Genomic DNA, 56680 nt, shown 5'->3' on the forward strand with positions numbered 1-56680 from the left:
TCGCGGGTGTAACAGGGCCAGTAGGAATGCGGTCGGCGCCTTGCACATCGTTGCCCAGCACGCTGCCGGTCAGGATCAGTTGGCTTTCAGAAGCCACTTGTTCATTGCTGTCATCGGCCGCCGTCGGCACATCGTCCACCACGCTGATATGCAGCGTGCCAGTGGCCGTGCTGTTGTTGGTGTCAGTGGCGATCACGCTGAAGCTTTCGCTCAGCTCATTGGCCCCAGCGGCCAGCGGATGCGCCTCAGTGCCCGTCAGGGTGTAGCTGTAGCTGATCACCCCGGTGCCCGCATCAAAACCGGTGATGGTCAGGGTATTGCCCAGTCCGGTGGCGATCGATTGCGGGAAGCCGGCGGCGACACCGCCGGATACCACGCTGATCCCGCCCACGGACAGATTCTGTAAACCATCCACTGCCGACACGGTCAGGCTGCCGGTGCGGGTCAGCGCGCCAGCGTCGGGGCTGCTGCCGTCCACCAGGTTTTTTTCATAAAGCGTCAGGTCGGCGCCATTGACGCTGATGCCACCGATCACCACGGGGTCATCGTTGTTATGCACTTGCAGCACCAGGTTGGCGGTGCTGGTGTCGCCGTCGGCGTCGGTCAGGGTGTAGGTGAAGGTTTCGGTGCCATTGCCGCCGCCCAGCAGCGCTACAAAGTCAGGATCGCCGGTGTTCAGTGTGTAGGTGTAGCTGCCATCGGTAGCCAGGACCAGAGTCCCGTATTGGCCGGTGAAGCTACCGCCGACAATCGGGCCGCTGGCGACGCGGTCGGCGCCCTGGGTATCGTTGTCCAGGACATTGCCGACAAGGGTCAACAGGCTTTCCGATGCGCTGCCTTCATGGCTGTCATCCAGCGCCTTGGGTACATCGTCGATAACCGTGATATCCAGCGAACCCGTGGCGGTGTCGTTGTCGCTATCGGTGGCAACCACCGCAAAGTTTTCGCCAAGACTGTTGGTGCCGCCGCCTGACGGATGAGCCTCATTGCCCGTCAATGTGTAGCTGTAGCTGATCACCCCGGTGGCCGCGTTATACCCGGTAATACTCAAGGTATTGCCCAACTCGGTGGTGATGCTTTGCGGGAAACTGCTGGTCACCCCGCCGCTGACCACGCTGATGCCGCCCACCGTCAGGCTCTGCAGGCCATCGGGCGCCGAGACGTTGAAGGTGCCGCTTTGCACCAGCGCTGCCGGACTGCTGGTCGAGCCTTGGGCAAGATTGGCCTCGTTGAGCGTCAATTCGCCACCCTCGACCGCCAGCCCATCCAGGCTCACCGGGTTATCGGGAGGCACCACTACCGGCGGACCATTGCCGGTATCCGGCTGCCCGGCGACCTGGAACAACGGAAACTCTGGAATCGCGCCAAAGCCCGCCGTCGGAAAGCCGATGACCGGCTCCACGCGCCCGGCAACTTCGGTCAACAACACAAAGGAGTGCCCACCGCCCAATTCACCGGCCGCGGTGCTGCCGGTCTGGCCGGCGGCCGTGGCTTCACCGGTCTGGGTCGGGTCGGCACCGGCAGCAATGGCTTTTTGCAGTTGCTGCACATCAGTCAACTGCGCCTGGCTGGGCGCAAGGTCTTCAGACCCATGCACCTGCGGCGCCTGTCCGGCCAGCAATTGCGGGGAAAGGCCCAGGCTGCTGTCGCGCCCCAGGGTCAGCTCATGGCCGTTGGTCAGTTGCACCGCCACCGCACCCGCCGCGCCGGTCTGCAGTTGCTCGCCGGCAAACAGTCGGTCGCCTTCGATCAGGCTACGGCGACTGCCATCTCCCGCCACGGCAAAGACTTCCCCAACCACCTTGCTGACAACACCGATTAACTTGGCCATGTGCTTATCTCCCTGTCCGACCCCAGTAGTCGAAACCTCGGTTACGTGCACAAGCGCAACAGATCCGGTGGTCTGGGCCTCGCCCGAAAGTGGCACAAAACTGATTCAAATCAGCCGCCAACCCGCGCTTCAAGCCGTTTGCAGAGAACCTTCCCAGGGACAAAGTGACAAAAAACCGTCACCATAAAATTCCCTTTTTTCCTCTACCCCATCATCCGCTTGCACTTGCGATTGAACTTTCCTCAAGCCTGAAAACGCGCCAAAGCGCACAGAACTCAAGGCTTGTGCTTTGAACAATGTCTTGCTTCGCGCAGAACGCATAAGTTTTTTTGGACATAAACATTATGAGAAATCCTTCTTAGGTCCTCTCGCAAATGTTCTTAGCTCTGTTGTTACAAGCCTGAGACGGTTTGACCCCATGAATTCGTCAAATAAATGGCGACAGACCAGTAACACTGATCCACAGGAGATGTACCCATGCGCGTCTTGACCCCCCTCTGCAGCGCGATTCTGATCGCCATGGCCTGCACCAATGCCCAAGCGATGTCGCTGACCCAAGCCATCCAAAGCACGCTGGACACTCACCCGGAACTGAACGCCAGCCGTAACAGTCGGTTGTCAGCCGATGAAGATGTAAAAGTCGCCAAGGGCGGCTTCTACCCCAGCCTCGACCTCAACGCCGCCTACGGCCGCGGCTACAGCGACAACAGCACCACCCGCGCCCGTGGCGGCAATCACCACACCGAGACCGACAACTACACCCAGTCGGAACTGCGCCTGCGCCAGATGCTGTTCGACGGTTTCAACACCTCCAACGAAGTGCAACGCACGGGAGCTGTGGTCAACTCACGTGCCTATTACACCCGCGGCACTGCCGAAAGCCTGGCCCTGCGCACCGTCGAGGTGTACTTGGAAGTACTCAAGCGCCGCGACCTGCTGACCCTGGCCAAGAACAATCTGCAGGCCCACCTGCGGGTCACCGACCAGATCGGCCTGCGCACCGAACGCGGCATCGGCAGCACCGCCGACCGCGACCAGTCCACCGCCCGTCGGGCCCTGGCGGACAACAACTACCAGACGGCCATGGTCGACCTGCAAGACGCCGAATCGAACTTCTATAGCGTGGTCGGGCGCATGCCGGACGAACTGGAAAGCCCGGCCTCGATCAAGGGCGAGTTGCCCGCCGACCAGCTCGGCGCCCGGCGCAGCATGCTGGAGAACAACCCCTACCTGAAGTCCGCCCAATCCGATGTGATGGCCGCCGAGAGCCAGTACGAAGTAGCCAAGTCGCCGTTCTATCCACGCTTCGATGCCGAGGCCGCAGTAGGCGCCAATAACAATGTGCAGGGCGACCTGGGCCACGACAACGAATGGCGGGTGGGCGTGGTGATGAACTACAACCTGTTCCGTGGCGGCAGCGACAAGGCCCGCCTGGCGTCGGACTCGCACAAAATCAACCAGGCCATGGACATCCGCAACAACGCCCTGCGCATGCTCAATGAAAACCTCAACCTGGCCTGGCATGCCATGGACAACGCACGCATCCAGACCCCCACCGCCCGCGAATACGCCGAAACCACCCAACGCGTGCGTGCGGCCTATCAGGACCAGTTCGGCCTGGGCCAGCGCACCCTACTGGACCTGTTAGACAGTGAAAACGAGTTGTACAACGCCAACCGGCGCTACACCGAAGTGCGCTACACCGAAGAGTTCTCCATGTACCGCGTGCTGGCCAACATGGGCGAGTTGCTGAACAAGGAGCGCGTGGTCGTACCGGCCGAAGCCATTGCCCAGTCGGAAGTCAGAAGCGAAGCCCACTTGCCTGACCTGAAGTAGCCAACGAAGTGGAGCAGACCGCCGTGAGCCAGATGGAACCGCTGAACCCGGGTGTCGACCCGCGCCAGAGCTTTGATGACCCGTTGCTCGACGGCCTGCTGATCCTGTGCAAGCTGCACAGTTGCACGGTCAGCCGCGCCAGCCTGAGCGCCGGGCTGCCCCTGGCAGAGCAACGCCTGAGCCTGGACTTGCTGCCACGTGCAGCGGCCCGGGCCAGCTTGCAGGCGCGGGTTTTGCGGCGGGAACTGGGAGCGATTTCGGCACTGAACCTGCCCGTGCTGCTGCTGCTCAAGGACGGCCGTTGTGCGGTCCTGCGGCGTTGGAGCGAGGATGGCCAGGCGCTGATCCTGCCCAGCGAAGCCGAGGGCGGCGAGCAATGGGTCAGCCGCGCAGAACTCGACGCGGCCTACAGCGGCCAGGCATTGTTCGCACGGCCTCGGCATGAGATCGAAGACCTGCGCGCGCCGCTGGTGCCGCGGGTCGAGGCGTGGTTTCGCGACACCTTGAAGCTGTCGCGCTGGCTATACAGCGATGCGATTCTCGCCAGCTTATTGATCAACCTGCTGGGCCTGATGGTGCCGCTGTTCGTCATGCAGACCTACGACCGCGTGGTGCCGAACCAGGCCACGTCGACCCTGTGGGTGCTGGTGATCGGCCTGCTGATCGGCACGGGTTTCGAGCTGGTGCTGCGGGTGGTCCGCGCCCACTTGCTGGACACCGCCGGCAAGAAGACCGACGTGATTCTTTCGGCCACCCTGTTCGAGCGCATCACCGGCATGTCGATGAAAGCACGCCCGGCCACCATCGGTGGTTTTGCCCAGAGCATCCATGACTTCCAGGGCCTGCGCGAATTCCTCACCGCCGTGACCCTCACCAGCCTGATCGACCTGCCCTTCGCCGTGCTGATGCTGGTGGTGATCGGCCTGCTCGGCGGTTGGCTGGTGATCATCCCTTTGTGCGCGTTCCCGCTGACCATCGGTTTTGCGATGCTGATCCAGGCCCGCCTGCGCGATACCGTGCAAAAAAGCCTGAGCCTGGGCGCCGAACGCCAGGCACTGTTGATCGAAACCCTCGGCGGCCTGGAAACCCTCAAGGCCTGCAGCGCTGAAAGCGAGCGCCAGCACCAATGGGAAAGTACCCATGGCGCCCTCACCCGCCTCGACAGCCATGCACGCAACCTCTCGGCGCTGGCCACCAACAGCACCCTGTTCATCCAACAGTTTTCCGGGATGGCGACCATTGTCGCCGGGGTCTACAGCATTATTGCCGGCAGCCTCAGCGTCGGTGCGCTGGTGGCCACCTACATGCTCGGCAGCCGGGTATTGGCGCCGCTGGGGCAGATCGCCGGGTTGATCACACGCTACCAGCAGGCGCAATTGACCATGCGCAGCACCGACGCGCTGATGGCCCTGCCCCAGGAACGCGACCCGCAACAGCGCCCGCTGGAGCGCACGCAACTGACGGGCGCCCTGGAAGTCAGCCAGGTGACCTTCCGCTACGCCGGGCAGAACGCCCCGGCCCTGAACCAGGTCAGTTTCCAGCTCAAGGCCGGCGAACGCGTGGGGATTATCGGCCGCAGCGGCTCGGGCAAAAGTACCCTGGGCCGGTTGGTGATGGGCTTTTATACGCCGCAAGAAGGCCAACTGCTGCTCGATGGCCTCGACCTGCGGCAATTGGATGTCGCCGACCTGCGCCAGCAAGTGGGCTATGTCGCCCATGATCTGCCGCTGCTGGCCGGTAGCCTGCGCGACAACCTGACCCTCGGCGCGCGCTATGTCAGCGATGCGCGGATGCTGGAAGTGGCGGAGCTGACCGGCGTCAGCGAACTGGCCCGCCAGCACCCCCAAGGCTTCGACCGGCCGGTGGGCGAGCGCGGGCAACTGCTGTCCGGCGGCCAACGCCAAGCCGTGTTGCTGGCGCGCGCGCTGCTGCTCGATCCGCCGATCCTGCTGCTGGACGAGCCCACCAGCGCCATGGACAACAGCAGCGAAGAAACCCTGCGCCAGCGCCTGGAAGTGTGGGTCAAGGGCAAGACGTTGCTCCTGGTCACGCACCGCACCTCGATGCTCAGCCTGGTCGACCGCTTGATCGTGCTGGACAACGGCCGCATCGTGGCCGACGGCCCCAAGGAAAGTGTGATCGATGCATTGCGCAAGGGCCGTGTCGGCTCGGCCGCGGTCTAGGAGCCCCACCATGTCAGCCACTCCCTCGTCACCGGGCTACTTCAAGAGTTTTGGCAAAACCGCCGACAGCGAATTCATGCCCGAACTGGCGGGCGCTTCGCTGCAGGATTCGCCGCGCCGTTCACGGATTATCGTGTGGCTCACCGCCGGCCTGATCATCTGCGCCCTGCTGTGGGCCAACTTTGCCGTACTCGATGAAGTGACCATGGGCGAAGGCAAGGCCATCCCGTCGAGCAAAGTGCAGGTGATCCAGAACCTGGAGGGTGGCATCGTCACCCAGATCTACGTGCGCGAAGGACAGATGGTGGACAAGGGCGACAAGTTGCTGCAACTGGACGACACGCGCTTTCGCTCGAACAAGGGCGAAAGCGAAGTCGACCGCTATGCCCTCACTGCCCAGGTCGAACGCCTGTCCGCCGAGGCCGAGGGGCGGCCGTTCAAATTGTCAGATGAAGTGATCGCCAAGGCCCCGCAAGTGGCCGAGGACGAACGCTCGCTGTTTGAACAACGCCAGCGGCGCCTGAGCAGCGAGCAGCGGACCCTGACCGAACAGTTGCGGCAGAAAACCCAGGAACTGGCGGAGTTTCGTTCCAAGCAGGGCCAATTCAGCTCCAGCCTGGCGCTGTTGCAACAAGAGATGAACATGTCGGCGCCGCTGGTGGGCACCGGCGCGGTATCACCGGTGGAAATCCTGCGCCTCAAGCGCAGCGCCGTGGAGATCCGTGGCTCGTTGAACGCCACGACCCTGGCGATTCCCCGCGCAGAGTCGGCGATCAATGAGATCAAGAGCAAGATCGACGAGTCGGTGCAGAGCTTTCGCTCGGAAGCGGCCAAGGAACTCAACGAAAAACGCACTGATCTGTCGAAAATCACCGCCACCAGCATCGCCATTGACGACCGCGTGAGCCGCACCACCGTGGTCTCGCCGGTCCATGGGGTGATCAAGCAGCTGAAGGTCAACACCATCGGCGGCGTGGTCCAGCCGGGCAGCGACATGGTGGAAATCGTGCCACTGGAAGACAACCTGCTGATCGAGGCCAAAGTGCGGCCCCAGGACGTGGCGTTTTTGCATCCGGGGCAGAAGGCGATGGTCAAATTCAGCGCCTATGACTACACCATCTACGGCGGGCTGGCGGCGAAACTGGAACTGATCGGCGCCGATACGATTACCGACGACAAGGGCAACAGCTTCTACCTGATCCAGGTGCGCACCGATAAGAACCATTTGGGTGGGGATAACAAACCGCTGCTGATCATTCCCGGAATGGTGGCGACGGTGGACATTATTACCGGGGAGAAAAGCGTGCTGGATTACTTGCTCAAGCCGGTGTTGAAGGCGCGGACGGAGGCGATGCGTGAGCGTTAGCGGTGTTTGGGCGGGCGCCATCGCAGGCAAGCCAGCTCCCACATTGACCGCGTTGCTCAAGACATGCGCGGTCAATGTGGGAGCTGGCTTGCCTGCGATGGCCTCACCTCGGTGAACCTGCTAATCACCTCCATGATTGCGCTGGAAAACCTCCTCCCCCATCGCCGCAATCTGCCCCTCGATCAACGCTTCAAACGGCCGCAACAACGGCTCGAATGACTGCGGTGCCTCCAGCACCTGCAACGCCTGCACGATCGCCTCCACCGTCGACAACGCTCCCGGCCCCGGCGCCTTGCGTAATCGATAACGGGACACGGCGCCCGCCGCCAGCGTCACCCGGGGCAACGCCGCCAGCAGCGGGTTGAGGTGCAGCAACTTGCGCGCCTTGCGCCAGGTGCCGTCGGGCACCACCAGCAGCAACGGCAGGTCGGATGGGTTATACGCCTGCAACGGTTGCGCATCCTCGGCGGGAAACAACAGCCGCGCCTGATACCCCGGCGGGTTGAGCAAGGCCGGCAAATCCTCGAACACTTCGCCCACCACCAGTTGCGCATTGAGCAACCCCAACGCGGCAAGGCGCGCAGTGTTGAGCGCGTGGTTGACCTCGCTGGGGTGTTGCAGCAGCAACACCCGGGTGCGGCTGTCCAGGCTCGGGATCAACGCGCAGAGGCAGTGGGTGGTCGGCCGCAGGCAGCGGGGGCATTGGGGTCTGGACATGGTCAGGCCTGATTGAGCTGTGCTTTGAGTAAATCGCGGAAGGTCTGGATCAACGGCTCGCGGCTGCGCCCACGGCGCATGATCATCGAAAACGGCGCCTGGTAGCCAAAAGTCGCCGGCAGCAGCACTCGCAAATCGCCCTTGTCGGCCCAGGCCTGGGCGTAGTGTTCGGGTAAATAGCCGACATAGGCGCCGGACAGCACCAGGATCAACTGCGCTTCCATACTTTCTACCGTCGCGGCGCTGTGTTTGAAGCCATGGCGCGCCAGTTCCGCCTGGCTCCAGTAACCGCGCCCGACCATGCGTTGCTGGGTAATCACCTGCTCCGGGATACGCCGCTCGCTGAACAGCGGATGCCGCGAACTGCAGTAGAGCCAGTGCTGTTCGCGGTACAGCGGCATGTAGACCAAGCCACTCATACGGTTGGAAAAAGCGCCGATGGCCAGGTCCAGGCGGTTGTCCTGCACCCCCAATTGCAACTCGTAGGGGCTCATCACCGACAAGTGCAAATGCACCGCCGGGTGCTCAAGGCTGTAGGCACCAATGACTTCGGCGAATGGCAGGGCCTTGTCGCTGACGGTGGAATCGAGCACACCCAGCTTGAGCGTGCCGCGCAACTCGCCCTTGAGCGCCGCCGCATATTGCTCGAAGCCCTCCAGTTCGCCCAGCAGGCGCAGGGTTTCCTGATGAAACAACTCACCCTTGCTGGTCAGGCTGAAACCGCCACGCCCGCGATGGCACAGCACCAGGCCCAACGCGCCTTCCAGCTGGCTCATATAGGTGCTGATGGCCGACGTCGACAGGTTGAGTTCGTGCTGGGCATTGGCAAACCCCTGGTGGCGCACCACGCTGACGAAGATGCGCAGCAGTTTCAGGTCGGGTAAAGCGCTGGCCATGGAACCTCCAGGCAAAAAAATCGGCTGACATGCCCGTTCCCTGTAGGAGCGAGCTTGCTCGCGAAAAACGTTAACGATAGCGCGTGCATTCAGAATGCATGCAGCGCTCTCTGGTTTTTCGCGAGCAAGCTCGCTCCTACAGGGAACGGGTTCGGCAATCCGGTGGAGTCTACCCCAGGCATTAGTTTAGAAAAATCTGAACTAAGTATTTCCCCACAGCGATTCTTCCCTTGCCCGGCATTTCGCAGAATCAGCCTCTGATAAACACAACAACGATGAGGCACTCCCGTGGACAAGATCTTTCACCAGCCACTGGGCGGCAACGAAATGCCGCGCTTTGCCGGCATCGCCACCATGATGCGCCTGCCCCACCTGCAAACCGCTGCCGGCCTGGACGCCGCCTTTGTCGGCGTGCCCCTGGACATCGGCACCTCGCTGCGTGCCGGTACCCGTTTCGGGCCCCGTGAGATCCGTGCCGAGTCGGTGATGATCCGCCCCTACAACATGGCCACTGGCGCTGCGCCATTCGACTCGCTGTCAGTTGCCGACATCGGTGATGTGGCGATCAACACCTTCAACCTGCTGGACGCCGTACGCATCATCGAAGAAGCCTACGATGAGATCCTCGCCCACAAGGTGATCCCGTTGACCCTGGGTGGCGACCACACCATCACCCTGCCGATCCTGCGGGCGATCCACAAGAAGCACGGCAAGGTCGGGCTGGTGCATATCGATGCCCACGCCGACGTCAATGACCATATGTTCGGCGAGAAAATCGCCCACGGCACCACCTTCCGCCGGGCCGTCGAAGAGGGCCTGCTCGATTGCGACCGCGTGGTGCAGATCGGCCTGCGCGCCCAGGGCTATACCGCCGAAGACTTCAACTGGAGCCGCAAACAGGGGTTTCGCGTAGTCCAGGCCGAAGAGTGCTGGCACCAGTCCCTTGCGCCCTTGATGGCCGAAGTTCGGGAAAAAGTTGGCGGCGGCCCGGTGTACCTGAGTTTCGACATCGACGGCATCGACCCGGCCTGGGCGCCCGGCACCGGCACCCCGGAAATCGGCGGGCTGACCACCATCCAGGCGATCGAGATCATCCGTGGTTGCCAGGGCCTGGACCTGATTGGTTGCGACCTGGTGGAAGTTTCGCCGCCCTACGACACCACCGGCAACACCTCGTTGCTGGGCGCTAACCTGCTGTACGAAATGCTCTGCGTGCTGCCTGGCGTCACGCACCGTTGATGTAAGACCGATAAACCGGCGGCGCTTCCCGCCGCCCGGACACCTATAAAAATAATAATGGGAGACTCGCCACCATGGCTCTGGATCTATTCGTCGTACTCATCTACGCCGCCGGCATGCTCGTGCTCGGCTATTACGGCATGCGCCGGGCCAAGACCCATGAAGACTACCTGGTCGCCGGGCGCAACCTGGGGCCGACGCTGTACATGGGCACCATGGCCGCGACGGTGCTCGGTGGCGCATCCACCGTGGGCAGCGTGCGCCTGGGTTATGTCCACGGTATTTCCGGTTTCTGGCTCTGCGCAGCGCTAGGCGCGGGGATCATTGCGCTGAACCTATTCCTTGCCAAACCCTTGCTCAAGCTGAAGATCTTCACCGTGACCCAGGTCCTGGAGCAGCGCTACAACCCCATGGCCCGCCAGGCCAGCGGGCTGATCATGCTGGCTTATGCGCTGATGCTGGCGGTGACCTCGATCCTGGGGATCGGCACCGTGATGCAAGTGATGTTTGACCTGCCATTCTGGGCAGCGATACTGCTGGGCGGCGTGGTAGTGGTGATCTATTCGACCATCGGCGGCATGTGGTCACTGACCTTGACCGATATCGTGCAATTCGTGATCAAGACCGTCGGCCTGATGTTTATCCTGCTGCCGATCTGCCTGTACCGCGTGGGCGGCTGGGATGAACTGGTGGCCAAGCTGCCGGCGGCCAGCTTCAGCTTCACCAGTATCGGCTGGGACACCATCCTCACCTACTTCATGATCTATTTCTTCGGCATCCTGATCGGCCAGGACATCTGGCAGCGGGTGTTTACCGCCCGTGACGAAAAGGTCGCCAGGTATGCGGGCACTTTCGCCGGTTTCTACTGCATCCTCTACGGCCTGGCCTGCGCATTGATCGGCATGGCGGCCCACGTGCTGATCCCGGACCTGGGCAACGTCAACAACGCCTTCGCCGCCATCGTCAAACTGTCGTTGCCCGATGGCATCCGCGGCCTGGTGATCGCTGCGGCGCTGGCGGCCATGATGTCCACCGCCAGTGCCGGCCTGCTCGCCGCCTCCACCGTACTGACCGAAGACCTGCTGCCACGCCTGCGCGGCGGCAAACAGTCGAGCCTGAACATCAACCGCCTGTTCACCCTGCTCACCGGCATCGCCGTACTGGGTATCGCCCTGGTGGTCACCGATGTGATCAGCGCACTGACCCTGGCCTACAACCTGCTGGTCGGCGGCATGTTGATCCCATTGATCGGGGCAATCTACTGGAAGCGCGCTACCACCTCGGGCGCAATCAGCGCCATGGCACTGGGCGTCACCACGGCGCTGGTGTTCATGATCAAGGATGGCTTGGAGGCAAACACACCGATCTACTACAGCCTGGGTGTGAGCGTGGTGAGTTTCGTGCTGGTGAGTGTGCTGTCGCGTCGACCAGAGGCCACGGCGGCCGACGCAGCCTGAGCAAGGCTTTCTTCAGCGGGTGCGACGTCGGTTGTCGCATCCGTTTTTTTGTTTACTGCCCAGTTTTTTCAAAAAGGTCGTCGCACTCGTCACAGGCAAAACTGTTAACAAACGACATAGCCCTATCTTCCTTCCTTGAAAAGGGCAGGAATATAAAGCGTGCAAATACAGAAAAGGTCGAGAGAGCAGACAAAAGGAAACGTCCGATCAGAATACTTCCAGAGTCAGACAAAACGAACGCAACTTAATTTAGGAACCAGGTCTTCGACCGGTACAGGGCTATCGCATACAAGCACGCACGCCCCAATCTACTGTGCTCCAGGGACAGTGTGACGAGTGATCGCGCCCAAACACCAATGTCTGAGCGCTTTTCAGGCCTTACCTGCGACGCGGACGGCGCTGTTCGTCATCGGTGCGGATAGGCACCGGTTGCAGCGGTGGCTCGATCAAGCCAAGTGCGACGCCGAGGTCGTGCAGCCAGTTTTGCAGTTTTTCTTTCATGGTGCCCCCTTTGAGGGTAGTGCTGAGCAGCTGGAGTTCTGTGGCTGCTTCCTACAGATAGTAGTACTAAGTCCCACGCAATGCTTGCCTGAAACCGCAACGAACCATTACTGAATTGATACAAATCCTGACGGGCCGGTCAGGCAATCGCGCGGGGCTCTTGTGCCGGCCGCGTCTTGCCCTCTTGCTGCAGGTCAATCCATGCATTGAGATTAGCCCCGAGCATGCCCTTGCGCCACATCAACCAGGTGATGGCATGGGCTTGGCATTGGGTGTAGTGCTCTGCGGGCTGCCGTTCCTGGTGTGCATGCAATTGGTGATGCACGCTTGCGGGAAGTCGCGCCTCACGGTGCGCAACGCAACACGGGCCTGCTGACCGCGTGTTTTGCGCTAGGGAAGTGGCTTGATAGTGGCGGGAGCGCTGCTGTTGCCGCCGGTTTGGCGCAATGATCCATTGCGCCAAACCGGCCAGCCACTGATCAGCTCAGTTCAATGCGATCGGCATGAATCACAATCTGGCCCTGCTTGTACAACGCACCAATGGCCTTCTTGAAGTTGCCCTTGCTGACGCCAAACAGGTTGCTGATCACGGTCGGGTCGCTCTTGTCGCTGACTGGCAAGCTGCCATTGTTTTCACGCAACTTGGCGAGGATCTTCGAGTTCAGGCTAGACGCCGCTTGCTCGCCGACCGGTTGCAGGCTCAGGCTGATATTGCCATCGGCGCGGATTTCCTTGATGAAGCCCTTCTCTTCCTTGCCCGGACGCAGGAACTTGAACACTTCGTTCTTGTGGATCAGGCCCCAGTGCTTGTTGTTGATGATTGCCTTGAAACCCATATCAGTGGCTTCGGCAACCAGCAAGTCGACTTCCTGGCCCACGGTGTAGTTGGCCGGGGTCTTGTCCAGGTAACGGTCAAGGCGCGCAGTGGCGGTGATGCGCTTAGTGTGCTTGTCGAGGTAAACGTGTACCACGCAGTATTCACCGGCGGTCAGTTGGCGCTTTTCCTCGGAGTACGGCAGCAACAGATCCTTGGGCAGGCCCCAGTCGAGGAACACCCCGATGCTGTTGACTTCTACCACTTTCAGGCTGGCAAACTCGCCCACCTGCACTTTTGGTTTTTCGGTGGTCGCGATAAGTTTGTCATCGCTGTCCAGATAAATAAAAACGTTAAGCCAGTCTTCATCTTCACTGGGAATATCTTTGGGAATATAACGATTAGGCAAGAGGATTTCGCCCTCTTGCTCACCGTCCAGATACAAACCAAAGTTAGTGTGTTTAACCACTTGCAAACTGTTGTAGCGCCCGACTAAAGCCATTTCCAATACCCTCATTGCGTGGGCGGCATTCTACCCGAGTTGAAGGCCGCGGTCCCATGTCCAGGCGCGCGCGCCCCTGAAAAATCGCGGGCCTACCAAGAATTTTGGCCAATCGCTCCGCTCGTCAGGTCAACCCACAGGCCGGCACCGCTGGCCAGGTGCTATTTTTCACCTGGGGTTTCTATTTAAAACAGCGAGTTAGGCCCCTCAGCCAAACACCAACTTAGGGTATTTATAATAACGCAGCTTATTCCTGGGAGATATTTACCAAGCAATTGTCAAGCATTTCATGTACGATAGCTGGCCAAGTTAATTTTCTACAGGTTAGTGGCCGCCATGCGCGTAAAAGCATCCAACAGCAAAGCAAAGCCAGCTCCCGCCGTTGAAACCAGCGAATCGATCAACAACCAAATCGCCGCGTTCCTCAAGTCCGGTGGCGAAATCCAGCAGATCGCCAAGGGCGTGAGCGGCCAGACTTTCGGCCCGTCCAAGCAGATCACCCTGGGTAAAAAGTAAGCGCGCCAAGCCGCCTACGCACCCTACCTGGTCCCTAAGCGCCTTGCCTATCAAGGCGCTAGGACTAGAGCAAGCAACATCCCCCCGACACACACTCAAATCATGCCAATCGACGAACGGGCCTCAACCCCTGACTTTCGCCGGTATGCTTGCACACGTCTAGCACGGGCATTTGCCCGATTTCTTCTGTTACTGCTCCTCGCTTTTCATGGAGTGACGCATGCTCAAAGCCTGCATTTTCCTGGTCAGCGCCCTGCTCGCCAGCCCCCTTGCCGAAGCGCAGGTGTTCCAGCGTGAATTGGGCGACTTCGACCTGAAACTGGGCACCACGCCCAGCCGCAGCATGGCCCAGGGCCTGGTCAAACCCACGTCACCGGGCAGCAACTCGTTCCACGGCGGCCTCGACCTGAGCCACGCCAGCGGCCTGTATTTCGGCCAGTTCTCGCCGAGCATGGGCCTGTCGCCTGCGAACAACCTCGAAGTCGACTCCTATATGGGCTTCAAGCGCCCGTTCGACCAGACCCTGGGCTATGAACTGGGGATGATTCACTACAGCTACCCCAAACTGAGCCCCCTCGACAGCCAGGAGTTCTACGGCGGCCTGAATGTGCTGGGCAATCGGTTTGGAGTTTCACTGGGCAACGACCCCGACCGCCGCGACAGCACCCTGTTTGCCGACCTCGGCGGCACCCAGCCGTTTGGTATTGGCGTTAGCATGAAGTACACCACCCATCAATTGGGCACCCCTGCGGCAGTGGATGGCGGCTCGATTCGCAGTTTCAGCGACTGGTCGGTGAAATTCTCCCGGCCGTGGATGGGCATCGACCTGGACCTGATCTACAGCGACTCCAACCTCAGCGGCAGCGACTGCTCGGCCTACTCCGGACACAATTCGCAATGTGATGGCCTGTTGACCTTGAAGGCCGAGCGGTCGTTTTATTGATGGGCTGAACTGTCGCGCCCCTGGCGGGTTCAGATGAGCACCCCTGGCCCGCACAAGGACACGCCCATGCTGCGTCGGTTAAAACTGCTGGTAGTCCTGCTGACCTTGAGCGCCGTTCTGGCTGGCTGTAGCCGTGTCGACCTGGCCTATCGCAACCTCGATGTGATTATCCCCTGGTCCCTCAGCGACTACCTGGACATGAACCCTGGGCAGAAGAGCTGGTTCAACGACACCCTCAAGGAACACCTGGCCTGGCATTGCACCACTCAATTACCGGGTTACCTGGGCTGGCTCGACCGCCTGCAACAGATGGTCGCCAACCATCAAGTGACAGACGCCACACTGCAAGCCCGCACCCTTGAAGCCAAACAGGCGATTGCCGACGTTGCCCGGCAAATCACGCCATCAGCCATCGAGTTGCTGCGCGGGCTGGATGAACAACAGGTGCGCGAAATGGACCTGGCACTGGCCAAGGATCTGCGTAAACGCCAGGACGAATACCTCAAGCCGCCCCTGGCGCAACAGATCAAGGACCGCAGCGAGCGCATGAGTAAACGCCTGGATGGCTGGTTGGGCCCGTTGAGCGCCAGTCAGCAAGAACGTGTGCGCAACTGGTCCGCCGCCCTGGGTGCACAGAACCAGCAATGGATCGGCAACCGCGCCCAGTGGCAGGCGCAGTTCATCGCGGCGCTCGATCAACGGGCAAACAGCGACTTCCCGCAGAGGATGGAGCAACTGCTGGTGGACCGTGAAAGCCTGTGGACCGCCGACTATCGCCAGGCCTATGCCCAGACCGAAGCCGCGGCCCGCAGCCTGCTGGTGGACTTGATGGCCGAAAGCACAGTGCAGCAGCGCCAGAAACTGCTGCAGAAAATCGACAAGGTGCGCAGCGACTTCCAGTCACTCAAGTGTCTCAAGGGCAGCCAAGCCTAGTCCGACGACATCGGGCCCAATGTCCCCAGCCACGCGACCAGTCCGAGGATCAGCAGCACCGCGCCAAACTCCAGGCTCAAGCTGCGCCGCAGGGCACGACAGGCCACCGTATACTCACCAGCATCCACCGCCCGGTGCATGAACGGGCTCAGATGGAAGCGGTTGAGTGCCGCCATCCCCAGCATCACGCCAAACAGCGCCAGTTTCAGGCTGAGTAGAATGCCGTAGGTGCTACCCGTGATGCCATCCAGGTTCGGCCCGACAATAAACAGGTAATTCACCACGCCGGTCAGTATCAACACCGTCACCAGCGCCACGCCGATCACCTCAAAGCCGGTCAGTGCCCTGGCCAGGATCCTCGCACGCTGAATGTCCTGCACGCTGCCTGGCCTCAACAACAACCCAAACGCCGCCAATGCCCCGACCCACGCGCCTGCCGCCAACAGATGTGCGCTGTCCGCGATCAGGTGCCAGGCCCGAAGCGCTCCGTCATCCATCGCACCATGACCGGCCCAGGCCAGTGTCGCCAAGGCGACACCCGCGGCCCAGGTCGCCAGCCACAGACTGGCGCTGGGCCATCTTGCACTGGTCAAGACAGCCAGAACGGCTACCAACATCGCGCAGATACGCAGCATCCAGGTCAAGCCCAACTCGGTCTGCCACAGCATCATCTGCAGATGCGGCCCAAGCGCCTGCCACTCTTGCTCGCCGCTCATGGCCTGAGTCATAACCAATAGCGAAGCCATCGAAAGCGACACGCCAAGAAACGCGGCACCGACCAGCCAGCCCTTGAAATTCAACACAGCACCGGATATCCGCTCCGATGCCTTCAGACCATACAGACCAAACAAGCCCAAGCCGAACAGCAGCATCAAGTCCAGGTACAGCGCAAACCGCAAGGCGACGCCCACTGAGTCACTCATGGCTGGACGCTGAACACCACATCGCCGGTAATGGGGTGAGTGTCAGACGACACCGCGCGCCAGTCCACCCGGTAAGTCCCGGCCGGCAACGGCGCCGCAGGCTTGATCAGCATCACCTTGGGGTCGCTGCTGCCCGACACGCTGGCTTTGATTGGCATGGGCGAATGGGCCATGCCGGGCATCGCGGTCATGATCAGCTTGGCCCCGGAAAACTGGGTCATCAGGTTTTCCGAAAAGTGCAACTCGATGGTCTCGGGCGCCGGCCCGCTTGCCCCGGCCGCTGGCAGTGAAGACAGCAACTTCGGATGGGCCCAAGAAGGCCCACTGAGCAATAATCCAGAACACAGCGCAACCGCCACCAACGTAGTTTTAAACACAGACATGCAAGGCTCCTGGCCGCTCATGGCGGCAGGTTATAGGTAGAGTTGTTTAATCAGCATCCATCAAAACCACAGGCGTACACCCAGTACCCAGCGCACCTCGCTGCGGTCCTCGCCCTCGTCCCTGGCGTACTCGGCCGTCTGGCCGTAGGCACGATTCCAGGTCACACCGACATAAGGCGCAAACTCGCGACGGATTTCGTAGCGCAACCGGACCCCGACCTCGGTTTCCGCAAGGCCTGAACCAATCCCGCGTCCTGGATCGTTTTTCCCGTAGAAATTAGCCTCGGCGGTAGGCTGCAGCACCAGCCGATTGGTCAGCAAAATATCGTAGTCCCCTTCAAGGCGCGCAGCGGTCTGCCCACCTTCACCGACAAACAGTGTGGCCTCGGCCTCGAAGTTGTACAGGGCCATGCCTTGCAGGCCGAACGCAGCCCAACTCTCGCTGTCACCGGGCTTGAAGTCCTGGCGCAGACCGGCCACTACGTCCCACCAGGGGCTGATGGCATGCCCCCATAGGGCCTGGACCTCGGCTTTTTCAGTCTTGCCCTTGGCGCGCTCACCTTCGGTGCGCAGCCACAAGCGGTCGATATCACCGCCAATCCAGCCCTTGGCATCCCAACCCACGGCGCGGCCATCGTCAGAGCCTTGCCATTCCAGTTGATTGATCACAAACAATGAGTTGATGCCACTGTCATGCACCACATGCCCGCCCGGGGCGTCGTAGACCGCGGCGCGATCAGCGTCGGTCAACGGTGGAATCGGCGTACGACTCTGGCTGGTAGCCGCCGGTTTGGCTGGCGTCATGCCCTGCATCTGGCTATGGTCCATGGTTTCAGCGCTGGCCAGCGCTACGGGGGCAAATGTTGCGATCATTAGCGCAACGGGACGAAATAGATGGCTCATGCTCGGTTCCTCATTCTTGCACCCGGACTTCACGGAACATGCCCATTTCCATGTGGTACAGCAGATGGCAGTGATAGGCCCAACGCCCTAGCGCATCGGCCGTTACCCGGTAGCTGCGGCGCGATCCCGGCGGCATGTCGATCGTGTGTTTGCGCACCATGAACTGGCCGTTTTCGTCTTCCAGATCACTCCACATGCCATGCAGGTGAATCGGGTGGGTCATCATGGTGTCGTTGACCAGCACCACCCGCACCCGCTCGCCATAAGTCAGCCTCAGCGGCTCGGCATCGGAGAACTTCACCCCGTCAAAGGACCAGGCAAACTTCTCCATATGCCCCGTGAGGTGCAACTCGATGGTGCGACTGGGCTCGCGGCCGTCGGGGTCTTCAAAGGTGCTGCGCAAATCGGCATAGGCCAGGACCTTGCGCCCGTTGTTGCGCAAGCCGATGCCCGGGTCGTCGAGCTTGGGTGAGGTGCTCATCGCCTGCATGTCTACCAGCGGGTTGTTGTTTTCGCTGGCCGGATGGCTTTGCATTGGCATCGCCATCGACATCCCCGCCATGGCGCCGTGGTCCATGCCCTCCATCGCCCCGCCGGACATACCTTGCATAGACCCACCGTCCATACCGGCCATCTGACTGTGATCCATGGCCTGCATATCAGGCATGGCCCCATGATCCATGGCACCGTGGTCCATCCCGCCCATCCCCATGTCGTCCATGGTCAGCCAGGGGCGAGGGTCCAGCGCAGGGACCGGCGCCAGCAAACCCGGCTCACGGCTGAGGGTGCCGCGTGCATAGCCGGTGCGGTCCATGGATTGGGCGAACAGGGTGTAGGCGGCTTCGCTCGGCTCGACGATCACGTCGTAGGTCTCAGCCACGGCGATGCGGAACTCGTCCACGCTGACCGGTTTCACCGGCTGGCCGTCGGCCGCCACCACCGTCATCTTCAGGCCCGGAATACGCACATCGAAGTAGGTCATGGCCGAGCCGTTGATAAAGCGCAGGCGGATCTTCTCGCCGGCGCGGAACAGCCCGGTCCAGTTTTGCGCAGGCGGCTGGCCGTTCATCAAGAAGGTGTAGGTCGCGCCACTGACATCCGCCAAGTCCGTGGGATTCATCTTCATTTGCGCCCACATCAGACGGTCGGCGGCGGTGGCCGACCAGCCCTTCTCGGCCACATCCTTGATGAAGTCGCCCACGGTGGGCTTATGGAAGTTGTAGTAATCGGACTGTTTCTTCAGGGTTTTCATCAGGCTGGCGGGGTCTTCGTCGGTCCAGTCCGTCAGCATCACCACGTAGTCACGCTGGTACGTGAAAGGTTCGGGCTCCCTGGGATCGATCACCAACGGGCCGTAGACCCCTTGCTGCTCCTGGAACCCGGAGTGGCTGTGATACCAGTAGGTCCCATGCTGGTTGAGCTTGAATTGATAGACATACACCCCGCCCGGCTCGATCCCCTTGAAACTGAGGCCCGGCACACCGTCCATGTTGGCCGGCAGGATAATCCCATGCCAGTGGATCGACGTCGGCTCTGCCAGGCGATTACGCACGCGCAGGGTCACGGTATCGCCTTCACGCCAGCGCAGCAGCGGGCCCGGCAAACTGCCATTAATGGTCAGCGCGGTGCGCACGTTGCCGGTGATGTTGACCGGGGTCTGGCCGATAAACAGCTCAAACTCGTTACCTGCCAATACGCCCGGCTGGCCTGGGCTGGCCAGGGCCCACACGGGCGGGCGCCACAGCCCTGCCCCGCCCAGCAAGCCGACCGCTGCCAAGCCTTTGACGAAGGTTCGTCGAGAAGTGTTGGAGTGCATGCCGATTCCATTCCCGTCAATTGAATCACCGCAGAGTAGGGATCGGCGCCTGTCAGTTGGCTTAGCGATAGATTACAGATTTGACAGTTTCAGCCTGTTCGAGACGCGATTGGACTGAACTTTCTGCTGGCCCGCAGCCTCAACCGGTTATCACCGCCATGGAGGTCCGAACCATGAAAACCCTGATGCAACTGACTGTTGCCGCTGCCCTGTGCAGCGCCCTGCCCGCCTGGGCCTGCACCCTGGAAGAGGCCACGGCCAAACGCGAGCAACTGGCCCAGGAAGTCGCGACGCTCACCCAGCAAAACCCGACCAAGGCCAAGGAGATCAATGACGAGCTGCAAAAAATGGACCTGGACACCGAAAGTGCCAAGGTCCCCGACAAATGCCAATTGATCAACGCCCGGCTCAAGGAACTCAAGGAAGCCGCCGCCAAGGCAAAAAACTGAAGGCATAAAAAAACCGGACAATGTCCGGTTTTTTTAGTGTGCCAAGGATTACTCGGCAGCGGGGGCTTCTGGCTTGCGGCGCTTGAGCGGAGCCATGCCGTCCTTGCTGACCAACGACAGGTTGTCGGTCTTCGGCCGGTTGGCGATCTTGCGCTTGGTCGGCGACTTGGCGCCGGTTTTTTTCTTGTCGCCCTTGGCGTCGACCTTTTTCTTCTTCACGCCGACAGCCTTGCCCGACGCCTTGACCTTCTTCGGCCCGGTGTAGGTGCCTTTGACTTCCTTGATGGTGCGCCGCTCAAACGACTGCTTGAGGTAGCGCTCGATGCTCGACATCAGGTTCCAGTCGCCATGGCAGATCAGCGAGATGGCCAGGCCATCGTTGCCGGCACGCCCGGTACGGCCGATACGGTGCACGTATTCGTCGCCGCTGCGCGGCATGTCGAAGTTGATCACCAGGTCCAGGCCGTCAACGTCCAGGCCGCGTGCGGCAACATCGGTAGCGACCAGAATCTTCACGCCGCCGGCCTTGAGGCGGTCGATGGCCAGTTTGCGGTCCTTCTGGTCTTTTTCGCCGTGCAGCACGAACGCCTTGTATTCCTGTGCCACCAGGCGCCCGTAGATACGGTCGGCCGCAGCGCGGGTGTTGGTGAACACGATAGCCTTCTGATAGGTCTCGTTGGCCAACAGCCAGTTGAGGATCTGCTCTTTGTGCACGTTGTGGTCGGCGGTGACGATCTGCTGGCGCGTGGTCGCGTTCAGGTCGCTGACGTTGTTGACCTGCAAGTGCTCAGGGTTGTTCAGGACCTTGGCGACCATGTCGCGCAGGGTCGAGCCGCCAGTGGTGGCGGAGAACAGCATGGTCTGCTGGCGATTGACGCATTCGGCGACCAGGCGCTGCACGTCGTCGGCAAAGCCCATGTCGAGCATGCGGTCGGCTTCGTCCAGCACCAGCACTTCGACTTCCTTCAGGTCCAGGTTGCCGGCGTTCAGTTGTTCGATCATCCGCCCAGGCGTGCCGATCAGGATATCCGGTACCTTGCGCAGCATCGCGGCCTGGACCTTGAAGTCTTCGCCGCCGGTAATGATGCCGGACTTGATGAAGGTGAACTGCGAGAAGCGCTCCACTTCCTTCAAGGTCTGCTGGGCCAGTTCGCGGGTCGGCAGCAGGATCAGGGTCTTGATGCTGACGCGTACCTTGGCCGGGCCGATCAAGCGGTTCAGGACCGGCAGGACGAAAGCGGCGGTCTTGCCGCTGCCGGTTTGAGCCGTCACCCGCAGGTCACGCCCTTGGAGCGCGAGCGGGATGGCCGCTGCTTGCACAGGCGTAGGCTCGACAAATTTAAGCTCGGCCACGGCTTTGAGCAGGCGTTCGTGCAGGGCGAATTGGGAAAACACGGGTGCTACCTCGAAGAAATACAAAAAATCAGCTGCATAGGGTAACGGTTTCGGGCGCCCAGGCCGAGTTTCTTTACGCGAAGTGGGCCAATCAGATGGTTTTTTGTCAGGTGATTTGTCTGCCTGCACAACTTTGCAGCACTTAAATGCTCTAATCCACCCGTCATGTCTTACAGAAGAATCGCGTTAAACCATGGATATCAAACAGCTCTGGCTCAACGTCCAAGACCTCTGGGGTGCCCTGGACCAACATCCGCTGCTGCATTCAAGCATCGCCCTGCTGGTGCTGCTGGTCGTGGCCCTGATCGTCGGACGGGTGGCACGCTACCTCATCCTGCACACCGTCAAACTGCTCGGGCGCCAGCCGGCGCTGCACTGGCTCAATGACCTGCGGCACAACAAAGTCTTCCATCGCCTGGCACAGATGACGCCGTCCCTGGTGATCCAGTTCGGCCTGCACCTGGTGCCGGAACTGAGCAAAAACGCCGCGCTGTTCATCGGCAACGTGGCGCTGGCGTTCACCATCCTGTTCCAGGTCCTGGCCATGAGCGCCCTGCTCAACGCCCTGCTGGATATCTACGCCCGCACCGAACATGCCCGCACGCGCTCGATCAAGGGTTATGTGCAGTTGGCAAAGATGGTGCTGTTCGTGTTTGGCGCGATCATCATCGTCGCCACCCTGATCGACCGCTCGCCGCTGTTGCTGCTGTCAGGCCTGGGTGCGATGTCGGCGGTGATCCTGTTGGTCTACAAGGACACGCTGTTGTCGTTTGTCGCCAGCGTGCAGTTGACCAGCAACGACATGCTGCGGGTCGGCGACTGGATCGAAATGCCCCAGGTCGGCGCCGATGGCGATGTGGTGGACATCACCCTGCACACGGTCAAGGTGCAGAATTTCGACAAGACCATCGTCTCGATCCCCACCTGGCGCCTGATGTCCGAATCGTTCAAGAACTGGCGCGGCATGCAGGCTTCGGGCGGGCGGCGGATCAAGCGCAGCCTGTTTATCGACGCCGCGGGCGTGCGCTTCCTGAACGACGCTGAAGAAGTGCGGATGACCCAGGTCCACCTGCTGACCGACTACATCAGCCGCAAACAGGCAGAGCTCAAAGCCTGGAACGAAGCCCAGGGCCACAGCACACAACTGTCGGCCAACCGCCGGCGGATGACCAACCTGGGGACTTTCCGCGCCTATGCCCTGGCGTACCTCAAGAGCCATCCGGATATCCAGCCGAACATGACGTGCATGGTGCGCCAGATGCAGACCACCTCCCAGGGTGTGCCGCTGGAAATCTACTGCTTTACCCGCACCACGGCGTGGGGCGATTACGAGCGGATCCAGGGGGACATTTTTGACTACCTGCTGGCGGTATTGCCGGAGTTTGGCTTGAGCCTGTACCAGCAACCGAGTGGCAATGACCTGCGGGCCGGGGTGTTGCCGGCGGTGCTGGGCGCCAGTCATTTGCCGGTCCCGGAGAAGGCCGCGCTCTAAGCTGCACCCTTGTGGGAGCGGGCTTGCTCGCGAATGCGGCATATCAGTCAGCATATCTGGCTCTGACCCACCGCATTCGCGAGTAAGCCCGCTCCCACAACGTTCATCACCGGTTTGCAAGCCCCACAGCCGGGCGCGCACCCAACCGGCTGATCCACACCGCGGCCACAATCACCGCACCGCCCAGGAACAACCGCCCCAACGGCTCATGCTGGTTCCAGATCAGCAGGTTCAGCAGCAACCCCACCGGCACATGCAGGTTGTTCATCACCGCCAGGGTGCCGCCATTGACCATGCACGCCCCCTTGTTCCACCAGTACAGGCCCAACGCCGTACTGACCAGGCCAAGAAACAGCAATACGCCCCACTGCAACGGTGCCTCCGGCAAGAAGTTGGCCTTGGCGAACAACAGGAACGCCGGCAACACCACCGCCAATGCCCCCAGGTAGAAGTAACCAAACCGCCGATAGTGCGGCAGGTCGCTTGGATGGCGTGCCACCAGGCGCCGGTACAACACTTGCCCGGCAGCGTAGGTGAAGTTGGCCAGTTGCAACAGCAAGAAACCCATGAAGAAGTCCGGATTGATCTGGTCAAACCGGATCACCGCCGCCCCCGCCACCGCCACCAGGGCAGCCACCAATGCCCACGGGTTGAAACGCCGGTTCAGTGCGTCTTCGATCAACGTCACATGCAGCGGCGTAAGAATGGTGAACAGCAACACCTCCGGCACCGTCAACACGCGGAAGCTCAAATACAGGCACACATACGTCACGCCGAACTGCAACGCGCCGATCAGCAGCATGCCGCGCATGAACGCAGGTTCCACCGAGCGCCAACGGGTCAGCGGGATAAACACCAGCCCGGCCAGCAGCACGCGTACCAGCACGGCGAAGTAGCTGTCGACATGACCGGCCAGGTATTCGCCGATCAAGCTGAAGGAAAACGCCTGGATCAGCGTGACAATCAGTAAATAGCCCATGTTCGCCTCATCTTTGAATGGGCGCGACATTAGCGTTTTTCACGGCGAGGCGAAACTCAGGGCAAAAAAAACCCGACCTCGCTAAAGCGGCAGTCGGGCAGGAGCACTCAGGAGCAACAAGTGCAAAGGGAGGTTCGATACGCGTACTTGAAGGGTTGCGTGGGGTTATAAAAACACCCCGCGATTATCTGGCGATTAACGCCTCAGGCGACCTGAGCCAACAGCGCCTTGGCATGGTTCAAGCCCTTTTCCTGGAAGTCGCCCCCCAGGTTCACCCCTTCGGCATGAATGAAGGTGACGTCATGGATACCGACAAAACCCATGACCTGACGCAGGTAAGGTTCCTGATGATCACTGCTCGCGCCGGTATGAATACCACCGCGGGCGGTCAGTACAAAGGCGCGCTTGCCGGTCAGCAGGCCCTGGGGACCGGTGGCGGTGTATTTGAAGGTCACACCGGCACGCAGGACATGGTCGAGCCAGGCCTTGAGGGTGCTGGGGATGGCAAAGTTGTACATCGGCGCGGCCATGACCAGCACGTCGGCGGCCAGCAGCTCATCAGTCAGCTCGTTGGAGCGCGCCAATGAAGCCTGTTCGTCATGGCTGCGCTGTTCGGCCGGTTTCATCCAGCCGCCCAACAGGTTGGCGTCCAGGTGCGGTACCGGGTTGACGGCCAGGTCGCGCACAGTGATCTGATCGGCCGGGTGGGCAGCCTGCCATTGGCTGATGAACTGTTGGGTCAGTTGGCGGGAAATAGAATCCTGCTGGCGGGCGCTGCTTTCGATGATCAGAACGTTGGACATGGCTATGTAGGCTCCATCGGTAATTGCTGTAAGTCGATGAAGTGAAGGTTAAACAGAGCCAGTTCGATAAAAAAGCGTAAAAAACTGCTATAAACCATCTATAAAGTTGTTTATAACCAGAGCATCACGATAGCCGTGCCCCCCGCACCTGGCTTATTTGGGTTCGCAGGTCAGCTTGATGCGCATCTTGATAATCGCGCGGCTGAACTTGACCGTGGTGTTGGTGCTTTTGCCAGCAGGGACCGTCACCTTGCGCACACGCGCCGGCTCCGGGCCGTTGGTAAACGCTACCGTACACGCGGCGTCGTTGGTGCCGTAGTTACTTAATTCGATGGAGCTGATCTCGCTATCAACGTCGGACGCGTTGTAATCGACGCTGACCCCCTTGATCGATTTCGAGACATCGATCGGGTAGGCAAACGCGCTCAACGGCAACAGTGCCAGCACCACACAACAGAATTTTCTCATTCGGCAGTCTCCAATAAGGACCGCCAGCTTAGGACAAGAGGAGCCCATCTTGAAAGCGCCCCGCGTGACCCTTGATCAATGGCGTACGTTGCAAGCCGTGGTCGACCATGGCGGCTTCGCCCAGGCGGCCGAAGTATTGCACCGCTCGCAATCCTCGGTGAGCTACACCGTGGCCCGCATGCAAGACCAACTGGGCGTGCCCCTGCTGCGCATCGACGGACGCAAGGCGGTCCTCACCGAAGCCGGCGAAGTGCTGCTGCGCCGCTCCCGGCAACTGGTGAAGAACGCCAGCCAACTGGAAGACCTGGCCCATCATATGGAGCAAGGCTGGGAAGCCGAGGTGCGCCTGGTGGTCGATGCCGCCTACCCCAACGCCCGCCTGGTGCGCGCCCTCACCGCCTTTATGCCGCAAAGCCGTGGCTGCCGCGTGCGCCTGCGTGAAGAAGTGTTGTCCGGGGTCGAGGAACTGCTGATTGAAGGTGTGGCGGACCTGGCAATCAGCGGCTTCAGCATTCCCGGTTACCTGGGAACGGAAATGAGCGATGTCGAATTTGTCGCCGTGGCCCACCCCGAGCACCCGCTGCACCGGCTTAACCGCGAGTTGAGCTTCCAGGACCTGGAAAGCCAGATGCAAGTGGTGATCCGCGACTCCGGCCGCCAGCAACCGCGCGACGTCGGCTGGCTCGGTGCCGAACAGCGCTGGACCGTGGGCAGCCTGGCCACCGCCGCCACCTTTGTCGGCAGCGGCCTGGGGTTTGCCTGGCTGCCCCGCCACCTGATCGAGCGCGAGCTCAAGGAAGGCGTGCTCAAGCAACTGCCCCTGGAGCAAGGCGGCAGCCGGCACCCGACGTTCTATCTGTATTCGAACAAGGACAAGCCCCTGGGCCCGGCGACGCAAATTCTCGTCGAACTGCTGCGCACCTTTGATACCGCACCGCTGGACGCACCCTTTGCCGCCCCCCGGCAAGCCTGACACGGAGTTCACCCATGGCCTATTTCGAACATGAAGGTTGCACCCTGCATTACGAGGAATATGGCCACGGCGAGCCGCTGATCCTGATCCACGGCCTGGGCTCCAGTTGCCAGGATTGGGAACTGCAAGTACCGGTATTGTCCCGGCATTACCGCCTGGTTGTGCTGGATGTGCGCGGTCACGGCCGCTCCGACAAGCCCCGCGAGCGCTACAGCATCGCCGGCTTTACCGCCGACCTGGTGGCGCTGATCGAACACCTGCAACTGCCCGCCGCCCATGTAGTCGGCCTGTCGATGGGCGGGATGATTGCCTTTCAACTGGCGGTCGACCAACCCCAGATGCTCAAGAGCCTGTGCATCGTCAACAGCGCGCCCGAGGTCAAGGTGCGCAGTGCCGACGACTATTGGCAGTGGGCCAAGCGTTGGAGCCTGGCACGCCTGCTCAGTTTGAACACCATCGGCAAGGCGCTCGGCGACCGGCTGTTTCCCAAACCCGGCCAGGCCGACCTGCGGCGCAAGATGGCTGAACGCTGGGCAAAAAACGACAAACGTGCTTACCTCGAAAGCTTCGACGCGATTGTGGGCTGGGGCGTACAGGAACGACTTTCGCGAATCGCCTGTCCAACCCTGGTCATCAGCGCCGACCACGACTACACCCCAGTGGCGCAGAAAGAAATCTATGTAAAACTGCTGCCCGATGCGCGGTTGGTGGTGATCGAGGATTCGCGCCACGCCACACCGCTGGACCAGCCCGAAACGTTCAATACAACCCTGCTCGACTTTCTCAAGACCGTTCCAACCACTACTCAGGATCACTGACCCATGCTGAAAAAAATCGCCCTCTTTGCCGGTTCTGTGCTGTTTGCTGCCAACCTGATGGCGGCTGACGCCAAGGCTCCGCATGTCGTGCTGGACACCAGCTTTGGCAAAATCGAAATCGAACTGGACCCGGTCAAGGCGCCGATCTCCAGCAAGAACTTCCTGGAGTACGTGAAGAGTGGCTTCTACACCAACACCATCTTCCACCGCGTAATCCCAGGCTTCATGGTCCAGGGCGGTGGTTTCACCTCGCAAATGATCCAGAAAGACACCAAGGACCCTATCCGCAACGAAGCCAGCAACGGCTTGCATAACGTACGCGGCAGCCTGTCGATGGCCCGTACCTCCAACCCCAACTCGGCGACCAGCCAGTTCTTCATCAACGTGGCCGACAATGCCTTCCTTGACCCGGGCCGCGATGCTGGCTACGCAGTCTTCGCCAAGGTCGTCAGCGGCATGGACGTGGTAGACCAGATCGTCAACTCACAGACCACCACCAAGCAAGGCATGCAAAACGTGCCCATCGATCCTGTGCTTATCAAGTCGGCCAAAATCATCGACTGATCGACAGGGAGTCTCGCGCGCTGCCCACAAGGCCGCGCGCGTATTTAACAAGGAGAGCCCGCCCGGCGGGCGTCAGACCCAATGCTCTATCGTCGCTTTGAACAACTGATCGATATTTTCCGCGACGCTCCCAGCGCGGCCCCTCCCGATAAAGTCCTGCCCTTCTACCTCTATTACCTGCGCCAGGTGTGGCCGTGCTTCGCCGCACTGCTGGTGGTGGGCCTGATCGGCGCGCTGATCGAAGTGGCGCTGTTCAGCTACCTGAGCCGCATCATCGACCTGGCCCAGGGCACGCCGCCGGCCAATTTCTTCCAGATCCACGCCACCGAACTGATCTGGATGGCCGTGGTGGCCCTGCTGCTGCGCCCGATCTTCGGTGCCTTGCACGACCTGCTCGTCCACCAGACCATCAGCCCTGGCATGACCAGCCTGATCCGCTGGCAGAACCATAGCTATGTGCTCAAGCAGAGCCTGAACTTCTTCCAGAACGATTTTGCCGGGCGCATTGCCCAGCGCATCATGCAGACCGGCAACTCATTGCGCGACTCGGCGGTAGCCGCCGTGGATGCCATCTGGCACGTGGCAATCTACGCCATCAGCTCACTGGTGCTGTTTGCCGAGGCCGACTGGCGCCTGATGATCCCGCTGGTCACCTGGATCGTCGCCTACAGCCTGGCGTTGCGCTACTTCGTGCCACGGGTCAAGGAACGCTCGGTGATTTCCTCCGAAGCGCGCTCCAAGCTGATGGGCCGTATCGTTGATGGCTACACCAACATCACCACCTTGAAGCTGTTCGCCCACACCCAGTCCGAGCAGGAGTACGCCAAGGAAGCGATCATCGAACAAACCGAAAAAACCCAGCTGGCCAGCCGTGTGGTCACCAGCATGGACGTGGTCATCACCAGCATGAACGGCCTGCTGATCGTCACCACCACCGGCCTGGCCCTGTGGCTGTGGACCCAGTCGCTGATCTCGGTCGGCGCCATTGCCCTGGCCACTGGCCTGGTGATCCGCATCGTCAACATGTCCGGCTGGATCATGTGGGTGGTCAACGGTATTTTCGAGAATATCGGCATGGTCCAGGACGGCCTGAAAACCATCGCCCAACCGCTGGCAGTGATCGACCGCGAAAACGCCCCGCGCCTGAGCGTCCCCCACGGCGAAGTGCGCTTTGAACAGGTGGACTTCCACTACGGCAAAAGCAGCGGCATCATCGGCGGCCTGAACCTGGTGATCAAACCGGGAGAGAAAATCGGCCTGATCGGCCCGTCCGGTGCCGGTAAGTCAACCCTGGTCAACCTGCTGCTGCGCCTCTACGACCTGCAAGGCGGACGCATCCTGATCGACGGCCAGAACATCGCCGAAGTGGCCCAGGAAAGCCTGCGCGAGCGCATCGGCATGATTACCCAGGATACCTCGTTGCTGCACCGTTCGATCCGCGACAACCTGCTGTATGGCAAGCCCGATGCCACCGACCAGGAACTCTGGGATGCCATACGCAAGGCGCGCGCCGATGAATTTATCCCGCTGTTGTCAGACGCCGAGGGCCGTACCGGCCTGGATGCCCATGTCGGCGAGCGAGGGGTGAAACTCTCCGGCGGTCAGCGCCAGCGCATCGCCATCGCCCGGGTCCTGCTCAAGGACGCACCGATCCTGATCATGGATGAGGCCACCTCGGCCCTGGACTCGGAAGTGGAAGCGGCGATCCAGGAGAGCCTGGAAACCCTGATGCAAGGCAAGACGGTGATTGCCATTGCCCACCGCCTGTCCACGATTGCGCGAATGGACAGGTTGGTGGTCCTGGAAAAAGGCCAGATCGCCGAGAGTGGTAGCCATGCCCAGTTGCTGGCACACGGCGGGCTCTACTCGCGATTGTGGCAACACCAGACCGGAGGGTTCGTCGGTATCGACTGATTTGAGGCTACAGGCAACGCCACCAATTCCGAACAAATCTGACAGTTTTCTCCGTCTCACTGGTGTTACATCACAATCCTGCTGTACTGCAATCAGGGTCCAGGAGGACCCTGACATCAGACAGCAAGGAAGCATCACCGACCAGTTGATTTAGAAGGACGCATTCATGTCTCTGTTCAAACGTTCCGTTACAGAAGGGTTAGGTACGTTTTGGCTGGTGTTGGGTGGCTGCGGGAGTGCGGTTCTGGCCGCAGCGTTTCCCGATGTCGGAATCGGCCTGCTGGGTGTCTCGCTGGCATTCGGGCTTACCGTGTTGACCATGGCGTTTGCCATTGGCCATATCAGCGGTTGTCACCTCAACCCGGCAGTCACCGTGGGCCTGGTGGTCGGCGGCCGGTTTCCGGCCAAGGAGATGCCTGCGTATATCGTCTCGCAAGTGATTGGCGGCGTGGTCGCAGCGGCCCTGCTGTACTTCATTGCCAGCGGCAAACCGGGCTTTGAACTGGCGTCGGGGCTGGCGTCCAACGGCTATGGTGAACATTCGCCAGGTGGGTATTCGATGGCGGCAGGGTTTGTCACTGAACTGGTGATGACCGCGATGTTCGTGCTGATCATCCTCGGCGCCACTGACCGTCGCGCACCAGCTGGCCTGGCACCCATCGCCATTGGCCTGGGGCTGACGCTGATCCACCTGATCTCGATCCCGGTCACCAACACCTCGGTCAACCCGGCCCGCAGCACGGGGCCTGCGCTGATTGTCGGCGGTTGGGCAATCCAGCAACTGTGGCTGTTCTGGCTGGCGCCGATCCTTGGCGCAGTGATCGGTGGTATCACCTACCGTTGGTTGGGCAAGGAAGAAAACGCCTGATCCAACAGTATTGACCCCCCCTGTAGGAGCGAGCTTGCTCGCGAAGAACTCAAGTACACCGCGTTCATTCTGGATAAACGCGGCGCTCTCAGGTTCTTCGCGAGCAAGCTCGCTCCTACAGGGGAACAGGTTGAATTCCCTGAGCGTTATTCCTGCCGATACGGCAACGCCGCACGCGCCTCTTCGGCATACGCCAGAATCCCCACGCGCTCGCGCTCCAGGAAGTCTGCCACAGCGGTTTTCAAGCCCGGATGGCGCAAGTAATGCCAGGAACGGGTAATCACCGGCTCAAACCCACGAATCAACTTATGCTCGCCCTGGGCACCGGCATCGAAACGTTGCAGCCCATTGGCAATCGCGTAATCCATGCCTTGATAGAAACAGGTTTCGAAATGCAATCGGTCGAACTCGCCCAGGCAACCCCAATAGCGCCCATATAGGCTATCGCCACCGACCAGGCTGAACGCCATGGCCACCGGCCGCGTCCCTTGCTTGGCCAGCACCACCCGGATCGCCTGCGGCATGCGTTCGGCCAACAGGCTGAAAAACGCCCGGCTCAGGTACGGCGACTGCCGACGCACGGCATAGGTGTTGGCGTAACAGGCGTAGACAAAATCCCACTGAGCCTCGCTCAACTCATGGCCTTGCAGCCACTCGAACTCGATCCCCTGCCCCGCCACTTGCTCGCGTTCCTTGCGCATCTGTTTGCGCTTGCGCGAACTCAAGGCATCAAGGAAGTCCTGGAAGTCCCGATAACCCCGGTTCTGCCAATGAAACTGGCAACCCAGGCGCGCAAGCCAACCGGGTTGCTGGCCCAGCGCGGCATCGGCCATGGCATCGGTGAAGTTGATATGGGCGCTGGAAAGCCCTTCGATCTCCAGGTAACCGGGCAGGCTCTTGAGCAGCTCAAGGCCGTCCGCGCCATTGGCCACCAGCAGGCGCGGCCCGCTGACCGGGCTGAAGGGCACCGCAGTCAGCAGCTTGGGGTAATAATCGATACCGGCGCGTTCACACGCATCCGCCCAGCCATGATCGAACACGTATTCGCCATAGGAGTGCCATTTGCGGTAGCTGGGCAGCGCCGCGACCAGCCGCTCCCCCTCGTAATGCAGCAAGTGTTCCGGCTGCCAGCCAGAGTGCCGGCCAAGGCTGGCACTGTCCTCCAGCGCACTGAGGAACCCATGGCGCAGAAACGGCTGATCCTCGGGGACCAACGCGTTCCACTCATCAGGCGCTATCTCGGACAGGCTATTCAAACGTTTCAACGGCATGCCATTCCCCGACGGTAAACGCTCGCTCACGATATTCGGGCCATTCTGACAGAACCCGCTGCCTGCGCGGGGAGCAAAAAAAAACCCCGCCAATCGGCGGGGTGAAAAAGAGGATCGCGCTTTAACGGATGAAGAAAGAGCGCGTTGGAGCGGTATTACAGTTGCTTAGAACACGTACTGCACACGGCCGACGATGGAGTCACCGCTGTCATCGCCATTGGCGTTGGTGATCTTGTCGGTGCTGACCTTGCTGTAGTTCAGGGACAGCTTGACTGCTTCGTTGGCGTACCAGTTCACACCCAGGGTGTTCACGTTGGCCTTGGCGTCGCCGGTTTCGCGGGTAGCGCTGCTGACGACGATGTTCTTGTCATCAACCTTGATGTTGTCGTAGCGGTAGAACACTTCCCAGGCGCCGTATTGCTTGTTCTCGGGCTTGATTGCGTCGAACTTGCCGCCATCAAGCTTGTAGGCACGGGATTCGCCGGTCAGGGTATACGCCAGTTGGCCGTAGAAGCCACTGGTTTTCACGTCCTGGTAGGCGTTGCTGTCAGCTTTCATCTTGCGGCTCAGGGCTTCAGCCTGTACCGAGAATGGGCCGCTGGCGAAGGCAAATTCACCACCGAACACGGTATCGGTGTCGTAGGCGCCCACTGCAGTCAGGTTGCTGGCGTTAAGGCCCACACCGCCGCCGAAGGTAGCGCGGTTGCCGTTGGTGCCGGCATCGTTACCACCGGTGGTGGCCACGCCACGAGCGCCAAGACGCGGACGGATCCGGGAGTCGAAGGCTGCATCGTTCAAGTCACGTGCCGCTACGTTCAAGCCGAAGTGCAGGACGTTGCCGCCTTTGTTCATCGGTGCCAGCACGATACGGCCGTTGAATTGCTTCACGCCCTTGCCGTCTTCGTCGTTGATGTCCTTGGAGGCCAGGCTGGCGGAGCCGTAGAACAGATCAGCCGCAGTGCCGCTGACCTGGATACCCATGCCGTTTTCGTGGGTGTTGACCCAGTCTGCAACCTCGTAGGCCGAGTTACGCTCCATGGCGGTGATCCACTTGGAGCTGGTGGCTTTTTCCAGGCCGAAATCCGGGTCAAAACGACCGACGCGGATGGTTACCGGCTTGAAGCCCACGTAGGACATGGACGCTTCGTCGAAGTAACCGTCGTCGGAGTTACCCGAGTTGTGGGAGAAGTCGTAGTTGAGCTGGTATTTGAAATCCTTGTAGACGGTGCCACCCAGTTCCAGGAAGGCACGACGGAAATAAGCGGCGTCGCCCGAGTCACCGTTCTTGGTGTAGAAGCCGTCAAATGTGCCGTAATCGGCTTGCAAGCGACCACCCAGCTTGAAGCTGAAGTTCTGGTCGGTAGTAGCAACCTCAAGGCCGCCCTTGGTTTTGACAACGATATCGGCGCCGTCAGTAGTGACAGTACCAGCGAAAGCCTGGGCGGTAACGGCCAGGGCCAGGGCGCTGGCCGCGAAACCGGCGAAGTGCTTACGGATCATCGAAGAATTCCCCTAATTGGTGGTCTTTAGCGTTGGAAAACACACGGGTTCTGGCCCGCTGGTGTTGGGAGGGGATCTTGGCGAGGAGATATTTCAGACAGGTTGCTGCAAGATAAATATTTGATTACAGCGGAACTTTCTTACAACCAAAGGAAATAAGCGCAAAGCCACAGCCGACATGGGTTTGCGTTGAAAAATCGGCAAAAATGCCAAGTGAAAAAAACGTGAAAAAACCTGACGAAAATGAAATGTTTTCGCCACCCGTCGATTTTTATCGACGAAAAAAAGCCCACGACGCAGACATCGCAGGCTTGGGGAGCCACAAACAGTTCAGGGATCAGGAGTTGCGTTTAAGCTCAGCGGCCAGGCGTTCGGCCAACGCTTGGGCATCGCTCACTTCTGGCTCAGGCAGGATGCGCAACGTGGCCTGCATCAGGCGCATCTGGCGGATGAAGCGCCGGCAATTGGCACAGAACAACAAGTGATGGCGCATAAGCAGGCGCTCACGAAAGGTCAGTTGCCCATCGAGAAAATCGCTGGAGCGCGCCACTTGTTCTTTGCAGGTCAACATTCGCCGGTTTCCTCGAAATGCTCCACCGTAGCGAAGACTTTAAGCCGCGCCCGATGCAGCAGTACCCGGACATTGGAGAGCGAGATCTCCAGAAGATTACAAATCTCCTCCAACTCCAACCCCTGGCGCTCGCGTAACAGCAGCACACTGCTTTGCAACTCGGAAAGACTCAGCAACGTGTGCTCCAGGCACTCACGCAGCTCGTTTTCAGTCAACAGCGCTTCGGGCGTGTCTTCATGCCAGGCGAACGGCGCGACCAGCCAATGACCGTCACCGGCGGCAAAGCGCTCATCACCAATGGTCCCGTGGGGCGACGGCAGGTCATCCAGCAGCACCTCTCGCCGGTTCTGCTTGTAGCGCCCCTTGGCCGAATTGGCGGTGATGGTCAGCAGCCAGGTCTTGAGGCTGGAGCGCCCTTCAAATCTGGCTAGGCTGCGCACCACAGAGAGCCAGGCATCCTGGACCACTTCGTCGGCATGGCGCTGGCCGACGATAGCGTAGGCCACCGCACGCATTGCGCTCTGGTAGGTGGTGACTAATTCCTTGTAGGCCCGCTGTTCGCCCTTGAGCAGGCGTTCAAGCAGGTGCGCGTCGTCGGCTGCTGCCATTCAGAACCTCATTGTGCAGGACATGACCGCAATCACCTGTAGGCGCTAGTTCCTAGCGCTTGCGCAGGATCACGCTGCCAATCGAATACCCGGCGCCAAACGAGCTGAGTACCGCCAGCGCGCCCTTGGGCAAGTCGTCCTGGTAGGTGTGGAACGCGATCACCGAACCCGCCGAACTGGTGTTGGCATAGGTGTCGAGGATCACCGGCGCCTCTTCGATCTCGGCCTCACGGCCCAGCAGTTTCTTGACGATCAGGTGGTTCATGCTCAGGTTGGCCTGGTGCAGCCAGAAGCGCTTCACGTCCGTGACGCTCAACTGGTTTTCAACCAGGTGCTGGCCGATCAGCTCGGCAACCATCGGGCAGACATCACGGAAGACTTTGCGGCCTTCTTGCACGAAAAGCTTGTCTGGTGCGCCGATCCCCTCTTCCGCTGCGCGGTTGAGAAAGCCGAAATTGTTGCGGATGGTATTGGAGAACTTGGTCAGCAACTTGGTGCTGACGATGTCGAACTGATGCTCGGACGTAGCCAGGTCAGCGCGTTCCAGAATCACTGCCGTGGCCGCATCGCCAAAGATGAAATGGCTGTCACGGTCACGGAAGTTCAGGTGGCCGGTGCAGATCTCCGGGTTGACCATCAGGATCGCCCGGGCCTGACCCAGTTGGATGCTGTTGCAGGCGTTCTGGATGCCGAAGGTGGCCGAGGAGCACGCCACGTTCATGTCAAAGCCAAAACCCTGGATGCCCAGGGCTTCCTGGACTTCGATGGCGATGGCCGGATAGGCCCGTTGCAGGTTGGAGCAGGCAACGATCACACCGTCGATATCGGCGGCCGTCTTGCCGGCACGCTGCAAGGCTTGCTCGGCGGCGCCCACGGCCATCTGGCAGAGGATCGACCACTCGTCATTGGAGCGCTCGGGCAAGCGTGGAGTCATGCGCTTGGGGTCCAGGATGCCTTCCTTGTCCATGACAAAGCGGCTCTTGATACCCGAAGCCTTTTCGATAAAGGCGGCGCTGGATTCGGTCAACGCCTGAACGTCACCCTGCTCGATGGCCACGGCGTTGTCGGCATTGAACTGTTGAACGTAAGCATTGAAAGACTGCACCAGCTCTTCGTTGGAGATGCTGTTGGCCGGGGTATACAGGCCTGTGCCGCTGATGACGACGTTATGCACGGTCGTTCCTCTAAATCTGTTCAGGCAGAAGGGATTGGTACCGTCGTACCAAACCGTAAGTCGTTCTAGTCCGCCGCGCGGACATCAAACGGGGAAACGCTTTGTCCCGGCGCGTCGAGGCTGATACAGCCAATCTAGACGATCCTGGCATTTATAGCGGCGAAGTTTGCCATAAACCGGGGGGTTTGGCGCCTGTCACGCGCACACCTGCCCCCGGTATTGCAGGTCAAGGCTCGACCTGGCTCCACTGTTTGCTCAAGCGCTTGTCGGAAATCGGTACCTTGGTGCCCAACTGCTGGGCAAACAACGACACCCGGTACTCCTCCAGCCACCAGCGGTAGAGTTCCAGCTGCGGGTCGCGCTTGCCTTCCTGGGTGTGTTTGTTCAGGCGTGTCTGGTACTGGCCCCACAGGCCGCCCAACTCGCTGCTCCAGACCCGGTCCTTCTGCACCTGGCTGGGCAGTTTCTCCAGGCGCAGCTCAATGGCCTTGAGATAGCGCGGCAGTTCCTTGAACCACTGTGCTGGGGTTTCGCGCACAAAGCCCGGGTACACCAGATTGTTCAGTTGCTGCTTGATATCGTTAAGTGCCACGGCCTGGGCCAGGTCGATCTTGCCCTTGAAACGCTTTTGCAGGCCGTGCCACAGCTTCAATACTTCCAGGGTCAGGCGCGCCAGGCGTTCGGCATGTTCGGTCCAACTGCCGCGCTTGCGCTCGGCCAGGGCTGCGAGGCCCGCGCCATCCCTGGGCAGGCTGGCCTCGCCTTCCAGCACGCAGGTGTCGAGGCTGGCCAGCAGAATGTCTTCCACCAGGGCGTCGATACGCCCCAGTTCGCGGTACATCAGCCCCAGTTCGGTCAGACCCGGCAGTTTGCCGCGCAGGAATTTTGCCGGCTCGGCCAATTGCTGCATCAACAAACGCTGCAAGGCTCGTCGATGCTGGAACTCAGCTTCGGCAGCAGTAGAGAAACGTCCTTCCTTGACCGTACCGTTTTCCTCCACCAACGCCGGATACACCGTCATCGACAGCCCGGCGATCTTTTGCTGGGTGGTCTCGGCCACGGCGGCGAAGACCTTGGCCTCCACCGGCTGCTGGCTTTTGGCAGTCTGCGGCACCGCCAGGGCGGCCTGGCTAGCTTCGACAAAACGTGCGGTCAGCGCTGCCAGGTCGCGGCCCTCACCGAGGAACTTGCCCTGGGCGTCAACCACTTCAAGGTTCATCTTCAGGTGGTTTTCCACCTGCTGCGCGGCTTCGCTCCAGGCTTCGTCACTGACCCGCGCCCCGGTCATGCGCAGCAGTTCGCGCCCCAGAGCCTGGGGCAGCGAGCCCTGGGCAAACTCGATACGTTGCAGCGCAGCCTTGACGAAGTCCGGCACCGGCACGAAGTTCTTGCGCAGGGCCTTGGGCAGGTTGCGCACCAGGGCAATGCACTTGGCCTCGATCAGCCCGGGCACCAGCCATTCCAGGCGCTCGGCGGGCAAGGCCGGCAACAGCGGTGCCGGCACGCGCAAGGTCACGCCGTCGCGGGGGTGGTTGGGTTCAAAGTGATAACTCAAGGCCAGGGCCAGGTCACCCAGGTGCAATGTATCCGGATAATGCGCAGCGGTGACTTCACTGGCCTCACGAGCCAGCACGTCTTCTTCGCGCATGATCAGTAGTTGCGGGTCTTTCTGGCTGGTGATCTTGTACCAACTGTCAAACGTCGCCGTCTGGTGGATCTCCGCCGGCAGGCGTGCGTCATAGAAGGCGTACAGGGTTTCTTCGTCGGCCAGGATATCGCGGCGCCGGGCCTTGGCTTCCAGTTCGTCCAATTGCTCCAGCAACTGCTGATTGGCCACCAGGCACTTGGCCCGGAACTGGATCTCGCCACGCACCAGGCCTTCACGAATAAACAGCTCGCGGGACACCACCGGGTCCACCGGCCCGTAATGCACTGGCCGGCGCCCCACCACAATCAGGCCAAACAGAGTGATCTGCTCGAAGGCCACAACCTGGCCGCGCTTCTTTTCCCAATGGGGTTCGAAGTGGTTTTTCTTGATCAGGTGCCCGGCCAACGGTTCGATCCAGTCGGCATCGATCTTGGCCACCATGCGCGCATACAACTTGGTGGTTTCCACCAGCTCGGCGGTCATCAGCCATTGCGGGCGCTTCTTGCCGATCCCCGATGACGGGTGGATCCAGAAGCGCCGCTGACGAGCACCGAGATAGTCGCCGTCTTCGGTTTTCTGGCCGATCTGGCTGAGCAGGCCGGACAGCACCGCCTTGTGCAGTTTCGGGAAATCCGCCGGTTCCTTGTTGACCGTCAGCTGCATGTCGCGACAGATCAGGCTCAACTGGCGATGGGAATCGCGCCACTCGCGCAGGCGCAGGTAGTTGAGGAAATTCTTGCGGCACCAGTTGCGCAACGGGCTGGCAGTCAACTCCTGGCGCTGCTCTTCAAAGCCGCGCCACAGATTGACCAGCCCGGCGAAGTCCGAGTCCGGATCCTTCCATTGCGCATGCGCCTGGTCGGCGGCCTGCTGGCGCTCCGGCGGACGCTCGCGCGGGTCCTGGATCGACATGGCACTGGCGACAATCAACACTTCCTGCAAACTGCCGAGCTTGGCCGCCTCCAGCAACATGCGGCCCATGCGCGGGTCCACTGGCAGACGCGCCAGTTGCCGACCCAGGGGCGTCAGCTGGCTGTTGCGATCAACCGCCGAAAGTTCTTGCAGCAAGTTGAAGCCATCGCTGATGGCCTTGCCATCCGGCGGCTCGATAAACGGGAAGTCGGTGATTTCGCCCAGGCGCAGGTGCAGCATCTGCAAGATCACTGCCGCCAGGTTGGTGCGCAGGATCTCCGGGTCGGTAAATTCCGGGCGCCCGATAAAATCTTCTTCACTGTACAGGCGCACGCAAATGCCCGGCTCGACCCGGCCGCAACGGCCTTTACGCTGGTTGGCGCTGGCCTGGGAAATCGCCTCGATCGGCAGGCGCTGGACCTTGGCGCGGTAGCTGTAGCGGCTGATGCGCGCGGTACCGCTGTCGATCACGTAGCGGATGCCCGGCACCGTCAGCGAGGTCTCCGCAACGTTGGTCGCCAGCACTACGCGCCGCCCCGGATGGGACTGAAAAATGCGCTGCTGTTCGGCCGGCGACAGGCGCGCGTACAACGGCAGGATTTCCGTGTGCTTGAGCTGGGCCTTGCGCAGCATGTCGGCGGCATCGCGAATCTCGCGCTCACCGGGCAGGAACACCAGCACATCGCCCGGGCTCTTGCGCTCGCTGCGTTCAAAAGCGGCGATTTCATCGAGGGTGGCGAGGATCGCCTGGTCCACGGTCAAGTCGTCTTCGACGCGGTTGCCTTCCTCGTCCTGCTCCAGGGTCAGCGGGCGGTACCAGGTTTCCACAGGGAACGTACGCCCCGAAACCTCGACAATCGGCGCATCGTCGAAATGCTTGGAAAAGCGCTCCAGGTCGATGGTGGCCGACGTGATGATGACTTTCAGGTCCGGACGACGTGGCAGCAGGGTTTTCAGGTAACCCAGCAAAAAGTCGATGTTCAGGCTGCGTTCGTGGGCCTCGTCGACGATGATCGTGTCGTAGCGTTCGAGGTAGCGATCATTCTGGGTCTCGGCCAGCAGGATGCCGTCGGTCATCAGCTTGATCAGGGTGTTGGAATCGCTCTGGTCCTCGAACCGCACCTGATAGCCGACCAGCGCGCCCAAAGGCGTCGCCAGTTCTTCGGCAACCCGGCTGGCCACACTGCGTGCCGCAATACGCCGGGGCTGGGTATGGCCGATCAAGCCATATTGGCCACGACCGATTTCCAGGCAGATCTTTGGCAACTGCGTGGTTTTACCCGAGCCGGTCTCACCCGCAATGATCAGCACCTGGTGCTTTTGCAGCGCCGCCTTGATTTCGTCGCGCTTGGCGGCGATGGGCAGGCTGTCGTCATAGCGGATCTGCGGCACGCTGGCACCACGCGCCGTCACCTGGGCACAGGACGCCTGCATACGCGCCACCCATTGCGCCAGCTTCTCCTCATCGGGCTTCTTGCGCAGCTCAAGCAACTGCCGACGCAAGCGGTGGCGGTCGGCGAGCATGGCGTGATCGAGGTTTTTCAGGAGCTGGTCGATAGCGGGCGCTTGGTCAGTCATCAGGTACTTTGGAGGTCGTCTATTAATGCACGGCCGGCAATTGTGGCAGAAAAGCAGCTGTAAGCGGCAAGCTTCAAGCGGCAAGTAAGAGCCGTTGCGCGTTTACTTGCGGCTTGAAGCTTGCCGCTTATAGCTGCTCTCTCCTGCGATATGGGAACACGTCAATCACCTTCCCCGCCCGAATCGCCTCTTGCAGGCCTTTCCAGTAGTCGGCGTTGTACAACTCGCCGTGCAACTCATCAAACAAGCGTCGTTGCCCGGCATCGGCAAACAGGAACGGTGGGAATTCTTCGGGGAACACGTCCAGCGGGCCGATGGAGTACCAGGGCTCGGAGGCCATTTCATCCTCCGGGGTGCGCGGGGCCGGGATATGGCGGAAGTTGGCCTCGGTCAGGAAGCAGATCTCGTCATAGTCGTAGAACACCACGCGGCCATGGCGGGTGACGCCAAAGTTTTTCAGCAGCATGTCGCCGGGAAAGATATTGGCCGCCGCCAGTTGCTTGATCGCCAGGCCGTAGTCTTCCAGGGCTTCGCGTACCTGGGCTTCGTTGGCGTTCTCCAGGTAGAGGTTGAGCGGGGTCATGCGCCGTTCGGTCCAGCAGTGGCGAATCAATACTGTGTCGCCTTCCACCTCGACCGTGCCGGCGGCCACTTCCAATAACTCGGCGAGGCATTCGGGCTCGAACTTGCTCAAGGGGAAACGGAAGTCGGCGAACTCCTGGGTATCGGCCATGCGCCCGACCCGGTCGACACTTTTGACCAGGCGGTACTTCTCGATCACCGTGGCACGGTTGACGTTTTTCGACGGTGAGAAACGGTCCTTGATGATCTTGAACACGGTGTTGAACCCCGGCAGGGTGAACACGCTCATGACCATCCCACGCACGCCTGGCGCCATGATGAACTGGTCGTCGGTGCTGGCCAGGTGGTTGATCAGCGCCCGGTAGAACTCCGACTTGCCGTGCTTGTAGAAGCCGATGGAGGTGTACAGCTCGGCGATGTGCTTTCCCGGCAGGATGCGCTTGAGAAAGCCGATGAATTCCGCCGGTACCGGCACATCCACCATGAAATAGGAACGGGTGAACGAGAAGATGATCGACACATCGGCTTCGTCGGTGATCAACGCGTCGATGCGAATACCCTGGCCTTCGCGGTGCAGCAGCGGGATGACCAGCGGCCATTGTTCATCGCGGGTGTAGAGGCGGCCCACGAGGTACGCGCCCTTGTTGCGATAGAGCACCGAGGAAAACAGTTCGACGTTGAGGTCCGGGTCCTTGCACACCCAATCCGGCAGGTTCTCGCGCAACTGCGCTTCGAGGCGCAGCAGGTCAGCGGGCAGGTCGGCGTAGGGCTCGCTGAAGCGGTAGTCGCTGAAAATCTGCTCCAGCATGCCCGCCAGTTGGCCCTGGGGCTTGTAGGTGCGGGTTTGCGCGGCGCGGGCCCGGCGCAGGCTGGGGCGGGTGGTATGGATGAACATGCAGCCGTCGCTGATCAGGTCATGACTGAACAGCCCGCAAAAGATCGAGTTGTACCAGGTCTCGGACAGTTCATCGTCAAACCGCAGGTCGATCAGGCTGATATAGGCGCTCTTGACCAGGGGCCAGGACTGGATATCCAGCAGCGCCCCCTCGTCGAAGGTTGCCCGCAGGCGCGTGGTGACTTCGCCGACCTTCTCTTCATACAGGTTGATCCGCGCCGCCGAGGCCGTTTGCGCCTCTTGCCACTGGGCCTTTTCAAAACGCTCGCGAGCGCCGTCGGTGATCTGGCGAAAGTGCTCGCGGTAATCGTCGAAACCATCAAGGATCATCTGTGCGATGGACTGCGCGGTGTCGATGGCAGGCGTTTGCTGCGGCATGTCGGAGACCTCTGCGGGCATTCGGAAGACCTGAGATTAGCCAGTGTGCGCAAACAGGAGAAGTACAATTTTTGCAGGACGATGTGCCACGGATAAGGGCGACTCAAACAATTGTCGCGTCTGGCGGCAGGCCTCTATGGCCTGGTGACGCACTTTACTCTGTAGGAACAAGTAAAAGATTGTGTCGGACAAGTCCCTGGGCAACACTCTCGCCCTGATTAAAAAGGAGCTGTCTGTGAGACCTGTCGACACCCTGTACCTGCTGGTACTGGCCGCCATCTGGGGCGCGAGTTTTCTGTTCATGCGCATTATCGCCCCCGAAATCGGCACGATTCCTACAGCATTCTTCCGGGTGTCAATTGCCGCCGCCGGCTTGCTGGTGATCCTGGCCATGCTGCGGGTGCGCTGGGACTTCCAGGGCAAATTCAAGACGGTCCTGCTGCTGGGAGTGATCAACTCGGGGATCCCCGCGACCATGTATTCGGTGGCAGCCCAGGTATTACCCGCAGGTTATTCAGCGATTTTCAACGCGACGACGCCGTTGATGGGCGTATTGATTGGCGGGCTGTTTTTCCATGAGCGGCTGACGCTGTCGAAGATTGCCGGGGTAGGCCTGGGCCTGTTCGGCGTGGGCATCCTCACGCGGGCCGGGCCGGTGGCCTTTGACCTGGAACTGCTGATGGGCGCCCTCGCCTGCCTGCTGGCAACCACCTGCTATGGCTTCGCCGGTTTCCTGGCGCGGCGCTGGCTGGATCAACAGGGTGGCCTGGACAGCCGTCTTTCGGCATTGGGCAGCATGCTCGGCGCCACCTTGTTTCTATTACCGTGGTTTGGCTGGAGCGCCCTCAGTCATCCGCCCGCCAGTTGGGGCGGCTGGAATGTGTGGTTGTCGCTGCTCGGTTTGGGGCTGTTGTGTACGGCATTTGCCTACATCCTGTACTTCCGCCTGCTGACGTCCATCGGGCCGGTCAAGTCGATGACCGTCACCTTCCTGATTCCGCCGTTTGGGGTGTTGTGGGGGGCATTGCTGCTGGATGAGCCGTTGTCCATGGCCCATCTGTATGGCGGGCTGTTGATCGCGGGGGCGCTGTGGCTGGTGCTACGCCCTGGGAAACTGATCAAAACCGCGTAGGAGCCGGTTTGCCGGCTCCTACGCGGGGTATCAGGCTTTACGGAAGACGAACACCAGACCGATGATGATCAACCCCATCCCCAGCACACTCAGCAACGCCAGCCGATTACCAAAGATCAGGTAATCCATCACGGCGGTAACGGCCGGCACCAGGTAGAACAAACTGGTGACATTCACCAGGTTGCCCCGTGCAATCAGGCGGTACAGCAACAGCGTCGCCAACAGTGACACCACCAGCCCCATCCACAGCACCGGCAGGTAGAAGCCGCTGTTGTGCTCGAAATGAAAAGGCTGGAACGGCACAAACACCGCACACAACAACAAACCCGCCAGGTATTGCACCGGCAAGGTGCCCAGTGGGTTATCGGTGATGCGCTTTTGCATGATCGAGCCCAGGGTCATGCTCGCCAGCGCCAGCAAGCCGAACAGCATCCCGGCCAGGGACATGCCGGCCAGACCGATGCCCTGGTACACCACCATGATCAGGCCCGCCAACCCCAGCGCCAGGCCGAACATCCGGCGCCACGAGCGCTGGCGCTCCATCAGCACCACGGTGAGGATCGGTTGCACGCCCATGATGGTCGCCATAACGCCGGGAGTGACCTTCAGGTCCAGGGCCAGCAGATAAAAAATCTGATAGGCGCCCAACAACACCAACCCGGTGGCCGCCGCATACCACAGCGGTTTACCCGGGCGTGGCAACTTGAGCCTGAGGACCGGCACCAGCACCACCAGACCCGCCAGGGCAATGGCAAAGCGGATCAGCAGGAAAGCAAAGGGTGACGCATGGGCCAGGCCCAGCTTGGAAAAAATCGCCCCGCTGCTCCACAGCAGGACAAACAGGCTCGTCGAGGCCGCCGCGGCCACGGATTGTTTCGAAAGAACAGACATGATGAACACCTGTAGTCAGGCAAAAAGCCAACTCAGCCAAGGCTGAAATTCAGTAGGTTCGGTACAGGCGGGCAACGGGCAACAGCTATCTGCTGATCAGCCCGAAATGCCAACACCCGGCGGTGATACGACTGCGTACACCGGCGTGCTACTGACAGGTGGGGGGTAATGACTGATCTGCGCAGGCTGCTGGCTCCCACACGGCACGACCGCAGCGTTGACCGCTGAATCGACTACCGCTATGCGTTGGGAAGCAGGCATGGGCTGATCTTTTTTGAAGGGATTTAAAGGTGTCGTGAAACACCTGGCGTCGACTATAACCAGCCGGTGACACGCTTTGCAATGGCTTTGCCAAAAGGCCAGTAAGGACAGGCGGCTGATCAGTGCCTAGGCTCGAAAAACCCACCCATTATTACTCAAGAGCATCGATGCCACGACCACACACCTTTCTCAGGTATCAACTAAACAGATCCAAAACTAGGAACATTGCCAACGCAACACTTGCCCGACTGCCGCCATCCACAAGGCAAACCAAGCACACAGGCATCGACCTACGGGAGTCAGGCTCGAAGCCATCGATACGGCAGCACTGGACGCTTATCACACTTGGGAATCCAGCCACTTTTCATGGGATGACGTCGTACAGTGGAAAGCGAAAGAGCTGATGTATTTCGACTTAGCGATCTGGTTGGATCTTGAACTCTGCGGGTTGTGTTTCGCTAACCCGAACCACAGCCGTATGCGGATGCGAGTTGTACGACTGGAAGCAACGCCAGGAGGCACACATTCATTACGCGGGTACATCGCCCCTCTCGCGTTAATGGCCGTTGAACACTACGCGCAGATAGTCGGCAGCAAGACCATTGAAATACAGGAACCGATGCAGGGAGCGGTCCCTACCTACGAAAAGCTCGGTTTTGCATTCGATGCGTCGGGCAGGCTTGCAAAGGACATAACCTGAACCTAGCATCATGCAAATCGCTCAATTAATGATCACTTTGGAGACACCATGAAAGGTCTCATCAAAACCAAATCAGGCAAGAGCAAAAAAGCACACCGTGCCCCTGACCGGAACAACGGGCGACCTGCTGAAGTTGATCCGCGCATTATCCAGGCGCTACTTGAGGGCGTTGACGAGCCGCAGGGCGTGCTGGCAGGACGCATGTAATCCGACACATAAAAAAACGCTCTGATAAAGAGCGTTTTTTTATTTCGGATGCCAGTATCAGCCAAACAACCAATAACCCAGCGCCACCAACACCACCACTGCCAGCACCGGCCGCATGACACGATAGGCTTTGGGGTGCTTGCGCTTCCACTGCTTGACCACACCACTGAAACGATCGCTGAAGCTCTTGCTCCAGGCATAGGCCTGGTTGATCCCGCCCACGCGCTCGTCGTCCAGGTTCTGTGGTGCGGTTGCGCGGCCCAACTGGGCACTGACCCAACGGTTGATACGAGTCATCAACCGGTTGCTCAAAGGTCGCTCGATGTCACAGAACAGAATCACCCGGGTTTTCTCGGTTTCGTTCTTCACCCAGTGCACGTAGGTTTCGTCGAACATCACATCTTCGCCATCGCGCCAGGCATAGATCTGGCCATCGACGAAAATGCGGCAGTCGTCGGAGTTGGGTGTCGACAACCCAAGGTGATAACGCAGGGACCCGGCAAACGGGTCGCGATGCGGGTTGAGGTGGCTGCCACCCGGCAACAGCGCAAACATGGCGCCCTTGACGTTGGGGATACTGCTGACCAGGGCCACGGTTTTCGGGCACAGCAACTCAGCCGATGGCAGCGGTTTGTCGTACCACTTGAGGTAGAAGCGCTTCCAGCCCTTCTTGAAGAACGAGCCAAAACCGGCGTCGTTGTTCTTCTCGGCGGCGCGGATATAGCCTTCGTCGAACAGATGCATGGCCTCGTCGCGGATCACTTCCCAGTTGTCCTTGAGCACATCCAGTTCCGGGAACTTGCTGCGGTCCAGGTAAGGCTTGGACGGCACGCCCGAGAAGATGTACATCAAGGCGTTATACGGGGCGAACAGCGCCGAATGGTTGACGAACTGGCGCAGCACCGGCAAACGCGCCTTGCCGCGCAGATGCACGTAAAGCGTACTGCCGATAAACAGCAGCAGCACCGACAGCTTGGCGGCCAAAGAAAAGGTCATGCAGCAACTCCTGGAAATAGCCTCCCGGCAGCGGGAAACCAGACATAGCAGCCGGCCATGATAAACATTCCAGGCCGGAGGAAAAACCCGCGATAGCCAACAATCCGTTTTAAGGGCCGCGCGGCGAGCAATCAATTATGCATAAGGGGCTTAAAAACGGGCTGATATGGATCAACCCGATTTCTGTAGGAGCGAGCGTGTTTGCAAGGGGCATTCAGGCGAAGAATGAAAACGGTACGCGTGCCTTCTGATTAGACGCGGCACCCTCAGGGTCTTCGCGAGCAAGCTCGCTCCTACAGGGTCAGGCCTGGGTTTCCTGATCGGTGAACAGATCGCTGAAGAGCATGCTCGACAGGTAACGCTCGCCGGAGTCCGGTAGGATCACCACAATGGTCTTGCCCTGCATTTCCGGTGTCTCGGCCAGGCGCACCGCTACTGCCATCGCCGCACCACAGGAAATCCCGCACAGGATGCCTTCTTCCTGCATCAACCGCAGGGCCATGGCCTTGGATTCATCGTCACTGACCAACTCCACCCGGTCGACCATCGACAGATCGAGGTTCTTCGGCACAAAACCGGCGCCAATGCCCTGGATCTTGTGGGGGCTGGGCTTGATCTCCTCACCGGCCAGCGCCTGGGTAATCACCGGCGAGCTGATCGGCTCCACGGCCACCGAGAGGATCGGCTTGCCCGCCGTGTTCTTGATATAGCGCGAAACACCCGTGATGGTCCCCCCCGTACCGACACCCGCCACCAGCACATCCACAGCGCCATCGGTGTCATTCCAGATTTCCGGGCCGGTGGTTTTTTCATGGATGGCCGGGTTGGCCGGGTTGTCGAACTGGGCCGGCATAAAGTAGGTCGCCGGGTCGCTGGCAAGGATTTCGCCGGCTTTCTCGATGGCGCCTTTCATGCCCTTGGCCGGCTCGGTCAGCACCAGTTCGGCCCCCAGTGCCTTGAGCACCTTGCGCCGCTCGATGCTCATGGACGCCGGCATGGTCAGCAGCAACTTGTAGCCACGGGCGGCGGCGACAAAGGCCAGGCCAATCCCGGTGTTGCCCGAAGTCGGCTCGACGATGGTCATGCCCGGCTTGAGTCGGCCGCTGCTTTCCGCGTCCCAGATCATGTTCGCGCCAATCCGGCATTTCACCGAATACCCAGGGTTACGCCCTTCGATCTTGGCCAGGATGGTTACGCCACGCGGCGCGATACGGTTGATCTGAACCAGGGGCGTGTTACCGATGGAGTGCGCGTTGTCTGCAAAAATGCGGCTCATGGCGGGGTCCTTTAGGCGGCTTTCAAGAAGGCAACAAGGGTATGCCTCGTACTCCAAGGCGTCCAGTCGAGGAACGTTGCCCGCTCCTGCGCAGTCAATCGCCTATACACGGGGAAGAAAAACCAATGCCGATTAACCCTGGCGTGACTGGTCATTCAGAGACTGAATAACCCGTCTGCGTTCACAGTCGCCGGGGCTGCGCGGTATAGTCGCAGGCATGCTGACTACCGGCGTCACGTTCGAGGATTGATAGATGAAGTTCGAAGGCACCCAGGCCTACGTTGCCACCGATGACCTGAAACTGGCCGTCAACGCCGCCATCACGCTGGAGCGCCCGCTGCTGGTCAAGGGCGAGCCGGGCACCGGCAAGACCATGCTCGCCGAGCAACTGGCCGAATCGTTCGGCGCACGCTTGATCACCTGGCACATCAAGTCCACCACCAAGGCGCATCAAGGCCTGTATGAATACGATGCGGTCAGCCGCCTGCGCGATTCGCAGTTGGGCGTGGACAAGGTCCATGACGTGCGCAACTACCTGAAGAAGGGCAAGCTGTGGGAGGCTTTCGAGTCCGAGGAGCGGGTGATCCTGCTGATCGACGAGATCGACAAGGCCGATATCGAGTTCCCCAACGACCTGTTGCAAGAACTCGACAAGATGGAGTTCTACGTCTACGAAATCGACGAGACCATCAAGGCCAAGAAACGCCCGATCATCATCATTACCTCCAACAACGAGAAAGAGCTGCCGGATGCGTTCCTGCGTCGCTGCTTCTTCCACTACATCGCCTTCCCCGACCGCACCACTCTGCAGAAAATCGTCGACGTGCATTACCCGGACATCAAGAAAGACCTGGTCAGCGAAGCGCTGGACGTGTTCTTCGACGTGCGCAAGGTGCCGGGCCTGAAGAAAAAACCCTCCACCTCCGAACTGGTGGACTGGCTCAAGCTGCTGATGGCCGACAATATCGGCGAAGCAGTGCTGCGCGAGCGTGATCCGACCAAGGCCATCCCGCCACTGGCCGGCGCCCTGGTGAAAAACGAGCAGGATGTGCAACTGCTTGAGCGCCTGGCGTTCATGAGCCGTCGCGGCACTCGATAAGGGCTTCTGCCATGTTGCTCAACCTGTTCAATGAAATGCGTGCAGCCAAGGTACCGGTCTCGGTGCGTGAACTGCTGGACCTGATCAACGCCCTGAAACAGCGAGTGACCTTCGCCGACATGGACGAGTTTTACTACTTGTCCCGGGCGATCCTGGTGAAGGACGAGCGTCATTTCGACAAGTTCGACCGAGCCTTCGGCGCCTACTTCAATGGCCTGGAAAAACTCGACGATCACTTGCAGGCCCTGATTCCCGAAGACTGGCTGCGCAAGGAGTTCGAACGCTCACTGAGCGCTGAAGAACGCGCGCAGATCCAGTCCCTGGGCGGCCTGGACAAGCTGATCGAAGAGTTCAAGAAACGCCTGGAAGAACAAAAGGAACGCCACGCCGGCGGCAACAAGTGGATCGGTACCGGCGGCACCAGCCCGTTCGGTTCCGGCGGTTTCAACCCCGAGGGCATCCGCGTGGGCGATGCCGGCCAGCGCCAGGGCAAGGCGGTCAAGGTCTGGGACCAGCGCGAGTACAAGAACCTCGATGATTCGGTGGAGCTGGGCACACGCAATATCAAGGTCGCGCTGCGCCGCTTGCGCAAATTCGCGCGCCAGGGTGCGGCCGAAGAGCTGGATATCGACGGCACCATCGACCACACCGCCCGCGATGCCGGCCTGCTGAATATCCAGATGCGTCCGGAACGGCGCAACACGGTCAAGTTGCTGTTGCTGTTCGACATCGGCGGCTCGATGGATGCCCATGTGAAGATCTGCGAGGAACTGTTCTCGGCCTGCAAGACCGAGTTCAAGCACCTGGAGTACTTCTACTTCCACAACTTCGTTTATGAGTCAGTGTGGAAGAACAACATGCGCCGCACCTCCGAGCGTACCTCGACCCAGGATTTGTTGCACAAGTACGGCGCCGACTACAAGGTGATCTTCATCGGTGACGCGGCCATGGCCCCCTACGAAATCACCCAGGCCGGGGGCAGCGTGGAGCACTGGAACGAGGAGCCGGGGTATGTATGGATGCAGCGGTTCATGGAGAAGTACAAGAAGCTGATCTGGATTAATCCGTACCCGAAAGATACCTGGGGCTATACCTCGTCGACCAATATCGTGCGCGATTTGATCGAGGACCAGATGTATCCGCTGACCTTGCGGGGGTTGGAAGAAGGGATGCGTTTTCTCTCTAAATAGGCGGTGAATTCACTGACGCTATCGCAGGCAAGCCAGCTCCCACATGGAATGCATTCACATACTTTACTGTGTGAGCGCAGTTTAAATGTGGGAGCTGGCTTGCCTGCGATGCCTTTAGCGGTTCGTAAATCGCTGCAAATAGCTCAGATGCTCACGGTGCGCCGTCTCTTGCATCACCGGCGCCAACCGCACCTTCTCCCCCGGCAAGCACTGCGCCAGGCGCGCCAATGACAACGGTGTCAACGCGCCCAATCGCGGGTAGCCACCAATCGTCTGCCGGTCATTGAGCAGCACAATCGGCTGCCCATCCGGCGGCACCTGAATCGCGCCCAATGGAATGCCTTCAGAGATCAACGACGGCCCCTGATACTGCAACGGCGTGCCCAGCAAGCGCATACCCATGCGGTCGGCACGGCTGTCCAGGGTCCATTCGGTATTGAACACATCGAACAGACTCTGGCCACTGAACTGGCCGATCTGCGCGCCGAGAATCACCTCCAAGGGCGCCGCTGGGAGCAACCGTTCAACAGGCAATTCACGCAAATGAGTGCCCGTGCCGGAATACACCAGCGACGCGCCTTCAGCCAGGGCGCGGCCAAAACCATCCAGCCCGCCCAAGGCTTCACGTGCGACGCTGGCACAACTGCCCAGCACCTTGGGCGCATCAAAACCACCCGGTGCCGCCAGGTAAGCCCGCGCTCCACTGTGCGGTTGGGTGAAACGCAAACGCTGGCCTTTTTGCAGAATGAAACTACGCCCAGGGCTGATGGCACGCTCATCGATGTACGCCCCCAGGTCAGCACCGGCCAGGGCCAGCACGCAATAGTCCTCGGCCAGTACGGTAAAACCGCCCAAGGTGATTTCCACCACCGGCGCATCCAATGAATTGCCCAGCAGCCAATTGGCCCAGGACATCGACACCCAATCCAGCGCGCCGCCCTGGGTCACGCCCAGGTGCCGCACACCAAAGCGCCCGGCATCCTGCAACAGGCATAACGCGGTGCTGGCCTCGATCAACAAGCGGCTCATGCCTGGGCCTCCAAGGGCGTGTCATCGCCACCCAGGTTGATAAATTCGGCACGTCCAATGGCTTCGAAACGCACGCTGTCGCCCGGTTGCATCAGGCTGTAGCCATCGCGCTCACGGTCGAACAATTTGGCCGGGGTGCGGCCGATCAGGTTCCAGCCGCCAGGGGATTCCACCGGATAGGCTGCGGTCTGCCGCTCGGCGATGCCGACACTGCCTGGCGCCACGCGTTTGCGCGGGGTGCCTAGACGTGGCGCGGCAAGCTGTTCTTCCACCAGCCCCATAAAGGCAAAACCCGGGGCAAACCCGAGGGCGAAGACCTGGTATTGATGCTGGCTGTGGCGGCGAATCACCTCGTTGACCTCAAGCCCGCTACGCCGTGCGAGCAAGGTCAGTTCAGGGCCGACGCTCAGGTCGTACCACACCGGCAATACATGACACTGCCCACTACCCTGGGCCTGTGGCTGCAAGTCCGTCAGAGCCTGATCGATCAATTCACGGGCCTGTGTCGGATTCAGCGCCAGCAGGTCGTAATGCACCATCAGGGTCGTGTAGGACGGCACCAGATCCACCAGCGCTGCGCCAAACCCTTCACGCAACCGACGCGTAGCGGCGAGCATCCAGGGCATGTTGTCTTCAGCGATCACCTCAAACAGGCGCACCATCAAACAATCGATGGCCACTACTTCAATCCGTGGCTTCATTGTGGCCTCAACGCCTGGCGAATACGCTGCACCGCCGCCACCGAGCTGGCGTTATCGCCATGCACGCAAAGCGTGTTGGCCTGCAACAGCAGCGGGCTGCCATCGCTGGCGACCAGGGTTTCGCCACGGGCAATGGTCAGGGCTTGCTGGAGGATGACTTGCGCATCGTGATGCACAGCTCCCGGCAACTGGCGCGAGACCAGATGCCCGGCATTGTCGTAGGCACGGTCGGCAAAGGCTTCGAACCACAGGGTCACGCCGTACTCATCACCCAGGGCCTGGGCGGCACGATTGTCACGGGTGGCCATCAGCATCAACGGCAGGCTGGCGTCGTACGCTGCCACGGCCTGGATCACCGCGCGCAATTGCGCAGGCTTGGCCATCATGTCGTTGTACATCGCGCCATGGGGTTTGACGTAGCTGACACGACCGCCCTGGGCCCGGCAAATACCGTCGAGGGCACCGATCTGGTAATGCAGCAGGTCCTGGAGTTCCTGGGGCGCATACGCCATGGAGCGGCGGCCAAAGCCTGCCAGGTCCTGATAGGCCGGGTGCGCACCGATTTGCACGCCATGCTGCAATGCCAGGGCGACAGTCTTGCGCATGATGCTCGGATCGCCAGCATGGAAACCGCAGGCAATATTGGCGCAATCAATGAATGGCATGACTTCGGCATCCAGACCCATGGTCCAGGCGCCAAAGCTTTCGCCGATGTCGCAATTCAGTAGCAGGCGGCTCACGGTGAGGACTCCTGTAGGCTTTATTTTTTTGTAGTGTGGGATCTTTTACCAAGATCTCGCAATGATGTTGTCCTGAGCCCCGACGACGCTTATCGTGAGACAGCCCGATTTTTGGCGCGCAGCCCCTGTTGCGTCCAACTAATAAAAACCGATCCATGCATAAGAAAAAGTTGATCCCATGAATTTGAAGTTCCTCGAAACCTTCGTCTGGGTGGCCCGGCTCAAGAGCTTCCGGCTGACAGCAGAGAAGCTGTTCACCACCCAGGCCTCGATCTCCAGCCGCATTGCGGTGCTGGAAAGCGAGCTGGGGGTGAAGCTGTTCCTGCGTGACTCACGCGGTGTGAGCCTGACCCCGGACGGGGTGAAGGTGCTCGATTATGCCGAGCAGATGATGATCACCATGCAGGGGCTCAAGCAGTCGCTGGAAACCACCAGCAGTAAGGTCGGACGGATCCGTATCGGCGCGATGGACACCGTGATCCACACCTGGCTCAGCCCGCTGGTGACCGAGTTGATGGACCATTTTCCGCTGGTGGAAATCGAACTGGTGGCCGATACCGCGCTGAACCTCTGCGATCAGTTGCAAAAAGGCTTTCTCGACCTGATCCTGCAAACCGACCTGCTGCGCCAGGAGTCAGTGCGCAGCTTGGAGCTGGCCAGCCACCCCATGGGCTGGATCGTCGCCAGCCATTCGATCTACAACCGTGACTACGCCTCCCTCGCCGAGCTGGCCCAGGAACGGATCATCACCTACTCGAAAAACTCTCATCCACACCAGGACGTATTGAGCCTGATGCAGGCCCATGGCGTAGCGGCACCGCGCATGAACTGTGTGAACTCGGTGTCGGCCATCACTCGCTTGCTGCGCGATGGTTTCGGTATTGGCGCGTTGCCACCGGTGCTGGTCAGCGAGGAATTGGCGCGGGGCGAGTTGATAGTGCTGCCCATGACACAGCGTTTGCCGAACCTGCAGGTGGTGGTGTCGTGGCGGGTGGGCGTGGAGTTGGTGGAGGAGATTGTTGCGTTGTGCCAGAGCGTCGTGGCGCGGTATGCCGAGGAAGTGGGTGAAGAGCGCATGGTGCTCAACCAGAAGAAACCCGATTGAGACTGTGGGAGCGGGCTTGTGTAGGAGCAGGCAAGCCTGCTCCTACACAAGTCCAGTTCCATATTTGGATTTACAAACCCTTGAGGTCCCGCTCTTCAATCGGCCGGCTCTGGCGCAGACGCTTGCCGCCCAGCACCACCCAGTCGATCAGGCGGAACAGGCATTCCAGGCCGAACGACAACAGCATCGCCCCGCCCAGGCCCCAGCCCATGGCTTCGGGGGTCAGGAGGATCTGGTAGCTGTAGCCATTCCAGGTCTCCTTGCGGATATCCGGGTCGGCGGCCACTGCCACCTGCAAGGCGCGGATGTACCACGGCCCCTGCATGGCCTGGAACTGCTTGTCCAATGCCACCTGGCGATCGAGCAAGCTGCCGAGGCTGTTGGCATCGCTGCGGAACACCGGATCCTCGCTGGCACGGTAATGCGCCACCAGGGCCTGTAAGTCGCCATTGAAGAACTGCTGCGCGGTGCTTTCAAAACCGCGCAGGCCGGTCTGGGCTTCGATCAAATGGGCTTCGACGCGCTTGGCGTAGTCGTTGATGAACCCCGGGACTTGCACCCCGACCAACAAGCCGATGGCAAACAACACCAGTCGCAGATAGCTGAGCAACATAGTCGACGTCCTTATTCGGTTGTGCCCTGGCTGACGCATTCACCGCGCCGCCACAGGCTCCACTGGCCGGGCTCGTAGCGGGTCCAGGTCTCGTTTTCGGTCAAGGGTTCGGTGGCAATCACCGTCACCACATCGTTGGGAGTCGTTTCAGCCTGAAAATCGACGATCACGTCGACATCTTTCAGGCGTGCAGGGCCAAATGGTGCGCGACGTGTGATCTGCGCCAGTTTGGTCGAGCAGTAGCAAAACAGCCAATCACCATCACTGAGCAGGCAGTTGAACACGCCCTTGCTGCGGTATTCGGCACAGGCGGCGATCAGGTCAGGCAACACCTGTTCGATATCCACCGGCTCGGGAAACGCCTCGCGGATACGGTTGAGCAGGTCGCAGAATGCCGCTTCGCTGTCGGTATCCCCCACCGGGCGGTAGAACGTGGCCTGGGGCGTGAAGTCTGCCAATTGGCCGTTATGCGCGAAACACCAGTTGCGCCCCCACAGCTCACGCACGAACGGATGGGTATTGGACAGGCTCACCTTGCCCACGTTGGCCTGGCGAATATGGCCAATCACCACTTCACTCTTGATCGGATAACGCTGCACCAGCAGCGCGACTTCCGACTCACTGCTGGCGGCCGGGTCCTGGAACAGCCGCAGGCCACGGCCCTCGTAGAAGGCAATGCCCCAGCCATCGCGATGCGGACCGGTGCGCCCACCACGCTGCATCAGCCCGGTGAAGCTGAACACGATATCGGTGGGTACGTTGGCACTCATGCCCAATAATTCACACATGCCAGGACTCTCGATGCAGGGCAGACAACGTTAAAGGCGCGGTTCGACCCGCATGCCACCGACAGGGGCCGGCGGACGGCCATAGGGCTCGTCGTCCTCAGGCTCGGCCGCGACCGCTGCCGCAGCGGCGGCCTTCTGCTCACGCCGGGCCTTGGCAGCACGCTCGATGGGCCAGCGAACCAGCACAAAGACCAGGTACAGGCCAAAGGCGATCATCGCGTACATGAGCAAATCGGAAATCGCCCGCCAGGCGTTATTACCCACTTTGAGCAGCAGATCCAGGGCGGTGATGGCCACGGCAGGGGCAAACTGCTCCTTGACCGGATCGACAATGGTCGGGCTCAACAGCAGCACCGCCATCAGCAACCGCAGCGGTTCGCGCAGCCAGCGCCAGATCCAGCGGGTCAGACGAAACCACACCAACAGGCAGCCCAAAGCGGCGAAGGCGTATAGGCCCCAAGCGGTCAGATAGTCGTTCTCGGTCATGGTGTCCATGGCAAGGTAGGCAAACAGACCCGTATGATAACGGCTTTTCCGCGCCACGGCTGCAACACCGTCGGCCCACCACCAGACAGAGAGTGATCCATGCCTCCATCGACCCACGCCGCTGGCGCCCCGATTGCCCGCCAGGACTCAGGCCAGGACCCGTATGCCTGGTTGCAGGAACGCGACAGCAGCGAGGTGCTCGACTACCTCAAGGCCGAAAATGCCTGGCAGGAGGCGCAGCTCGCAAATCAAAAAGAGCTGCGCGAAACTCTGTTTCAAGAGATTAAGGGACGCATCCTCGAAACCGACCTGTCACTGCCCTCGCCCTGGGGGCCATACCTGTATTACACGCGCACCACTGCCGGTGACGAATACGCACGCCATTACCGCTGCCCACGCCCGGCCGATGACAGCCAGCAGATCGATGAAAACGCCGAAGAACTGCTGCTGGACCCCAACGTCCTGGCCAATGGCGGCTTTTTCTCCCTCGGTGCCTTCAGCATCAGCCCGGACCACAAGCGCCTGGCCTACAGCTTGGATACCAACGGCGAAGAGATCTACACCCTGTACGTGAAGGAATTGTCTTCGGGCAAAGTCAGCGAACTGGCCTTCAAAGACTGCGACGGCAGCATGACCTGGGCCAACGACAGCCTGACGCTGTTCTTCGGCGAGCTGGACGAGACTCATCGCCCACACAAGCTGTATCGCTATCGCCTGGACGGTACCACTGCCGAAGAAGTGTTCCACGAGCCCGACGGACGTTTCTTCCTGCATTGCTACCGCTCAAGCTCCGAACGCCAATTGCTGCTGTCCCTGGGCAGCAAGACCACCAGTGAAATCTGGGCCCTGGACGCCGAGCAGCCGCAACAGGCGTTTGCCTGCCTGGCGCCACGGGTTGAAGGTCATGAGTACGATGTCGACCACGGCAAGCTGGATGAACAGTGGACCTGGTTTATCCGCAGCAACCGCGACGGCATCAACTTTGCGCTGTTCCAGGCGGCTGACAACGCCGGCGTGCCCAGCGAAGACCAGTGGCAAAACCTGATCGCCCACGATGACGCGGTGATGCTTGATGGCGTGACCCTCAACGCCCGGGCCATGACCCTGAGCCTGCGTATCGGCGGCCTGCCGGTGATCGACGTGCACCCACAAGGCCTGCCGAGCTATCGCGTGGAACTGCCAGACGCGGCCTACAGCCTGTACGTGCAAAACAGCCTGGAATTCGACAGCGACAAGATCCGCCTGCGCTATGAGGCGCTGAATCGCCCGGCCCAGGTTCGCCAGTTGGAACTGGCCAGCGGCGTGCAACACGTGCTCAAGGAAACCCCGGTACTGGGCGTATTCAATGCCGACGACTATGTCAGCCAACGGCTGTGGGCAACCTCGGCCGATGGCACCCAAGTGCCGATCAGCCTGGTGGTCAGGCGCGACCAGGTGGGCCGGCCAACGCCGCTGTACCTGTATGGCTACGGCGCTTACGGTTCAAGCCTCGACCCGTGGTTTTCCCATGCGCGCCTGAGCCTGCTGGACCGCGGCGTGGCGTTTGCGATTGCCCATGTGCGCGGCGGCGGCGAATTGGGCGAAGCCTGGTACCGCGCCGGCAAGCAGGAGCACAAGCAAAACACCTTCAGCGACTTTATTGCCTGCTCCGAGCACTTGATCGCCCAGGGCCTGACCACCTCAAAGCAGTTGGCCATCAGTGGTGGCAGCGCCGGTGGGCTGTTGATCGGTGCCGTGCTCAACCAGCGCCCGGAACTGTTCCAGGCGGCGATTGCCGAAGTGCCGTTCGTCGATGTGCTCAACACCATGCTCGACCCGGACCTGCCGTTGACCGTCACCGAATATGACGAATGGGGCAACCCCCAGG

Annotated in this window: 51 protein-coding genes and 2 pseudogenes (1 of these 53 cut by a window edge); 23 read left to right on the forward strand and 30 right to left on the reverse strand. The window is 60.5% G+C overall.

Going from position 1 to position 56680, the window contains the following annotated elements:
- The coding region (locus KL786_RS20740) for a retention module-containing protein (protein ID WP_215518833.1) at window positions 1-1831 on the reverse strand (1831 nt) is incomplete at its 3' end.
- Window positions 1832-2308: 477 nt separating this feature from the next.
- Here KL786_RS20740 and KL786_RS20745 point away from each other — a divergent pair.
- Genes KL786_RS20745 through KL786_RS20755 form a run of 3 tightly spaced genes read left to right on the forward strand, consistent with a single transcriptional unit; the run spans window position 2309 to window position 7216 of the window.
- A complete protein-coding gene (locus KL786_RS20745) occupies window positions 2309-3667 on the forward strand; it encodes a TolC family outer membrane protein (RefSeq protein ID WP_065942637.1) in 1359 nt (452 codons plus the stop codon).
- Between the two features lie 23 nt (window positions 3668-3690).
- Window positions 3691-5850, forward strand: coding sequence for a type I secretion system permease/ATPase (locus KL786_RS20750; protein WP_215518834.1), 2160 nt, complete (start codon window positions 3691-3693; stop codon window positions 5848-5850).
- A 10-nt stretch (window positions 5851-5860) separates the two neighbouring features.
- Window positions 5861-7216, forward strand: coding sequence for an HlyD family type I secretion periplasmic adaptor subunit (locus KL786_RS20755; RefSeq protein ID WP_032863460.1), 1356 nt, complete (start codon window positions 5861-5863; stop codon window positions 7214-7216).
- 120 nt (window positions 7217-7336) lie between these two features.
- Here KL786_RS20755 and KL786_RS20760 read toward each other — a convergent pair whose 3' ends face one another.
- Window positions 7337-7933 carry a tRNA-uridine aminocarboxypropyltransferase gene (locus KL786_RS20760; RefSeq protein ID WP_215518835.1) on the reverse strand — a complete coding sequence of 199 codons (597 nt, stop codon included), beginning with the start codon at window positions 7931-7933 and terminating at the stop codon, window positions 7337-7339.
- Between the two features lie 2 nt (window positions 7934-7935).
- Complete coding sequence (locus KL786_RS20765) at window positions 7936-8829, reverse strand: LysR family transcriptional regulator (protein WP_215518836.1); 894 nt, start codon at window positions 8827-8829, stop codon at window positions 7936-7938.
- 288 nt (window positions 8830-9117) lie between these two features.
- On the opposite strand from KL786_RS20765, the gene speB reads away from it, so the two are divergent.
- The gene (gene speB / locus KL786_RS20770) at window positions 9118-10068 is read left to right on the forward strand and encodes an agmatinase (protein WP_215518837.1); all 951 of its coding nucleotides are present in this window, start codon (window positions 9118-9120) and stop codon (window positions 10066-10068) included.
- A 74-nt stretch (window positions 10069-10142) separates the two neighbouring features.
- Window positions 10143-11525 carry a sodium:solute symporter family protein gene (locus KL786_RS20775; RefSeq protein WP_032863464.1) on the forward strand — a complete coding sequence of 461 codons (1383 nt, stop codon included), beginning with the start codon at window positions 10143-10145 and terminating at the stop codon, window positions 11523-11525.
- 378 nt (window positions 11526-11903) lie between these two features.
- On the opposite strand, the gene KL786_RS29900 is transcribed toward KL786_RS20775, so the two are convergent.
- On the reverse strand, window positions 11904-12026 hold the full coding sequence (locus KL786_RS29900) for a PA1414 family protein (protein WP_003210728.1): 123 nt from the start codon (window positions 12024-12026) through the stop codon (window positions 11904-11906).
- A 139-nt stretch (window positions 12027-12165) separates the two neighbouring features.
- Window positions 12166-12288: pseudogene (locus tag KL786_RS29675) on the reverse strand (LysR family transcriptional regulator); the annotation flags it as partial.
- On the opposite strand from KL786_RS29675, the pseudogene KL786_RS20780 reads away from it, so the two are divergent.
- Window positions 12274-12425, forward strand: a pseudogene (locus KL786_RS20780) (YbfB/YjiJ family MFS transporter); the annotation flags it as partial. The pseudogenes KL786_RS29675 and KL786_RS20780 sit on opposite strands and share 15 nt — an antisense overlap.
- Window positions 12426-12505: 80 nt before the next feature.
- On the opposite strand, the gene KL786_RS20785 reads toward KL786_RS20780, so the two are convergent.
- On the reverse strand, window positions 12506-13342 hold the full coding sequence (locus KL786_RS20785) for a CvfB family protein (protein ID WP_029292380.1): 837 nt from the start codon (window positions 13340-13342) through the stop codon (window positions 12506-12508).
- 336 nt (window positions 13343-13678) lie between these two features.
- Here KL786_RS20785 and KL786_RS20790 point away from each other — a divergent pair, with 336 nt between their 5' ends.
- The 3 genes from KL786_RS20790 to KL786_RS20800 all read left to right on the forward strand — a co-directional run bounded on the left by KL786_RS20790 (window position 13679) and on the right by KL786_RS20800 (window position 15734).
- Entirely contained in the window at window positions 13679-13858 is a 180-nt protein-coding gene (locus tag KL786_RS20790) for a PFL_1563 family small protein (RefSeq protein WP_007946007.1), read from the forward strand.
- Between the two features lie 220 nt (window positions 13859-14078).
- Window positions 14079-14801, forward strand: coding sequence for a TorF family putative porin (locus KL786_RS20795; protein ID WP_215518838.1), 723 nt, complete (start codon window positions 14079-14081; stop codon window positions 14799-14801).
- Window positions 14802-14867: 66 nt separating this feature from the next.
- Complete coding sequence (locus KL786_RS20800) at window positions 14868-15734, forward strand: DUF6279 family lipoprotein (RefSeq protein ID WP_215518872.1); 867 nt, start codon at window positions 14868-14870, stop codon at window positions 15732-15734.
- Here KL786_RS20800 and copD read toward each other — a convergent pair.
- The 4 genes from copD to KL786_RS20820 are packed head-to-tail and all read right to left on the reverse strand — an operon-like array spanning window position 15731 to window position 19759.
- Window positions 15731-16657, reverse strand: a complete 927-nt coding sequence (gene copD, locus KL786_RS20805; RefSeq protein WP_215518839.1) for a copper homeostasis membrane protein CopD — start codon at window positions 16655-16657, stop codon at window positions 15731-15733. The genes KL786_RS20800 and copD overlap by 4 nt on opposite strands.
- Entirely contained in the window at window positions 16654-17040 is a 387-nt protein-coding gene (gene copC, locus KL786_RS20810; protein WP_032863468.1) for a copper homeostasis periplasmic binding protein CopC, read from the reverse strand. Before copC ends, copD begins: the two co-directional genes overlap by 4 nt.
- Window positions 17041-17100: 60 nt before the next feature.
- Window positions 17101-17913, reverse strand: a complete 813-nt coding sequence (locus tag KL786_RS20815; RefSeq protein WP_421527391.1) for a copper resistance protein B — start codon at window positions 17911-17913, stop codon at window positions 17101-17103.
- Window positions 17914-17953: 40 nt separating this feature from the next.
- Window positions 17954-19759 carry a copper resistance system multicopper oxidase gene (locus tag KL786_RS20820; RefSeq protein WP_215518841.1) on the reverse strand — a complete coding sequence of 602 codons (1806 nt, stop codon included), beginning with the start codon at window positions 19757-19759 and terminating at the stop codon, window positions 17954-17956.
- A 173-nt stretch (window positions 19760-19932) separates the two neighbouring features.
- Here KL786_RS20820 and KL786_RS20825 point away from each other — a divergent pair, with 173 nt between their 5' ends.
- Entirely contained in the window at window positions 19933-20208 is a 276-nt protein-coding gene (locus tag KL786_RS20825) for a hypothetical protein (RefSeq protein WP_032863471.1), read from the forward strand.
- Window positions 20209-20256: 48 nt separating this feature from the next.
- On the opposite strand, the gene KL786_RS20830 is transcribed toward KL786_RS20825, so the two are convergent.
- Complete coding sequence (locus tag KL786_RS20830; RefSeq protein ID WP_032863472.1) at window positions 20257-21603, reverse strand: DEAD/DEAH box helicase; 1347 nt, start codon at window positions 21601-21603, stop codon at window positions 20257-20259.
- Window positions 21604-21796: 193 nt separating this feature from the next.
- On the opposite strand from KL786_RS20830, the gene KL786_RS20835 reads away from it, so the two are divergent.
- A complete protein-coding gene (locus KL786_RS20835) occupies window positions 21797-23095 on the forward strand; it encodes a mechanosensitive ion channel family protein (protein WP_215518842.1) in 1299 nt (432 codons plus the stop codon).
- 106 nt (window positions 23096-23201) lie between these two features.
- Here KL786_RS20835 and KL786_RS20840 read toward each other — a convergent pair whose 3' ends face one another.
- From KL786_RS20840 to KL786_RS20850, 3 genes are all read right to left on the reverse strand, one after another.
- The gene (locus KL786_RS20840; RefSeq protein WP_215518843.1) at window positions 23202-24074 is read right to left on the reverse strand and encodes a carboxylate/amino acid/amine transporter; all 873 of its coding nucleotides are present in this window, start codon (window positions 24072-24074) and stop codon (window positions 23202-23204) included.
- 203 nt (window positions 24075-24277) lie between these two features.
- The gene (locus tag KL786_RS20845; RefSeq protein ID WP_215518844.1) at window positions 24278-24877 is read right to left on the reverse strand and encodes an FMN-dependent NADH-azoreductase; all 600 of its coding nucleotides are present in this window, start codon (window positions 24875-24877) and stop codon (window positions 24278-24280) included.
- Window positions 24878-25030: 153 nt separating this feature from the next.
- Window positions 25031-25345 (reverse strand): hypothetical protein, encoded by a 315-nt coding sequence (locus KL786_RS20850; RefSeq protein WP_032863475.1) that lies wholly within the window; start codon window positions 25343-25345, stop codon window positions 25031-25033.
- A gap of 49 nt (window positions 25346-25394) precedes the next feature.
- Here KL786_RS20850 and KL786_RS20855 point away from each other — a divergent pair, with 49 nt between their 5' ends.
- The 5 genes from KL786_RS20855 to aqpZ all read left to right on the forward strand — a co-directional run bounded on the left by KL786_RS20855 (window position 25395) and on the right by aqpZ (window position 30482).
- A complete protein-coding gene (locus tag KL786_RS20855) occupies window positions 25395-26318 on the forward strand; it encodes a PA3225 family LysR-type transcriptional regulator (RefSeq protein ID WP_029292366.1) in 924 nt (307 codons plus the stop codon).
- 14 nt (window positions 26319-26332) lie between these two features.
- Window positions 26333-27136, forward strand: a complete 804-nt coding sequence (locus KL786_RS20860) for an alpha/beta fold hydrolase (protein WP_215518845.1) — start codon at window positions 26333-26335, stop codon at window positions 27134-27136.
- Between the two features lie 3 nt (window positions 27137-27139).
- A complete protein-coding gene (locus KL786_RS20865; protein WP_215518846.1) occupies window positions 27140-27700 on the forward strand; it encodes a peptidylprolyl isomerase in 561 nt (186 codons plus the stop codon).
- Window positions 27701-27781: 81 nt separating this feature from the next.
- Window positions 27782-29614 (forward strand): ABC transporter ATP-binding protein, encoded by a 1833-nt coding sequence (locus tag KL786_RS20870; protein WP_215518847.1) that lies wholly within the window; start codon window positions 27782-27784, stop codon window positions 29612-29614.
- A 166-nt stretch (window positions 29615-29780) separates the two neighbouring features.
- Window positions 29781-30482 carry an aquaporin Z gene (gene aqpZ / locus KL786_RS20875; protein ID WP_065943470.1) on the forward strand — a complete coding sequence of 234 codons (702 nt, stop codon included), beginning with the start codon at window positions 29781-29783 and terminating at the stop codon, window positions 30480-30482.
- Window positions 30483-30628: 146 nt separating this feature from the next.
- Here the strand turns inward: aqpZ and KL786_RS20880 are convergent, their stop codons facing one another.
- From KL786_RS20880 to aceK, 7 genes are all read right to left on the reverse strand, one after another.
- Complete coding sequence (locus KL786_RS20880) at window positions 30629-31753, reverse strand: GNAT family N-acetyltransferase (RefSeq protein ID WP_215518848.1); 1125 nt, start codon at window positions 31751-31753, stop codon at window positions 30629-30631.
- 165 nt (window positions 31754-31918) lie between these two features.
- The gene (locus tag KL786_RS20885) at window positions 31919-33253 is read right to left on the reverse strand and encodes an OprO/OprP family phosphate-selective porin (protein WP_032863481.1); all 1335 of its coding nucleotides are present in this window, start codon (window positions 33251-33253) and stop codon (window positions 31919-31921) included.
- Window positions 33254-33590: 337 nt separating this feature from the next.
- A complete protein-coding gene (locus tag KL786_RS20890; RefSeq protein ID WP_032863482.1) occupies window positions 33591-33824 on the reverse strand; it encodes an anti-sigma factor family protein in 234 nt (77 codons plus the stop codon).
- Window positions 33818-34432 carry an RNA polymerase sigma factor gene (locus tag KL786_RS20895; protein WP_032863483.1) on the reverse strand — a complete coding sequence of 205 codons (615 nt, stop codon included), beginning with the start codon at window positions 34430-34432 and terminating at the stop codon, window positions 33818-33820. The genes KL786_RS20890 and KL786_RS20895 overlap by 7 nt, the downstream gene beginning before the upstream one ends.
- Window positions 34433-34484: 52 nt before the next feature.
- Window positions 34485-35606, reverse strand: coding sequence for a beta-ketoacyl-ACP synthase III (locus KL786_RS20900; RefSeq protein WP_215518849.1), 1122 nt, complete (start codon window positions 35604-35606; stop codon window positions 34485-34487).
- Between the two features lie 226 nt (window positions 35607-35832).
- Window positions 35833-39744 (reverse strand): ATP-dependent RNA helicase HrpA, encoded by a 3912-nt coding sequence (gene hrpA / locus KL786_RS20905; protein ID WP_215518850.1) that lies wholly within the window; start codon window positions 39742-39744, stop codon window positions 35833-35835.
- A gap of 127 nt (window positions 39745-39871) precedes the next feature.
- A complete protein-coding gene (gene aceK, locus KL786_RS20910) occupies window positions 39872-41599 on the reverse strand; it encodes a bifunctional isocitrate dehydrogenase kinase/phosphatase (protein WP_215518851.1) in 1728 nt (575 codons plus the stop codon).
- Window positions 41600-41834: 235 nt separating this feature from the next.
- Between aceK and KL786_RS20915 the strand changes: the two genes are divergently transcribed.
- Complete coding sequence (locus KL786_RS20915) at window positions 41835-42731, forward strand: DMT family transporter (protein WP_215518852.1); 897 nt, start codon at window positions 41835-41837, stop codon at window positions 42729-42731.
- A 30-nt stretch (window positions 42732-42761) separates the two neighbouring features.
- Here the strand turns inward: KL786_RS20915 and KL786_RS20920 are convergent, their stop codons facing one another.
- Entirely contained in the window at window positions 42762-43622 is an 861-nt protein-coding gene (locus tag KL786_RS20920) for a DMT family transporter (protein ID WP_215518853.1), read from the reverse strand.
- A gap of 664 nt (window positions 43623-44286) precedes the next feature.
- On the opposite strand from KL786_RS20920, the gene KL786_RS29680 reads away from it, so the two are divergent.
- The gene (locus KL786_RS29680) at window positions 44287-44583 is read left to right on the forward strand and encodes a hypothetical protein (protein ID WP_252193801.1); all 297 of its coding nucleotides are present in this window, start codon (window positions 44287-44289) and stop codon (window positions 44581-44583) included.
- Between the two features lie 48 nt (window positions 44584-44631).
- Window positions 44632-44790, forward strand: coding sequence for a hypothetical protein (locus KL786_RS20930; protein ID WP_156356829.1), 159 nt, complete (start codon window positions 44632-44634; stop codon window positions 44788-44790).
- Between the two features lie 57 nt (window positions 44791-44847).
- Here KL786_RS20930 and KL786_RS20935 read toward each other — a convergent pair whose 3' ends face one another.
- Window positions 44848-45786, reverse strand: coding sequence for an aspartyl/asparaginyl beta-hydroxylase domain-containing protein (locus KL786_RS20935; RefSeq protein ID WP_215518854.1), 939 nt, complete (start codon window positions 45784-45786; stop codon window positions 44848-44850).
- 301 nt (window positions 45787-46087) lie between these two features.
- Window positions 46088-47062, reverse strand: a complete 975-nt coding sequence (cysK, locus tag KL786_RS20940) for a cysteine synthase A (RefSeq protein ID WP_032863490.1) — start codon at window positions 47060-47062, stop codon at window positions 46088-46090.
- Between the two features lie 253 nt (window positions 47063-47315).
- Here cysK and KL786_RS20945 point away from each other — a divergent pair, with 253 nt between their 5' ends.
- Together KL786_RS20945 and KL786_RS20950 are read left to right on the forward strand one after the other, a co-directional pair.
- Window positions 47316-48161: an AAA family ATPase gene (locus KL786_RS20945; protein ID WP_029292347.1), complete on the forward strand. Its 846-nt coding sequence runs from the start codon at window positions 47316-47318 to the stop codon at window positions 48159-48161.
- Between the two features lie 11 nt (window positions 48162-48172).
- Window positions 48173-49351: a vWA domain-containing protein gene (locus KL786_RS20950; protein ID WP_032863491.1), complete on the forward strand. Its 1179-nt coding sequence runs from the start codon at window positions 48173-48175 to the stop codon at window positions 49349-49351.
- Window positions 49352-49465: 114 nt separating this feature from the next.
- Here KL786_RS20950 and KL786_RS20955 read toward each other — a convergent pair whose 3' ends face one another.
- Genes KL786_RS20955 through KL786_RS20965 form a run of 3 tightly spaced genes read right to left on the reverse strand, consistent with a single transcriptional unit; the run spans window position 49466 to window position 51821 of the window.
- Window positions 49466-50380 carry a 5-oxoprolinase subunit C family protein gene (locus tag KL786_RS20955; RefSeq protein ID WP_215518855.1) on the reverse strand — a complete coding sequence of 305 codons (915 nt, stop codon included), beginning with the start codon at window positions 50378-50380 and terminating at the stop codon, window positions 49466-49468.
- Window positions 50377-51081, reverse strand: a complete 705-nt coding sequence (locus KL786_RS20960; protein WP_215518856.1) for a 5-oxoprolinase subunit B family protein — start codon at window positions 51079-51081, stop codon at window positions 50377-50379. The genes KL786_RS20955 and KL786_RS20960 overlap by 4 nt, the downstream gene beginning before the upstream one ends.
- Window positions 51078-51821 carry a 5-oxoprolinase subunit PxpA gene (locus KL786_RS20965; protein WP_032863494.1) on the reverse strand — a complete coding sequence of 248 codons (744 nt, stop codon included), beginning with the start codon at window positions 51819-51821 and terminating at the stop codon, window positions 51078-51080. Before KL786_RS20965 ends, KL786_RS20960 begins: the two co-directional genes overlap by 4 nt.
- Window positions 51822-51999: 178 nt before the next feature.
- On the opposite strand from KL786_RS20965, the gene KL786_RS20970 reads away from it, so the two are divergent.
- Complete coding sequence (locus tag KL786_RS20970) at window positions 52000-52926, forward strand: LysR family transcriptional regulator (RefSeq protein ID WP_215518857.1); 927 nt, start codon at window positions 52000-52002, stop codon at window positions 52924-52926.
- 70 nt (window positions 52927-52996) lie between these two features.
- Here KL786_RS20970 and KL786_RS20975 read toward each other — a convergent pair whose 3' ends face one another.
- Genes KL786_RS20975 through KL786_RS20985 form a run of 3 tightly spaced genes read right to left on the reverse strand, consistent with a single transcriptional unit; the run spans window position 52997 to window position 54822 of the window.
- Window positions 52997-53539 (reverse strand): DUF2937 family protein, encoded by a 543-nt coding sequence (locus tag KL786_RS20975; RefSeq protein WP_065943475.1) that lies wholly within the window; start codon window positions 53537-53539, stop codon window positions 52997-52999.
- A gap of 11 nt (window positions 53540-53550) precedes the next feature.
- Window positions 53551-54327, reverse strand: a complete 777-nt coding sequence (locus tag KL786_RS20980; protein WP_032863497.1) for a class II glutamine amidotransferase — start codon at window positions 54325-54327, stop codon at window positions 53551-53553.
- A 30-nt stretch (window positions 54328-54357) separates the two neighbouring features.
- Window positions 54358-54822 (reverse strand): MFS transporter, encoded by a 465-nt coding sequence (locus tag KL786_RS20985; protein ID WP_252193806.1) that lies wholly within the window; start codon window positions 54820-54822, stop codon window positions 54358-54360.
- 90 nt (window positions 54823-54912) lie between these two features.
- Between KL786_RS20985 and KL786_RS20990 the strand changes: the two genes are divergently transcribed.
- On the forward strand, window positions 54913-56680 hold the 5' portion of the coding sequence (locus tag KL786_RS20990) for a S9 family peptidase (protein ID WP_215518859.1). 287 nt of this gene lie beyond the right edge of the window; 1768 of the gene's 2055 nt are visible here — the first part of the coding sequence; it begins with the start codon at window positions 54913-54915; its stop codon lies off the right edge, out of view.

It is taken from the genome of Pseudomonas sp. TAE6080, assembly GCF_018732265.1.
Lineage (GTDB): Bacteria > Pseudomonadota > Gammaproteobacteria > Pseudomonadales > Pseudomonadaceae > Aquipseudomonas > Aquipseudomonas brenneri.

What these genes read in the sequence shown, in the direction of transcription:
- KL786_RS20845 (WP_215518844.1), bottom strand. Translation starts at nt 24,877, where the DNA reads ATGTCCAACGTTCTGATCATCGAAAGCAGCGCCCGCCAGCAGGATTCT.
- KL786_RS20765 (WP_215518836.1), bottom strand. Translation starts at nt 8,829, where the DNA reads ATGGCCAGCGCTTTACCCGACCTGAAACTGCTGCGCATCTTCGTCAGC.
- KL786_RS20790 (WP_007946007.1), top strand. Translation starts at nt 13,679, where the DNA reads ATGCGCGTAAAAGCATCCAACAGCAAAGCAAAGCCAGCTCCCGCCGTT.
- KL786_RS20870 (WP_215518847.1), top strand. Translation starts at nt 27,782, where the DNA reads ATGCTCTATCGTCGCTTTGAACAACTGATCGATATTTTCCGCGACGCT.
- copC (WP_032863468.1), bottom strand. Translation starts at nt 17,040, where the DNA reads ATGTCTGTGTTTAAAACTACGTTGGTGGCGGTTGCGCTGTGTTCTGGA.
- KL786_RS20835 (WP_215518842.1), top strand. Translation starts at nt 21,797, where the DNA reads ATGGATATCAAACAGCTCTGGCTCAACGTCCAAGACCTCTGGGGTGCC.
- KL786_RS20890 (WP_032863482.1), bottom strand. Translation starts at nt 33,824, where the DNA reads ATGTTGACCTGCAAAGAACAAGTGGCGCGCTCCAGCGATTTTCTCGAT.
- KL786_RS20975 (WP_065943475.1), bottom strand. Translation starts at nt 53,539, where the DNA reads ATGTTGCTCAGCTATCTGCGACTGGTGTTGTTTGCCATCGGCTTGTTG.
- KL786_RS20800 (WP_215518872.1), top strand. Translation starts at nt 14,868, where the DNA reads ATGCTGCGTCGGTTAAAACTGCTGGTAGTCCTGCTGACCTTGAGCGCC.
- KL786_RS20865 (WP_215518846.1), top strand. Translation starts at nt 27,140, where the DNA reads ATGCTGAAAAAAATCGCCCTCTTTGCCGGTTCTGTGCTGTTTGCTGCC.
- KL786_RS20945 (WP_029292347.1), top strand. Translation starts at nt 47,316, where the DNA reads ATGAAGTTCGAAGGCACCCAGGCCTACGTTGCCACCGATGACCTGAAA.
- KL786_RS20760 (WP_215518835.1), bottom strand. Translation starts at nt 7,933, where the DNA reads ATGTCCAGACCCCAATGCCCCCGCTGCCTGCGGCCGACCACCCACTGC.
- KL786_RS20980 (WP_032863497.1), bottom strand. Translation starts at nt 54,327, where the DNA reads ATGTGTGAATTATTGGGCATGAGTGCCAACGTACCCACCGATATCGTG.
- KL786_RS20970 (WP_215518857.1), top strand. Translation starts at nt 52,000, where the DNA reads ATGAATTTGAAGTTCCTCGAAACCTTCGTCTGGGTGGCCCGGCTCAAG.
- KL786_RS20850 (WP_032863475.1), bottom strand. Translation starts at nt 25,345, where the DNA reads ATGAGAAAATTCTGTTGTGTGGTGCTGGCACTGTTGCCGTTGAGCGCG.
- KL786_RS29900 (WP_003210728.1), bottom strand. Translation starts at nt 12,026, where the DNA reads ATGAAAGAAAAACTGCAAAACTGGCTGCACGACCTCGGCGTCGCACTT.
- KL786_RS20745 (WP_065942637.1), top strand. Translation starts at nt 2,309, where the DNA reads ATGCGCGTCTTGACCCCCCTCTGCAGCGCGATTCTGATCGCCATGGCC.
- KL786_RS20950 (WP_032863491.1), top strand. Translation starts at nt 48,173, where the DNA reads ATGTTGCTCAACCTGTTCAATGAAATGCGTGCAGCCAAGGTACCGGTC.
- KL786_RS20985 (WP_252193806.1), bottom strand. Translation starts at nt 54,822, where the DNA reads ATGGACACCATGACCGAGAACGACTATCTGACCGCTTGGGGCCTATAC.
- KL786_RS20930 (WP_156356829.1), top strand. Translation starts at nt 44,632, where the DNA reads ATGAAAGGTCTCATCAAAACCAAATCAGGCAAGAGCAAAAAAGCACAC.
- copD (WP_215518839.1), bottom strand. Translation starts at nt 16,657, where the DNA reads ATGAGTGACTCAGTGGGCGTCGCCTTGCGGTTTGCGCTGTACCTGGAC.
- cysK (WP_032863490.1), bottom strand. Translation starts at nt 47,062, where the DNA reads ATGAGCCGCATTTTTGCAGACAACGCGCACTCCATCGGTAACACGCCC.
- KL786_RS20920 (WP_215518853.1), bottom strand. Translation starts at nt 43,622, where the DNA reads ATGTCTGTTCTTTCGAAACAATCCGTGGCCGCGGCGGCCTCGACGAGC.
- KL786_RS20785 (WP_029292380.1), bottom strand. Translation starts at nt 13,342, where the DNA reads ATGGCTTTAGTCGGGCGCTACAACAGTTTGCAAGTGGTTAAACACACT.
- KL786_RS20895 (WP_032863483.1), bottom strand. Translation starts at nt 34,432, where the DNA reads ATGGCAGCAGCCGACGACGCGCACCTGCTTGAACGCCTGCTCAAGGGC.
- KL786_RS29680 (WP_252193801.1), top strand. Translation starts at nt 44,287, where the DNA reads ATGTATTTCGACTTAGCGATCTGGTTGGATCTTGAACTCTGCGGGTTG.
- KL786_RS20935 (WP_215518854.1), bottom strand. Translation starts at nt 45,786, where the DNA reads ATGACCTTTTCTTTGGCCGCCAAGCTGTCGGTGCTGCTGCTGTTTATC.
- KL786_RS20815 (WP_421527391.1), bottom strand. Translation starts at nt 17,913, where the DNA reads ATGATCGCAACATTTGCCCCCGTAGCGCTGGCCAGCGCTGAAACCATG.
- KL786_RS20960 (WP_215518856.1), bottom strand. Translation starts at nt 51,081, where the DNA reads ATGAAGCCACGGATTGAAGTAGTGGCCATCGATTGTTTGATGGTGCGC.
- KL786_RS20885 (WP_032863481.1), bottom strand. Translation starts at nt 33,253, where the DNA reads ATGATCCGTAAGCACTTCGCCGGTTTCGCGGCCAGCGCCCTGGCCCTG.
- KL786_RS20860 (WP_215518845.1), top strand. Translation starts at nt 26,333, where the DNA reads ATGGCCTATTTCGAACATGAAGGTTGCACCCTGCATTACGAGGAATAT.
- KL786_RS20825 (WP_032863471.1), top strand. Translation starts at nt 19,933, where the DNA reads ATGAAAACCCTGATGCAACTGACTGTTGCCGCTGCCCTGTGCAGCGCC.
- KL786_RS20820 (WP_215518841.1), bottom strand. Translation starts at nt 19,759, where the DNA reads ATGCACTCCAACACTTCTCGACGAACCTTCGTCAAAGGCTTGGCAGCG.
- KL786_RS20755 (WP_032863460.1), top strand. Translation starts at nt 5,861, where the DNA reads ATGTCAGCCACTCCCTCGTCACCGGGCTACTTCAAGAGTTTTGGCAAA.
- KL786_RS20880 (WP_215518848.1), bottom strand. Translation starts at nt 31,753, where the DNA reads ATGCCGTTGAAACGTTTGAATAGCCTGTCCGAGATAGCGCCTGATGAG.
- hrpA (WP_215518850.1), bottom strand. Translation starts at nt 39,744, where the DNA reads ATGACTGACCAAGCGCCCGCTATCGACCAGCTCCTGAAAAACCTCGAT.
- KL786_RS20840 (WP_215518843.1), bottom strand. Translation starts at nt 24,074, where the DNA reads ATGGGCTATTTACTGATTGTCACGCTGATCCAGGCGTTTTCCTTCAGC.
- KL786_RS20795 (WP_215518838.1), top strand. Translation starts at nt 14,079, where the DNA reads ATGCTCAAAGCCTGCATTTTCCTGGTCAGCGCCCTGCTCGCCAGCCCC.
- KL786_RS20955 (WP_215518855.1), bottom strand. Translation starts at nt 50,380, where the DNA reads ATGAGCCGCTTGTTGATCGAGGCCAGCACCGCGTTATGCCTGTTGCAG.
- KL786_RS20775 (WP_032863464.1), top strand. Translation starts at nt 10,143, where the DNA reads ATGGCTCTGGATCTATTCGTCGTACTCATCTACGCCGCCGGCATGCTC.
- aceK (WP_215518851.1), bottom strand. Translation starts at nt 41,599, where the DNA reads ATGCCGCAGCAAACGCCTGCCATCGACACCGCGCAGTCCATCGCACAG.
- aqpZ (WP_065943470.1), top strand. Translation starts at nt 29,781, where the DNA reads ATGTCTCTGTTCAAACGTTCCGTTACAGAAGGGTTAGGTACGTTTTGG.